Below are 57,671 nucleotides of genomic sequence, written 5' to 3'. Positions count from 1 at the left end.
GTTTAAGAGCAGAATCGGGTTGTGTGCTGGGAGTGTGTAAGACTGCCCATTCACGCTGAAGTGCAGCCCGGATGGCGCTGGCTGTTCATCAGGCGCCAAAAGACCAGCTGCCGCCAGCACTTCGGAAACGGTGCGGGGCAGGCGGATTTCTACTTCCGCGCGATCGGCCAGCGAGTCGTCGAGCTGCGCAGGCGTGCCGTTGACGTGGATCACTGGCCCCAGCGACAGCGGGCGATCGTTGCAGACGATATCCAACGTGTCCAGCTGATCGAGCAGCTCGCGCACGAAAACATGAGCGTCCTCGCCGTTTTTTCCCGCGACAACCGTGATGGTGTCTCCATCGGCAATTGGTGAGTCAAGGCTGGCCGCTTCTCCGTTATTCATGATGACAGGAGGCGTGCCGTGACCGCCAGGAATCATTTTCATCCGGCCGTTTACCGTGACGCTCATCGCCAGACCCGGTCTTCCGTAAAGGCGGCGAATGTCCAGTCCGGCAGCGATCAAAGAATCTCCGAGGGACATTTTCCGCAAGTCAAAAATGCGCAGCGGCACATCGTTGACGGTAACAGTCACGTAGCGGAGCGGGTGGCGGCGTGCTGCTACCGCGATTCCCACTGGCGTGACAAATTCTGGCCCGCTAAGCAGCGGATTGTCTCCCACGAATTGCTTGATCGCATCGCCACCACGCACAGCGACGCGAGCGGCAGGCATGTTCAGGAACTGGGCGACTTTTCCGGTCAAGCCCGGCGTCAGACTGCCTCCGCCAATCAGCATGACAGCTTGTGGTGCCTTGCCGTTCAGCTCTATGATTTTCGTCGCGATTTTTTCTGCCAGTTGGGAAACGTCTCCTTCAATTGCGCTGGTTACTTCCGCTGCGCTCATCGTGTGTTCCATGCCGAGAATGTCCGTGAACGTCACCGATTCGTGGGTGGTGAGCAGACGTTTGACCTCTTCTGCCATCGGAAAATCGAGCAAAAAGGCATTCATCAGCGCGTCCGTGATCTCGTCTCCGGCTACAGGCACCATGCCGTAGGCGGTAATCGCTCCTTCTTCGGTCAAGGCGACGTCAGATGTGCCTGCGCCGATATCGACGAGCGCGATGTTGAGTCTGCGCATGGTTACGGGGATGAGTACGTTGATCGCCGCAATCGGCTCCAGCGTGAGTGCCTGCATCTCCAGATCGCACCGCTTCAAGGCGGCAATCAGCGAGTCGACGACTACCCGCGGCAAAAATGTGGCAATCACGTCTGCGCTGGCTGTGTCTCCGCGCTGATCGATCAGGCTGCCGATCAGTTCCTGGTCCAGGTAGTAGTTGACGACGCTGTAGCCGACACAGTAATAGCGGGTCGCATCCAGCTCGCGCAGTTCTTTTGCCAAGTCTGCCTGGGCTTCCTGCACGGCGGCAAACTCCAGTGCGACCACATCTTCCCGCGTGATAAAGGCGTGTCTCGACAGCGGCATATCCACACGTACGCGGCGGGTGCGCAACGAACGACCGGCTGCTGCCACAGCTACTTGATGCAGCTGCCCGTGCTTTGCTTCCAATTCGTCCTTGATTTGCTTGATCACTTTGGCAACGGCAACCACATCGTGAATCTGTCCATCGAGCATGGAGCGTTCATCGTGCTCGCGAATGGCGCAGTCGAGCACGCGAAACTGATCTCCGGTCGTTTCCACAATCAGTCCGACCACACTGCGTGTTCCAATATCTAGTGAAAAAATCAGCTCAGGGGAGCCTGTTTCGTTATAGGCTGACAAAGGTAAGTCACTCCCTCGTTTTCGTGTCGATCAGTAGAAATAGATGAAGGCTTTCGTTAGAACATATATCCAATGGATTCGACCACAGCTATCAAGAATCCTGTCGAAACAAGGAATTATCCCTTTTTTGGCGAAGAATTTGCAAAGGTAAAAAAACATAAATAATTTACTTTCGCGCTTTTTGGCGCTAAACTGCTGACAAGGGAGTTTGAATCGATTATAATAACCCTAATTTATCGGCAACCACCTAGCAGACCTATATAAAAAGAGGAGAGTGGAGAGAAACAATGGCACACGATCAAATTGAGACCATGCGCAAACAGATAGACGAAATCAACCTGCAAATTTTGGAATTGATCAACCAGCGGGCGACTTTGGTGCAAGAGCTCGGCAAAGAAAAAGAAAAGCTGGGCAGCAACCGCTTTGATCCAGAGCGCGAGCGCCAAATGCTCAACCTGCTCGTAGAAAATAACAAAGGTCCGTTCAACGACAGCACGGTTCGCCATCTGTTCAAGCAAATTTTCCAAGTATCCTTGGACTTGCAAAACGAAGACAAGAAAAAAGTTCTGTTGGTCAGCCGCAAGAAGAAAGCGGAAGACACGGTCATTACAGTAAAAGGCGTCGAGTTCGGCGGCAAAAGCCCGATCCTGATCGCAGGACCTTGCTCCGTAGAAAGCTACGAGCAAGTGAGAGCGGTAGCGGAAAACCATGCCAAACGCGGCCTGAGAACAATCCGCGGCGGCGCATACAAGCCTCGTACTTCCCCATACGATTTCCAAGGTCTCGGAGAAGAAGGCTTGCAAATCTTGAAGCGTATCGGTGACGAGTTCAACCTCGTAACGATCAGCGAAATCGTCACGCCAGCCGATCTGGAAATGGCGACGAAATACATCGATGTCATCCAAATCGGTGCGCGCAACATGCAAAACTTCGAGCTTCTGAAAGCAGCAGGCCGTGTAAACAAGCCTATCCTGCTGAAGCGCGGTCTGTCCGCCACGATCGAAGAATTTATCTACGCAGCCGAGTACATCGTATCTGAGGGCAACACGCAAGTCATGCTGTGCGAGCGAGGTATCCGCACGTACGAAAAAGCGACTCGCAACACCCTTGATATCTCTGCTGTACCGTTGCTCAAACAAGAAACGCACTTGCCTGTCTTCGTCGATGTGACCCACTCTACTGGTCGTCGCGACCTGCTGCTGCCTTGCGCGAAAGCAGGATTCGCAATCGGTTCCGACGGTGTGATGGTAGAAGTTCACCCGGACCCGGATGTTGCTCTGTCCGATGCAAAGCAGCAGCTCAACATTCCTCAGTTCAACGAATTTGTGGACGAATTGCTTGCTTCCGGCCTGTACAAAGGCGAAGTGGTAGCAACCAGAGGATAACGAAACAGTTTGATGTGAGTTTGCTGGTCCTTCCTGCGCGCAGGGAGGACCTTTTGATTTGACGAACCCGAGGTCGACCAAGTAAGCTAGGATTTAAGTGCTGATAACGGCGAAGGAGGCTATGCCAGATGAATGATCAAGATCGCTGCTGCTCGTCTGATCGCGCCACCCTGCGGCCTGATAAAATCAAGTCCAACCTTGTCTCGCGGCTCAACCGCGTAGAGGGACAAATTCGCGGAATCCGCGGAATGGTGGAAAAAGACGTATACTGTGACGACATCCTCAACCAGATCGCTGCTGTGCAGTCCGCCTTGAATGCCGTGGGCAAAATGCTGCTGGAAGGACATATGAAATCTTGTGTCATCGAGCGCATTCAGCAAGGGGATAGCGAAGTAATTGACGAGCTTTTGAAAACGATGAACAAACTAATGAAATAGCGGCGCCAAAGCCCGTAAAAACGATTGCAACCGCATACGGCTTGTCGTATCATAGGTGCATATATTTATGAAAATAACTATGAAAACCAAAATATAGGGAAAGTGAGGGTGTGTGATGCCGGTTACAATCTACGACGTGGCAAGAGAAGCGGGGGTTTCGATGGCGACTGTCTCCCGTGTAGTCAACGGGAATCCCAACGTAAAGCCTTTGACCCGAAAAAAGGTACTGGCTGCGATTGAACGTCTGGGGTATCGACCAAATGCCGTTGCTCGCGGTCTCGCCAGCAAAAAAACAACAACCGTCGGTGTCATCATCCCGGATATCTCCAGTTTGTTTTTTTCCGAATTGGCCCGTGGAATCGAAGACATTGCAACGATGTACAAATACAATATCATCCTCTGCAACTCTGACCAGCGGATGGAAAAAGAATTGCAGTTGATCAATACGCTGTTGGAAAAGCAAGTGGACGGGCTGCTGTTCCTGGGGGCGGAGATTAAGGAAGACCACCTTCAGGCGCTGACCAGCACTTCGGTGCCGACCGTTCTCGCGGCTACCCGCGATGCGGACAATGTGCTGCCTTCTGTGAGCATCGACCATTTCCAGGCCGCTTACGATGCGACGGAAGCTTTGGCTTCGCGCGGACACAAGCGGATTGCGATGATCTCAGGCCCGCCGAACGATCCGCTCAACGGCCTGATGCGTTACGAAGGCTACAAAAAGGCGTTGAAGGACAACGGGATCGAGCTGGACGAGGAGCTGGTTGCGACAGGCAACTACTTTTACGAGTCAGGGCTTTCGACAACGAAGGCATTCCTCGCGCTGGCTGAGCCGCCGACAGCGATTTTTGCTGCCAACGATGAAATGGCGATTGGAGCGATCCATGCCATCCAGGATTCCGGTCTGAACGTGCCGGGCGATATCGAGGTCATCGGCCACGACAACATTCGCCTCGTGGAAATGGTGCGCCCGCGCCTGACTTCCGTAGTTCAGCCGATGTACGATATTGGTGCGGTCGCGATGCGCCTGCTGACCAAGTACATGAACAACGAGAACGTGGAAGAGCACGTTGTGCTGTTGCCGCACCGGATCGAGTATCGGGAGAGCACCAAGCCGCAGCAGGCTTGATCGCATCGCCCGCAACAGATTGCCAGCAAGAGGAGGATAAGTGGATGCGGTACGGAATTATCGGCGCGATGGACGAAGAAATTGCGCTGTATTTGGAAGCGATGCAACAAGCCACGACGACGGTCAAAGCCGGAGTGGCTTACTATAGCGGGAAGATGGAAGGCAAAGAAGTCGTGCTTTGCAAGTCAGGTGTCGGCAAGGTGAATGCAGCGGTCACGACGCAAATTTTGCTCGATCAGTTTCAGGTGGAGCGCGTCATTTTTACGGGCGTAGCTGGTGCCGTTCACCCGGAATTGAACATTGGCGATATTGTCGTGTCGACAGACTGCTTGCAGCATGATATCGACGTGACGCCGCTCGGCTTTTCCCCAGGGCAAATTCCGTTTACGGAGCAATGGACATGGCAAGCCGACCAGGAGCTGATGCAACAAGCGATCGAGGCTGGAAAAGGATTGGAAGCGGGTGTTCAGGTAGTGAGCGGCCGCATTTTGTCCGGTGACCAGTTTGTCGCCAGCCGGGAAAAGGTACAATGGCTGTACGAGCAGTTCCAGGCTCATTGCACGGAGATGGAAGGAGCGGCAGTCGGACAAGTGTGTGCGATGAACGGCGTGCCGTTTGTCGTCGTGCGATCGATGTCCGATAAGGCAGACGGCTCTGCGCATGTCAACTTCGTCGAGTTTACCAAGCTTGCTTCGCAGCGTTCGTATGCGATTGTCCGCAACATGCTGCTGTCCGATGCCAGTTCGTCGGAGCCAGGCGTAATCGTCTACTCGACGAAAAACTGCGTCGATTGCGACATGGTCAAGCAGTGGCTGACGGCAAAAGGGATTTCGTTCGAAGTGCGCGATGTCATGACCAGCCGCGCCTACCAAGAGGATGTCGAGCGTTTTGGCTTCATGGGCGTTCCGGTAACCGTTGTGGGCGACAAAGCGGTCAAAGGCTTTGCGCCAGCCGAGCTGGAAGAACTGGTGAAGCAATCATAAAATCACACAAAAGCGGGGAGATCAGCATCGTTTCGGTGCGCGATCTCCCCGCTTTTTCGTATGTTTTTTCGCAAATGTCATCTGCTATTTGCTTGCTTCCGTAGGCGCGTACATCATGGCGCGCTCCAGCGTGATCCGGTTTTTTTCCGTAATCTCTGCCCGGCGGGGGATAGCGGGAAACGGTTCGTCAAACAGGCGGGTTGGCAGCGGCAAGTCTGTCTGCGGCTGCCAGCGCTTGAGCCAGCCAGAAGGCAGGTCGCCATCTTCCAGCGGCTGATCGCTCATCTCGCTCCACACAAGCGTCCATGCCCGCGGCACCACTCGCCAAATGTCGTAGCCGCCGCCGCCGACCGCGATCCAGCGGCCATCGCACAGCTCGTGAGCGAGGCGGTGGGCGAGCCTTGGGATATCTTGATAAATGCGCATCGAGCAGGAAAGGTGCGTGAGCGGATCAAACGTATGGGCATCACAGCCGTTTTGGGTCAAAATCACGTCCGGCTTGAAGCCTCTTGCCAGCTTGGACACTAGCTCGCCGTACACTTCCAGAAAAGAGTCGTCTTCTGTGAACGCATCGAGCGGCACATTGACCGAAAATCCGTAACCGCTTCCATCCCCGCGTTCCGAGAGATTCCCCGTTCCCGGAAACAAGTATTTTCCCGTCTCGTGAATGGAGACAGTCAAGACGTTCGGGTCATCGTAAAACGCCCATTGTACGCCATCTCCATGATGCGCGTCGGTGTCGATGTACATGACGCGTGCGTTCCAATGTTTGCGCAAATAGGCGATGGCGACGGAGCAATCGTTGTAAATGCAAAAGCCCGAGGCTCTCCCGCGAAACGCGTGATGCAGGCCGCCAGCAGGATTGAAGGCGTGTTCTGCTTGTCCCTTCATGACAGCATCGACGGCGTTCAACGTCCCTCCGACAATGAGGGCAGCCGATTCGTGCATGTTCTGAAAACAGGGGACGTCCTCCGTGCCAAGACCGTAGCTCGCTGCCTGGGGCAGCTCTTTTTCGCTATGGCCCTGATCGCGGACGAACTGGATGTAGCGTGCGTCATGAACGAGAGCAAGCTCTTCGTCGGTTGCCATGCGCGGGGCAATGATGTCTGACTCAGCGAGTAGGCCGTAGCTGCTCATCAGATCGTGCATGAGGAGCAGACGGCGTTGGTTAAAAGGGTGGTCATCGTTAAAGTAATACGTGGTGTAGTCGGGGGAGTAGATCAGACGAGCGTTCCGGCTCACAAAATTACCCCCCCATCCGTCGGTCCGACGACAGAAAATCCTCTTTGGAGCAGCAATTGTGTCACGACGCGCGGGTCAATCGTCTGGACGCGGAAGACCAGATTCTTTTTGCCGGGATTTTTTCCTGGAAACACGATGACACTGGTGACATTCACTTGTGCTTCGCGGAAAATCTGGCTGACCTCAGCCAGCATCCCGACGCGATCATCCACTTCTACTTCGATGTGCGAGCTGGGCTTGTTGACCCCGAACAGCTCGATCAGGCTGGAAAACAGGTCGGATTCCGTAATCATCCCGACGAGGCGGTTTCCTTCCACAATCGGCAAGGAACCGATCTTGTGCTCATAAATCTGGAGGGCGGCATCTTCGATGAAATCAAGCGGGTGAGCAGTGATGACCTGTTTTTGCATGATATCGGCAACAGGCTTGTGCAGCACGGTATCGTCATCGTCGTGGGTAAGCAAGCGGGAGGGGAGGGCATCGCGCAGATCGCGGTCCGAGACGATGCCCACCAGCTTATCGTCATCCAGAACAGGCAAGTGCCTGATTCGGTTGGCTCGAAGCAGCAAGAGGGCTTCTCCGATCGTGGTAGCTGGTTGGGTGGTAACGACGTTTTTTCGCATGATATCTTCTACGCGCATGAGTGATGGCCTCCTTGCATCCTTTGAAAAAGATGTCCAGACTAATAAAGAAAGCGATTCTGAAAACGCATGGCATCAAAAGCGACAACCGTTTCAGCAGGAACTCGTTTTCCGATTTTGGCCATCAGACAGTTGGCGGGATGAGAGCATATTTCCGGATCGTCTGTCGCCATCCAGGTAAGTCCGACGCTGCCCATTACTTTTTCCATGACCTTTCTGTACTGCCAGACATCAAGCCCTGTACCTTTCAGATCCCAATGCCAGTAGTACTCGGTCGTGATAATCACGTAGTCTTCCATCGCATCGTCCGCAAAAGATACTTCAAGGAGCTTCTTGGCTACGCCGCCCGCGCGAACTTTGTCACTGATCTCGATGGCGCCAAGCTCAAGCAGGTCGGGCAGCTTGGCCATGGACCAGCGCTCCAGCGGATCGGGATGGAGGAAGGTGACATAGCCGAGAACGAGGTCGCCTTCCCGCGCCAAAATAATGCGTCCTTCCGGCAGATCGGCAATTTCGATCAGAGCTTCGTGTTGCTGCTCCGGGATGCGGAATGCCTTCAGCCCTTCATCAAAGCGCAGGTCAGCCAAATGCCTCCCCGTAACCGGTCCCTCGATGAGAAGCTCTTTTCCGTTCACGATCATGCTCGCAGAATGATAGCGTTTGACGTGTTCCATCAGTTCCCCCCCTTTGCTTGTAGAAAAAGAGAGATGGCGATTGCGACCATCTCTGCTGATTCTTCTTCCTAGTCTATTCTGTGGTGGTTGCCGTTACGTTGTTTGAATGTGGCGATTCTCCGTAACTGTTGACGGCGGTGATGTAGTAACTGCCGTTCGGAACGTTTGTTGCGTGCGTGTAGCTCGTTGCCGATACGGTGTCGAGCAGCAAATAGCCGCTTGCCGCATCCGGGCTGAAATACACGTTGTAGGCAATGACCTGCTCTGTGGAACTGTTGCCTTTCCAGGACAGCTTCACGTTGTTGCCGCTTGCCTTGAGCGACAGCGATTTCGGAGCGGAAGGAGGTGAAGCGGAAGGCGTATTCGGGTTTGGATTCGAATTGCCGTTTGTGTCGTCTCCCGACCCTTGCTCGCCTGGATTCGTTTGATTGTTGCCGCTGTTATTGCCGCTGCCGTTATCCGTCGGTGGAGTCGTCGTGTCACCCGGCTGCGGCGTTCCCGTGTCTGTGCCCGGCAGCTCCCACGTATGGGAGGACGAGCCGACAGAAGCGATAGCAGAAGGGGAGGACTCGTTTCCGGCGATATCGACTGCTGTGACATAGTAGCCCAGATCACCGCTGCCTGATGCCGAATCGGCGAAGGTCAGTTCGGCCGGATCTTTCACTGTTGCGACTTTGACAAAGCCGTTTTGCGGATCGGCGCGGTAGATGCGGTATCCGACGAGATCGGCTTCCTTGCCAGACTGCCAGGAGAGCGAAATCTGTTTGCCAGAGCCGCTTGCGGTCACTCCGCTTGGCGCTGACGGCGCTCCGCCGACCTCTGTGCGCGGGTCTTCCTTGTCCGGGAGACGCTGCTCCCAGTCAGGCGGCTGACTTGCCACTTTGCTGTTTTTGGCTTGAATCTGTTCCTTGGAAGGAAGCGGATCAGGCGAGCGGTAGAAAATGCCTTCGGTGACAAAATCGTCCGGAGTGCCTTCCTTCGCCAGATAACGTTCCCCGTTGTACGTGATCAATCTAGCCTTTTGGTGGGAATCGTCCACCTTCGTCGGAACGAAGCGGCGGTTGAACAAGTCGGTAATCACATGTCCTGCCTGCTTGGACAGCTCGCTTGGCAGCAATCCGGATTTGGAATCGACTGTTGCGCTGACAATCCCTGCCGGCTTTTTAAAGGTTGCGTCAGGGGGAGACAAGTTCGGGTGCTTGTCCATGATTTCTTTCATGACTTTGCCCCAGACAACCATTGGCACGTATTTGTCCGCATCCGGCATCGGGTACGGCTCGTCAAATCCGACCCAGACACCCATGGACAACTCCGGCGTGTAGCCGACGAACCAGAGGTCGTTGCTGTTGTTGGTTGTCCCGGTTTTGCCTGCCACATCGACTTTGCGCGGTACAAATTTGCGAATGTGGGTACCTGTTCCGGCGTTTACGACCGAACGCATCATGTCTGTGATCAGGTAAGCGGTTTGCTCGCTGTAGACTTGAACAGGCTGTGCCTCGTGACGATAGACTACCTTGCCCTGACTGTCTTCGATTCTGTCGATGAGGTATGCATCCACAAAGGAGCCGTGGTTAGCGAACGTCGCGTAGGCATTGGTCATTTCCTCCGCCGTCGTCCCGTATGTAAGTCCGCCGATTACGCCTGTTGCAGCGTGGTTGTCTGCATCGACCAGCGTGGTGATCCCCATTTTTTTGACGTATTCGAGTGCGGTAGGAATCCCGACCTTCAAGTACGTCTTGATCGCGGGAATATTCCAGGACATTCGCAGCGCTTCACGTGCACTCATGATTCCTTGCCATTTGTTGTTCCAGTTTTTCGGCAGGTGAGAGCCGTTTTGGCCGTCTGCGAGCAGCACGGGTGCGTCATCGATTGGCGAAGCTGGCTGCAAAAGCCCCAGTTCAAAGGCAGGAGCGTAGGCTGCCAGCGGCTTCATCGCCGAACCAGGCTGGCGCGGCACAGTCGCGTGGTTTGTCTGCTCCACTTTAAAATCGCGTCCGCCGATCATCCCGAGAATCGCGCCCGTTTTATTATGGATGAGCATGGCTCCGACTTCTTCCAGCGCGTTCTCGATTTTCTCCGTCTTGCCGTTGGAGCGGCGAATCGTGTAGGTGCGGTTTTTTCCGAAGTTTTTCGGATCGGTCGCAACAGCTTGCATAATATTGTAGACATTTTTGTCAATCGTGGTGTGGACCTTGTAGCCTTTGCGCAAAATGTCGCGGCGCTTGTCCTCGACCAGTTGACGGTATTCGTTGCGTCCGATGGTGGACTTGTCGCGCCCTTTTTCCGCGAGATCAGCATCGACCAGCTGACGGGCGGCCCGATCCTCGATCTCCATCATCAGGAACGGAACTTCGCGGTACGCTTGCTGGGCAGGCTTGGCCAGCTGCGCTTTCAGGTCGGCCTTGAGCGCACCATCGTACTGGGCCTGGGTAATGTAGCCATTTTCCATCATGCGGTCCAGCACCATTTTCTGGCGCTCCTTGCCGCGTTGATAGCTTTCGGCGCGAAATGGAGAGTACGCGCCAGGATTTTGAATCATGCCAGCGAGGTAAGAGCCTTCGCTGAGATTCAGTTCCTTCACATCTTTGCCAAAAATCCCTTTGGCGGCAGCCTGTACACCGTAGACGTTGGAGCCGTTGGCGTTTTTCCCGAAGTAAATTTCGTTCATGTAGGCTTCCAAAATCTGATCTTTGGAAAACATGCGCTCGATCCGGATGGCACTGAAGATTTCCCGCGCTTTTCGGGTGTGGCTCACTTCAGCGGAGAGGATCGTATTTTTTACGAGCTGCTGCGTAATCGTACTACCGCCTGTCACGACAGGTTGGTTGGTGAATTCCTGGATCGCTCCACGCATTGTGGATTGAAGGGAAACGCCGGAATGTTGGTAGTAGGTTTTGTCTTCTGTTGCGATGATGGCATTGATCAAATAAGGAGAAACGTCTGCCTTTTTCACCAAGCGCCGATCGCCTTCTTCAGCCCGCAATTGGCCGATGAGAGAGCCGTCGTTGTAGTAGGCGAATCCAGTCAGATAATTGGTGAAAATTTTGTCCTCCAGTTCCTCCTTGCTGCGCACTGGCTCGTCTTTCACGAGTGCGGCAACATAACCTGTCACGATTCCTCCGGCGACAGCTGCCCCCATAAGCCCAAGCAGAAACACCATCTGTACGATGATCCATATTATTCTGCCACGGCTACGGCGTCGCTTTTTTTTCGACGGTTCAGAGGAAGATGTGTGGTTATTCGACATAGTCTACGACCCCCTAGCATACCCCCTAATTATACCATACGAGGAACCATGAGGGTAGAAGCGATGATAGCGTCTACAGAGAAGTTCCGTGCATCGTCTGAATCTGTCAAAAAGTGTTGCGTTTTGCCTGTTTATGGCCGAACGCGGTTTAGGTTTATACGAGAAGCAGGATCGAGCTTGCCACCAGGAGCACAGCCATGGTGATGTGAAAGCCGCGCTCGTTTCTCTGGAGAAACTTGCGGAGTTGAGCGGCGTCAGCAAGACGATGATCGGGCAGATCGAAAGAGGGGCTGTTGAAATCGAAGGGGGAGGCTCGTTAGGCTCTGGTGCTCATCAGGAGGGAACGGAAGAGTTTTTGACGGTTTTTTCCGGGGAGCTGGCAGTCGAGATCAAAGGAGAGATGTATACGTTGCGGGCTGGCGCTTCGCTTCAAGGCAGACAGGCCGCACAGCTATCGCAACGAAGGAGCGGAGCTGGTCCGCGTGAGCATGGCCATCTACTATTCGGGGTGATTTTCTGCAACGGATGGACGAGGAGCGAAAGAGGGCAGATCATAGAAAAAAGAGCAGGCCGACGGGCGGCACTGCTCTTTTTATGTCCAGACGATTAACGGCTGTAGAACTCAACGATCAGAACTTCGTTGATTTCGGAAGGCATTTCTTCACGGTCTGGGAGACGAGTGTAAGTACCTTCAGCAGCAGCATCGTTGAATGTTACGTAGTTTGGCAGGAAGTTGCGAGCTTCCAAAGAGTCCTTGATCAGTTGCAGACCACGGGACTTTTCGCGGATGGAAATCACATCACCCGGTTGAACACGGTAAGATGGGATGTTCACTTTTTTGCCGTTTACCAGGAAGTGGCCATGGTTTACCAGCTGACGAGCAGCAGGACGAGTTGGAGCGAAGCCCATGCGGTATACCAGGTTGTCCAGGCGGGATTCCAGCAATTTCATGAAGTTTTCACCGACTACGCCAGCCATTTTGCTAGCTTGGTCGAAAGTGCGGCGGAATTGTTTTTCGTTAAGGCCAAACATGTGGCGCAGTTTTTGCTTTTCTTGCAACTGGATTCCGTACTCGGACAGTTTACGACGGTTGTTGTGACCGTGTTGGCCCGGAGGGAAGTTGCGCTTGATGTCTTTTCCTGTACCGTCGAGGGAGATGCCCAGACGACGAGCCAGTTTGTGGCGAGGTCCTGTGTAACGTGACATGTATTCAGTCTCCTTTAAATTGGATTCGTAGGTGTTTACTTCCGGCAGGTTAGTTCCTACTTTATCTACACGAACTTCGGACGGTAGCGTTTCCGCATCGTGCTCCTCACAGATATTCAGCCGCAGTCTGTAAAGGGAGGGAACTAAGAAGGTGTATCCTTCCGTTTTTACCTACAATCAATGCTACCCTGTACACATACACTTAATCATACTAGGCGAGGTGTGGGGAAGTCAAGTGAAAAGACATGCGAAAAGACATGCGCCATCCTATAAGAGCGATGGCACAAAAGTCTTATTAGTCGCGGAGGGCGGCTGACAGAGACTCCGGGGTGCCGCGTTTTTCCAAAAAGCGCGTGAACGTAATGGCCGCATCCGCACGCGATACGGCTGCTTGTGGCGCAAACGTCGTCTTTTCCGCAGGCACGATGCCCATGGCCGTCGCGATAATAATCGAAGCACGGTGCTTGGCGTTTGCGATATCCGTGAACGACGACTGGAACATGCCAGGGTAGTCGGTCAGCTTGTTGTAGCCAAGCGCCCGAACGATCATGTCGGCCAATTCATCGCGCGTAATCGCTTGATCAGGATTCAGTGCAGACGCGTTTTTGTCCAAAAGGCCGCGGTCTACAGCACCTTCGACAGCGGAGAAGAAGCGGGAGCCGTTTGCCACGTCGCTGTAAGTCGCCTTTCTTTCGGCGGAGTACACCGGGTATTGCTGGCCCTGGTTCAGGCTGATCATCAGCATCTCGATCATTTCGCCGCGAGTGATCGGTTTTTGCGGCAAAATTTTGCCATCTTCCAGAGAGAGGGCGTCGTATTCGTACATCAAAAGCAGTTCCTTTTCAGCGGGATGATCTTTGAGATCAAGCGGTGCCTGGCGATGCAGGTTGATCGCTTTTCCAGATGCAGTCGAGTGCCACTCGCCTGACGTCGCATCGAGGTAGTAAGGCTGCTCGAACGGCGTTGCAGTCACGCGATAGACAAGCTTCGCAGTTCGTTTCGGAATGTAGGACGGCTGATTCTGCACTTTCTTGTTGTCTTCCTCGCTGAGCGGTTCAAGGGCATAAACCGCTTCTGCCTCCGATTCTTTCCACCAGGACTGGACAGCTTCTTCCGCAGACAAGTGCTTTGGTACTTTCGTCGGATAAGTTTCGCCGCCGAAATCAGCGTTGTAGGACAAAAGTTCGCCTGTTTCCGAGTCGTACGTAAGGTAGGCAGAACCGCTGGCTGCGGCGACACCGTCGATATAGCGTTCAAACGAGATGCGGAAGCGGTCGGAGTTATACGGTTCTACTTCTGCTTCACTCTCGCCACGATCAAGCAAAAACAACTGGTGTGCTGAAGTAGGCGTCCACTTGCGCACGGTTTCCATCGCCGCCTCCGTCAGCTTTTTCGCATCGGCAGTCTTTCCGGATTTTTCCCCGTCTTTTCGCACAGGCCGATCTTTGCTGTACGAATAAATGTCTCCTGTTACGGCGTCGAATGAGACAAATACGTAGCCGTCGCCTTCCTTGCCTTTTTGGGCGTATTCAAGATTCCAGATCGCGCGGTTGGCCTGGTAATCTCTTTCGTTATAGTTGGCGGAACGAAGCTCGTAATTGGCGAGGTCAAACGTCTTTTCCGCCCACTTGACCGCTTCGTCCTGGCTCAGTACCCCGCCGGAGCGGCGCGGAGAGAGCGGTTTGCTGCTGACGGCGACAGGCTCCTTCAACTCGCTGCGGGGAGTGAGGGATGAAGTGTTCAAGGCTTTGCCGCTTTTGGCGTCGATGTAGAAAGCAAACGGATTGTTATAAGCGAGTGAGACGCTGTTTTTTTCAGAACCGGAACGATTCCAGGGCAAAAGGTAAGCAAGCTGCGGGTCTGCCTGTTCCTGGAAAAGCTTTTCCGCTTCCTCCAAAGAAATCGCCTGGTCAGGCTTTTCGAATTTCACCTCGTTCCACGACAAGGAGAATTGATTGACGACCCCTGAGCCGTTTACTGTGATGTCTGCTCCGTTATCCGGGAACAGAACATCATCCACCACGCGGACAAAGCGGAATGTATAGGAAGCATCGGCATTGAGCGGCGTTTTTTGCTCCGGCGTCTCGCGCAGGTAGAGGCGAGTTTCGGCAGCCTTGCCCGGATTGTGCTTTTTCAAAAACTGCTCGGCGGCAGTGCGGGCATCTTCATAGGACACTCTTTTGGCGTAAGGCAGGTTGCTGCTGCTTTGATCGTAATAGGAGTAAGAGGTCAACTCGCCAGTGTTGGCATGGATGCTGACGCTGTACGACAGAAGCGTTTGCTCATTTTTCGAGTCCTTTTTTGTCCAGCTGAACGACCACTCCGGGAAGGCGCGCCAGCTGTCAGAGGAGCGAAACGACACGTTTGTCAGTGTGAGCCCGCTGGTCGGAACCACTTTTGCCGCAAGAGTAAGCGCCGCTTCTTTGGACAGCTTTACTTTGCTTGCCGCCGCCAGCAGAGTGCTGTCAGCTGGATTGGCAGCGACTATTTTGCCTGTAGCGGCTGCAGGTGTTTGGGCATATGCTTGTGCTGCGGGAAGCAGCAGGCTTGCTGTCAATACGAATGAGCTGGATCGAATTATCCAAGGCTTCATGAAAATTCCCCCCACGATGTTAATATCATTTGCTTTACAACCTCTGACGAGAGGAAGAGTGGAATCGTTTCATCTGGAAACGAGAAAAAAGAGAGCGCATTTGCGAAAAAGCAAGAAACATAGGAATTTTGTACCAAATGTTAACGGATGAAACTAGAATTGTGAACAACCATCTTATATAATAAGTAGTACTATCCATCCTACAATTGAAAAAGACAGTTTCGACTGTTCCAATGACCGCAACGGGTCATCTGCATGTTTTGAAAATAACCCCGCTCTGTTTTGTGCTTGGCAGGCGATGCAGGGCGGTTTCCACAGAAAAGGGGCTATTGCGTTTTGGAAACCATCATGTACCTCGTTCGTCATGGAGAGACAAAGTGGAATCAGATTCGGCGTATTCAAGGACACAGCGACATCGCTTTGAACGAGCTGGGCATGCGGCAGGCCGAGCTGGTAGCCGGAAGGTTCCGAAGCGAGACGATTCACGCAGTTTATTCCAGTGATTTAAGCCGGGCACGTGACACGGCAGCAAAAATAGCGGAAAACTTCTCGTTTTCCGTCGGGGCGCATCCGACTTTGCGGGAGCGCTGCTACGGACAATGGGAGGGGCTCACCTACGAGGAAATCCGCGAGCGTTTTGAGAGTCAGGATGAGGCTTCGTGTGGAATTGAAACTTTCGAAGACATGCAGCGGCGCGCGGTTGCTGCTCTCAGCGAGCTGGCAGCGAAGCATCCGAATGAAGCGATTGTCGTGGTTTCTCATGGCGGCCTGATCAACAGCTTTTTGCATTACGTAACAGCAGGGGAGCAAGGAACTGGCATCACGCGGATCGACAACACCGGGATATCCGTTTTCCGCTACGTCGATCGCAGGTGGGAAGTGCTCCAGGTAAATGATACTGACCATTTGGAAGCTTGAGAAAATGCTGAGAGAGGGAGTTTCTCGTGTCAAGTAAAATGTTGGGGAAGTTAGAGACGGTCTTTTCCTACACGGCCCATTTTATCTTACAATCTTGGCCGGAAAAGCGCCCAGGCATCCTTTTCTTGACAGATTCCGGGGGCCGCATAATCAACTTCATGGACATGCATGATAGTCAATCTGGAAGCTCTCTGTCCGACGCTGCACGCCATTACATGCAGACACAAGAAGTCTGCGATTATGTATCGGAAGCGTTGAGCACGAAAGAGATTGTCGTCAAGACGAAGAGAGAGAACACGCTGGTCTGCGGAGCTTTTCCGCTGAAGGAGCTGGACGGGAGCGTGCGGGCTGTCATTGGCATGCTCATTCCACAGCGAGAGATCGATTTCGATCTGCGTGCTTACATGCGCGGACTGGAGCCGCTCATCCGCATGGGATACGATGCGTACATCCAGCACGCCACCGGCCAGATTGTCACGGATTTGACCCTGCATGACACCGCGCGGGATTTGCTCGGCAGCTTGACGAGACAAATCAGTCACATCATTTCCAAGGGTCATTGCTCGGCAGTGAAGCTGTCCGAGGACGGGGTGCTGATTCCCCAGGAGATCGTCACCACGCAAGAAGCTGAACCCGGGCAGGCTCACATCCACCAGCTGGTCTCGCGGGTAGGCAATACGCCTGTGACGTCTTCGGTTCTCGACGATCACCGGGTAATCGTCGTTCCGGTGAGCCTCAATGACATCCCGCTCTATGCGCTGTTTATGCACCTGCCGCCCGAGGAAAAGGATTGCGTCTACGATGTGCGGGATATCGCCTTTTTGCAGGAGGTGGCGGAAAAGTCGAGCTGCGCTCTCTGGCGGGCGATCATGTCCGACGATTTGCGCCGTGAAGCCAGCAAAAAAGATTTGTTGTACCAGCTCATGTCCAAAATCCAGGCGTCGATTGATGTCAATGACGTTTTGCACGAAATCGTCACCAGCATTCCCAGCTTGTACCCGTATTTCTCCGTCGAGCTGTTCCTGACGGTAGAGCCGAATGCCACTACGCCCGTCAAGCAGCTGTCATTCCAGGAAGTGGAGCCGTCCACCAGCACAAAAGCGTACCTGGAAGGGCGCTTGATCGCGGAAGAAGTGGGAGAAGGCGATCAGCGGGTGACTGTCATTGCCGCTCCGCTCCTCGGCAAGCAAGGCATCTACGGCGTTTTGCAGGTGACTTCGGAACAGCCGATTTCGTTGAGCCAGCACGAGAAGGACTACATTTCCATTTTGGCAGATACAGCGGGCACTGCGTTCGAGAACGCCCAACTGTACCAGCAATCGCGCAATCTCATTCGTGAACTGCGCCTCATTAATGAAATGGCGCGACAGCTTAATAAAAGTCTTGATTTAAAGGAAATTCTAGATTTTGTCACAGAAATGATGCAGGCGACCTTTGATGCGGAGTTTTGTGCGATTCTCCGCAAACAGCCAGGGGAAGACAAATTCGATGTCCTCTCTTCATCTGTTCCCGCCTTTAACGGCACAGTCGTCAATGCATTGGAAAAGCCGTTTCAGCAAATCATGCAGAGCAAGCAAACGCTGCTTTTGGCTCAGCCAGGGACAGGTCCGCTGCCATTTTCGCTGTTTTCCTGCTGCTCGCTCATGGGAGTTCCGCTCGTCGTTGAGGGTGAGATTAGCGGAGTGCTTTTAGTCGCAGATTCCCGCTATCATTTTTTTAGTTTTGACGACTACAAGCTGCTCGAAATTTTTGGCCAACACGCAAGTCTTGCCATGACCAATGCCGTTTTGCACAATGAGATGGAACGGATGGTCATTACCGACAACTTGACGGGACTTTTCACCAGACGGTATTTGAATGAGCGAGTCAGGGCTTCGCTTGAAAAAGACAGCTACGGCTCGTTGATTTTGATTGATATCGACTATTTTAAGACGGTTAACGATACGTTTGGTCACCAGGTAGGCGACGAAGTGCTGATCCAGGTGTCCGACCTCATTCGCCACAGCATCAGAGACAGCGATATCGCTGCGCGTTGGGGCGGGGAGGAGCTTGCGGTTTACCTGCCGCGCGTTGACAAAGCGACCGCCCACTCTGTTGCCGAGCGCATCAGGGAATGTGTGGAGCAGGAAACTTCTCCGCGCGTGACCATCTCGTGCGGTCTGGCCAAATGGAACCGGGAGCTGGATGTGAATCTGAGCGTCGAAGCCTTATTCCATCAAGCAGATATCGCGTTGTACGAAGCGAAAAATTCTGGTCGAAACCAAGTTGTTCTCGCCTAGAGCCAAATAAATGGCTCTTTTCTCTTTTTCGGAAAAAAATCGGACAAACTTGAGAGGCAGATGGAGGAATTGGCAATGGACATGCGTGAATGGCACACCAAGGCGACACAAATCACGCCGGATATTTACTGTCTGGAAATCCCGACTCCCTTCAATGTCGGAGCGGTCAACGTCTATCTGATAAAAGGCGAGAAGCTGACCTTGATCGATGTGGGGCCGAAGACAGACGAGGCATGGCAGGCGCTCACAGAAGGGCTGCAAGCGGCTGGCGTCTCTGTGGAAGAGATTGAGCAGATCGTGCTGACCCATCATCACGTTGACCATTGCGGGCAATTGGAAAAAGTGAGGAAAAAGTCAGGGGCGTTGACACTGGCGCATCCGCAGGCAGCGCCGTACGTCGAGCTGGATGCGGAGTTCATGGATTTTCACGATCAGTTCTTTTTGCAGCTGTACAAAAAAAGCGGCGTGCCAAGCGACAAGCTGATCATCATCGAGAAGTTCCACAAATTGATGACGACTTTTTCCGAGCCAAGCCAGATTGACTTGAAGCTCAAGCATGAACAACAAGTGCCGCATCTTCCGGAATGGCAGGTTCTCTACACGCCGGGGCACAGCCAGAGCCATCTGTCCTTGTACCGGGAGCGGGATCGCACGATGATCGGCGGAGATCACATTATCGGACATATTTCGTCCAATGCCTTTATTGAGCCACCGCGGGATCGTTCGGGTGCGCGTCCGCTGACACTCGTTCAGTACCGGACGGCTTTGCAGATGTGCGCGGACATGGAGATCGAACAGGTGCTGGCGGGTCATGGCGAGATCGTCCGGAACCACCGCGAGCTGATTTCCTCTCGCCTGCAAAAAAACTGGAGCCGGACCGACACATTGCGCAGCCTGCTTGCTGACAAGGAATTGACGGCGTATGAACTGACGACGCTGCTGTTTCCGGCTATTTATGAAAAAGAGCTGCCGCTGACGCTTTCCGAGACGCTCGGGCATATCGATTTGCTGATGATCTTGCATCAGATCGAGGTGCGCGAACAAGACGGGGTCTTGTACTATCACCTGTAGCCTGACGGATTCCTGGCATTGGCGAAACAAGCAGAATAAGCCTATTCCTCCCCGGAAACGATAAAAGGGACAATTACCCTGCAACCACCTGGAAGTGGCATAATCCGGGGTAGCCGAGGGAGGAACCAGATGCGCAAGTATTGGACCATGTGCCTTTTGACCATCGCGTGCACCGCTTTGACAGGCTGTAATCAAATGGGCGTCAAGCAAGACCCCCATTCAGCTTTTGAACAGGTGCGCGATCAGTTTGCGGCGCAGAACTCGTACGCGTTTTACGGAAGGACAAAGCTTTTGACAGCGAACAGCGCCAATGCCAACATGGTGAACTTCTCCGGGCGAAAAGACGGGGAAGCGGTGTATATGAACGTGAAGTTTTCCGTTCCAGAACAGCAGCGAGTGGAGACTTTGTCGTTGCTCTCCGAAGGAAGCGAGCTGTACGCCAAACAAGGCCAGGAAGAAAAATGGAAGCCTGTCCCGGGCGAAGGAGTTGCTTTGCGGCAGGAGATGAACAACTGGAGTCCGCCATTTTGCTTTCAGCAAATGGACGAGCTGAAAAAAAGCGTCCGCCAGCTGCCCGATGAAAATCCGCAGGACGATCTCGAAGCAATCGGTGTGACGCTGGATTCGCTCAAACTGAAAGAATGGCTGGCTGCGCAAATGAAGGAACAAGCCGGGGCTGGCTCGCGGATTCAGTCCGCAGCGGGCCCTTTCGCCTCCCACAAGCCAAGGGTCAAGCTGGCGATGCAGCTGTCAGACGGAAACTGGACGAGAGCGGCTGCGCCTGGGGCTGGTGTCTCGATTCAGGCGAAACAAGCACAGGCGCAGGACGTGAAGGCGATGGTCGATCAGATGGATGTGGAAGCGGAGTACACGATTTACTACAACAAGAAGACGATGCTGCCTACCAACATGACGATGTCGATTCGCTCCGCATACGATTTGAACGACCAGCGGGTAAAAGAGCACTCCCAGGTAGAAACGTATTTGCAAAATTACGGTCGGGCCAAGCCGGTGCCAACTGCGGCAGAAGGCGGCAAATAAGCAGCAGAAGAAAGAGACGCTCACCTTCCATGTCTGCGGGCAAGGGAGCGTCTTTTTTTCTGTGAGTCGTGAGGCAGCTTTTTTCCAAAGCTGCCCGCGTCTGCAAAAAGCGAGGTGTTTGCGGCTGCTTTTGACTGTTTGAATAAAGCCTGTTGCCCATGTCTGGTACACGGGGCAATTTTCCAATCGGAGAAGTAACGCTTTCGGGCTGTTGTCCGTCTTTATTGTTTGCGAGGAGCCGGGCCGGATTGTTCCCCGCTTTTTTCGCAGACGGTCTTTATTCCTAGGAGGAATAGTGGAAAACTTTGTCGAACTTACAACAGGTCTATCTTTTTGCGTCGAATCATCCGTACAATAGAAAAGATGTCCGTTGAAAATCGAGTGTCTACTGCGACCGCTACTCTTTTGGCTATGGTCGCTTTCCGGTTTTGCCACAGCCGGGGTGTAAAGGGGATGAAATTCAGCGATGGATCAGACGAAAATGCGTATTTTGTCCGCAGCCGCCAAACTGTTTGACACGTATGGCTACAAAGGGACATCCGTTAGACAAATCGCTGCCGAGGCACAAGTAAATTCCGCGTTGATTTCTTATCACTTCCAGGGCAAGCAGGGAGTGCTGGAGACCTTGATCGCTTCCTACTTCGAGACGCTGTTTCGTTTATTGGAGGAGCAGGAAACGATGCAGGAGCACGTCTCTGCCATTCAACGACTTGAACAGGTGATTCAGCTGTATTTGCGTTTTCAGATGGAACACGCGCCGATCACGAGGCTGATTCATCGGGAACTGAGTGTCGAGTCGATGCTTGCCCGTGAAGTGATGACACTTTACATGAGCCGCTGGAAGCACGGCCTTTCGAGGGTGCTGGAAGGCGGAGTCGCAGCGGGTGATTTTTTGCCCGTATCCATTGATCGTATAGTGCTGGCCGTAAGCAGCCAGATGATATACCCGTTTTTACAACCGCAGATGGTTCGGCAGGTTTATGACCTGGAGCCGTTTTCCGAGGAGTTCGCCAGGTGGCTGCAAGATTCCATCATGCGTTTTTTGCATGGGATTTTGCTGCCGGCATAAGGTGCGCCCTCTCCCATGAATTTACTTTTTAAGGGGATGTTTGACAAGTGAAACGAAAACTGTTCCTGCTCTGTCTGGCAGGCATGTTGCTATATACGAATCCGGCTTACGCCACGCCTTTTCCTGACAAAAAAGAGGAAGTTGTGCAGGACGCCGACAACTACTTGAAAAAAGAAGAGAAGGCGAACTTTGCGAAGTCGATGCAAAATCTGCCTGGCAGCTACAAAGTTGTCGTAGTGGAAAGCACAGCACCGGAAGCAGAATCCCCTGACATGTACGCGCAGAAGCTGTTTGACAATTACAATTTGGCTGATGACGCGATGATGGTCGTCCTGGACTACAACACCGAGCAGCTCGGGATGTATGCAGGGCCAGCCTTGCAGGCCAAAGGCGCATCGATGGAAATGCTGCATGAAAAAATGACGTCGTACTACGAACCATTCCGCAATCAGAAGCAGTATTTGAACGGCATCCAGACTTTGATCGGGGAAGTAAACCGGGAACTGAGCCGCATCTCGGACAAGCAGGCTGCCGCTCCTGCGGGTGCAACCGATGCGAAAGCACAGGAACAGACGGAGGAAAAAGACGGACTTGGCGGCATCCCGTGGTGGATTTACGCGATCGGAGCTGTCTTTGCGGCTTTGTCAATCGGACTGGTCTACGCCATGATTCGTCGCCGCGCGATCTTTAAATTAGTCGACGACGTAGAAGATTGGAAGGATGAGCTGATAGAGAAAATCAATGTCATCGAAGTGGAAAAGCCGCTGCGCCGCTCCAGCGGAATGACAGAGGTGCGCTATCACCACCTGGCAGACAAAAAGGAAAACTTGCTGCGCATCCGCATCCCCGATGTGGAGATGATGATTCTCGATGCGGAAGAAGCGTGCGACCGCTTCCGGTTTTCGCTGGCGCTCGGCATGCTCGATGAAGCGCGCGAGACGCTGAACCAGATCGAGGATGAACTGAACGAGCTGAAGGAAGACACCTCAAAAGTCGCGATTACCAAACAGGAGAACAAAGTTGTCATCCCGGAAATCGGCAAGCAAGTGGAGCAGATGGAGCGCCGCTTGTCCGATTTGCGTCTGGAATACGGCTTGTCGTTTCACGAGCTGAAAGCATCGCTGGATGAGGTCGAGACGATGCGAAGCCTGGTGAAAACGGCGCGGGCGGCAGGCGACGATATCGCTGCCTACGATACGACGATCAAGGCACAGCAGCTGCTGGAACGCGTAGGGCAGACGATGGAGCAACTCCCGACGTTGGTGCATCGCGTGAAAAAGGCGATGCCGGAGGAGTTCAAGCAGCTGGAGGACGGAATCAGCCAAGCGACTCGCGACGGCTTTGACTTGAAGCAGGACGCGCTGGATAAGGCGCTGCTGCAGGCAAAGCAATTGCTTTCGTCCGCGAAAAGCGCACTGGAAGAAGGCAATTTGGAGATGGTCTTGACTCACTCCAAAGCTTTCGATGTGTTGCTGGACGCTACTTATCAAGGAATTGAAGAAGGAGTAATGGCCAAGCACGAGGCTGCTGCGGCTTCCGCTTCCGCACAGGTTCTGGAGCAGCCGCTTGCAGATGAGTGGAGCGAGAGCGAGGAAGAAGCAGCCGGAAGAGAGCATGCCCCTGCGACTGACAAAGAACGCGAAGTCAGCGATGCAGAAGTGGCAGCGATCATCGAGCAGGCTGCACAAGTATGGAATCAGGCGAGCAAAGACGAGCATGCGCCTGTGATCCACAAGCCAGAGCCAAAAGAGTTCGTGCATGAAGCGCCAAAAGCGGCAGTGTACGATCAGGAGCAAGCTGACGAGACTTTTGCGGAAGCGGCGCCGATGATTGCAACTGCAACACGCGACCAGTTGAGCGAAGCGGAACGGGCTGTGCTGCTGCAAGCACTCAAGAAGCCTGCCAACTCGGAAAAAGCGACTTCGGTTCATGCTCCGCCGACCAAGCCGAGCCGTGACGTCGAGGAAGAGACGGAGTACGAGCTGGTGATCCCGAAAACCCAGGCTGAGCCGCAGCCAGTCTATGAAGAGGAAGTCCAGGAGCAAGCTTATTTGCTGATCGAGACAGAGGACGATGCTCTCGACGAACTGGAGCGGATTTCGAGTACATTAGTTCGTGTACGCCAGCAAATCAAGCGAAGCTACCTGCCTGGCATTCCCGATCATTTGAAGTACATGTTTGAAGAAGTCGTGCAAACTTTGGGACGGATCAAGATGATCATGGAGCAGTATCGCTACGATCTGGAGGAAGTGGCGATTTTGGTTCAGGATGCGCACGAGCTGGTCGTGGAGACAGAGCGAATGGCGGAGCAAATTATTTCGACTTGCCAGCTGGCGGAAGGAGCTATCCAGTACACCAACCGCTACCGCCGCCAAAACAGGCATGTCAACGAACTGCTGACAAAAGCGGAGCAATCATTCCGACAGCTCGCTTTCGCGGAAGCATACCAACTGGCGGAGGAAGCGCGTCTTGTCATCGAAGGCGCTCCAGCCGAGGAAGACAATCGCTGGCTTTTGCGCAGAAAGAAAAAGGGGTGAGCCACCGATGAAGCTCCTTCCCTTTTTCCTGATGGCCGCAGGGGTGCTTGTCATGCTTCAGCCCCGAACGAAAAGATGGCAAAGTCGGATGAACCACTATTTCCGGGGCAATGAAAAGCGGGTGAAGCAAAGGGCGAACACATTCTTTTTGCTCGGCCTGGCCTTTGTTTTAGCAGGCTTTGCCTACTTGTTCCGGATGGCAGCCTAACCTAGCATTTTCCATAAAAAACACCTGATCGCAGGCGGAATGCGCTCCGTACGCGACAGGTGTTTTTTTGTGCAAAAAAAAGAAGCATCGCTCACGAGGGCGATGCTCCATCTAGGGAAGATAAAGGGAGTAAAGGTCTGATAACCAGCACCTTACAACTAGGGGGGAGTAAGGTGCTGATCACTCTTTCGCAAAAAAGAGTACCTGCTTGCTAGTTTCCCCGATTTGTCTTCCCCTAAACGTTATTCTCGCAAAAAAATTCCAAAGCTTCTTCCGCACTGTGCGTACCTGCGGAATGTCCCGATGAAAAGGCGATAGTAATGTTGTAGCCTCCGGTATGGGCGTGAACATCCATGACTTCCCCAGCGAAGTACAAGCCATCCATCAGCTTCGAACGCATCGTCCGCGGGTCGATTTCCTTGACGCTGACTCCGCCGCCCGTAATGAAAGCTTCTTCTAAGGAAAGCGTGCCTGTGATTGTCAGTGGAAATGCTTTGATGATGCCGGCAAAGCTTGCCCAATCTTGCTTTTTCATATGGCTGTACGTCGTGTCTTCCGAGATGTCGGCAAGCGACAGCAGCAAGGGGATAATCCGTTCAGGCAAGTAGCCTTTCAGCACGTTTTTGACCGCTTTTTTCGGTTGCTCCTCCAAAAGCTGCCAGCTTTCCGCGTTGATCTCGTCTTTGCTTTTCGCTGGCATCAGATCGAGCGTGAGCGACAGCGGGATCGCGCCGTATTTGCGTTGGCTGGTAGAAACATAGTGTCCCATCCGCAGCGAGGCTGGTCCAGACAGCCCGAAATGGGTAAAAATCATGTCGCCTTCCTGCGTGTTGATCTTTTTGCCGTTCGGGGCGTACAACGTCATCGTCACATCGCGCAGAGACAGTCCTTGAAGCGTTTTGTCGCGAATGAACGAATCGTTTGCGGTCAGCGGCACTTCTGTTGGATACAAGTCCGTCACCGTATGTCCGGCAGCCTTGGCCCAGGCGTATCCGTCTCCCGTCGAGCCTGTCTGAGGAACCGAGCAGCCGCCTACCGCGATAATGACGCAAGGGGCTGAGAGCTTTTCGCCCGTTTGCAGCAAGATGCCAGTCGTTCTGCCGTTTTCATAGAGCACTTCCTGGACGGGAGAGTTCAGCCGGATGGTGACATTTTGCCGCTTTAAAAGGTCAATGAGCGCCTGCGCTACAGTAACCGCCTTGTCCGTCACAGGAAACATTCGCCCGCGATCTTCTTCCTTCAGGGCGACTCCCAAGCCCTCGAAAAATTGCATGATTTCCCGATTGCCGAATTGCGTCAGAGCGCTATACATAAAACGGCCATTGCCTGGCATTTGCTTGATCAGCTCGTCCTGTTCCTTGGCGTTGGTAACATTGCAGCGGCCGCCGCCAGAAATGATCAGCTTGCGCCCGAGCTTCCCGCCTTTTTCTACCAGGCAGACACGCGCTCCCTGACTCGAAGCCGCAACAGCGGACATCAGCCCGGAAGGCCCGCCGCCGATAATGATGACATCAAAATCGTACTGTGATCGATTCATTTCGTTTTCGTCCTTAGTTATGGTGTAGGGTGAGGCATCCCCCATTTTACCACAACACCTGCTCTCTCGCCCAAAAGAGAGCGAAGGGAACCGCGGGCGTAAAAGGGGGATGCCTGTGCGTCAGGCGAGAATGTCTGCGAGCGGCTTTTTCGTAAGCACGTAGCGGACGATTGTCTCATCGCGGACGATATCCGTCACCATGTATCCTTTGGCAAAATACGTCGTGAGCAACTCGCCGGTTTGCTTGCGCCAAAGAGCGGCTACACTCATGTCTGCCTGCTTCACCTGCTGGAAGAAGGCAGGGACGGGCAAGAGCAGGACAGACTCTTCCCGATCGGTCGCCAGAGCAACAGGGGTCGGGATGCCATCCGTGATCTCATAGTGCAAAATATTTGGAGCGCCGTCATAAGACAGTCGCGGTGCTCCGTTTGCTTGGCGGGCTTCTACCCGTCCGCTGTCGATGAACCATTCCACGAGAAAACGGTCGGTCGGCAAGCCGCGGTTGAAGTCGTCATCGAGGTCGCCGTAGCAATTGGGCAAGTACGTGCGGACGATCCCGCCGAGCTTGACGATGTTCAGCACGCCATTCACTGTTTCAAGCGGATCGTACGTCCAGGTAATCTTGGAATGGCCCATCGCTTTTGCTTCGTCCTTTTGCAGCCACTTCATCTGCACGCCAAGTCCCTGCTTGCGGTATTCGGGCAAAAAGCCCAGCATGTGCGAACAGAGATGCGTCTCCCCGTTGGTGTAGCCTGGGAAGCTGTATAAAAACCCGATCATTTCGTCTCCGTCAAACGCCCCGAGAAACAGTCCGCCAAATTTGTGCATGGTCAGCGTCATGTGGTACGGAATGGCAGAAGCAGGGTCCCATATTTTCCCTTCCATCGCTTCCAACTGCTCAATTTCGCTCGTTTCCGTCAATCTTCGCAACGTGATCGCCATTTCTTTTTTCCCCCTATCCAATTCGTATTTTTACTTCATTCGGACAGAAGGCGGCACATTCCTGCTTGTGAACGGTTGCATCCAAAATCAGCCTCACGGATAATAGGAGAGATAGACAAACATCCGACAAGGGATGACAGGAGGCTTGACCACAATGGAAAACGACTTTCAACTGGAGCTGTGGAAACGGCTGACCCAAGCGCCGGGAGCACCCGGCTTCGAAGGTCCGGTTCGCGATATCATGCGGGAATACTTGGGTACATATACAAACGAGTTCGTATACGACAACCTCGGCAGTATGCTCGGCGTGATGCGCGGGGATGAAAACGGTCCGAAAATCATGGTGGCCGGACATATGGATGAAGTAGGGTTCATGGTGACGCGCATTTCGGAAAAAGGCTTTATTTCGTTTCAGACGTTGGGAGGCTGGTGGGGACAAGTCCTGCTCGCCCAGCGCGTGCATATTATTACGGAAAAAGGCGCGGTGGAAGGCGTAATCAGCTCGATTCCTCCGCACGTGCTCAGTGAAGATCAGCGCAATCGCCCGATGGACATTCGCAATATGTACATCGATATCGGAGTCGATACGCGGGAAGAAGCCGAGCAGGCAGGCGTGCGTCCGGGTCAGCAGATCGTTCCGGTCTGCCCGCTCCAGGTCATGACCAACCCGCGCCGCGTCATGGCGAAAGCGTGGGACAACCGCTACGGGTGCAGCTTGGCTGTTGAGCTGGCAAAAGAACTGCATGAGCGGCCCGGACATCCGAACGTGGTGTATGTGGGAGCAACTGTTCAGGAAGAGCTGTCTGGCGGGCGCGGAGCGAAAACCGCAGCAGCCGTTATCGAGCCGGATTTGTTCCTCGCATTGGATGCCAGCCCGGCGACCGATATTCCCGGCGTGAAAGACGAAGGCGGAAAACTGGGCGGCGGCCTGCTGATGCGGATTTACGATCCGATGTACATGATGCCGCTCGGCTTGCGGGAACTGTTGATTTCCACATGCGAGCAGGAAAACATCCCGTACCAGATTTACATTGCCAAAGGTTATACAGACGCAGGGGTCGTGCAGCATCACGGAAAAGGAGTGCCGTCCGCCGTCATCGGAATCCCTTCCCGCTACATTCACAGCCATGCTTCGATCATCGATCGGGAAGACTACGAAGCGGCCAAGCGCCTCTTGTTCGCGATCGTGCGCAAGCTGGATCGGGCGACCTTTGAAGCGATTTTGCCGAGATAACGAGGGGAGGTGGCGCTTTTGAACGCAATTATTTTGTATACGAAGCGCCAAGGTCAGGCGACGTCTTACGAATTTAATGTTTTTGACAACCAGTTCGCAACGGAAAATCTCGCTGTCCGCAAAGTGCTGATGTCCATGCTGGAGTCCGTCCGCGATCGACTGACCGATTTGGAAGTGGAGTACAACGACAGCATGTTGGCAGAAAAGCTGGGAGCGAAGCGGGCGGGGGAAACTTTGCGCTTCCTCGGGGCGACGAGAGAGAACAGCAAGGAACATCTCAGCAACGGCATCGTCGTCAGCCGTTCTTTTCAAGCGCCGATGACTCCCGAGCGCTATGCGTATTTTTACGAACTGACAGACATCGCCCAGCTATCGCATTACCGCCTGAAGGAAGGCGACGAAGACCGAATCGTGTTTTACTTCACACGCTATTTGCAACTGATTGCCCCTGACGAACAGGCAAGCCAAATCTTTTTGCAAAAGCTCGCGGAGTTCTCTCTGCCGTACAAGCTCGTGCCCATCAGTTGAACGAGACGGTGACGAGCCAAGCAAAACGGTCATGACTGTTTTGTTGACGCAAGCGGTTACATCCGATTTCATGAAAAAAGCCATTTCCTCTGCATCGGGGAAATGGCTTTTTCGTGTAGAAACAAAGCGGGAAGCTCTCAAGTAGAAGGGCGATTCGGCCCTTCCAGCTTCTTGTCTCCGTAGCCAGGGGCATCGTTTTGCACTGATTTGGGCTGACGATTGCGTTCCGCATCTTGCCCGTTTTGCTGCTGCTGCTGATTTTTTGACTGAGTCATTTTACGTCGCACCTTCCTTTCTTTTCGTGCTGGACTCGTTGGTCTGCGCCGGATTTTTGTAGCGCGGGATGGCATAGACGGCAAACAACCCGAGCAGCGCCGCCAGAAACAAGGTGACGATGCCGTAAGCTATCCACGGACTTTTGCTTGCCACTCCGCCGAGTTTTTCGACCATGGCGCCGCCCAAGCTTGTCCCGATTGCGGTTCCCACTCCGGAGACAAAGTTGGAGAAGCCGAAGTACGCTCCCAGCCACTCTTCTTTGGCAAAATGGGTAACGAGCGAATCTTGGACGGGCATGAACAGCATTTCACCGAGGATAAACAGGACAGCCGCGGCACTGAGCGTAGCAAAATGATTGGCCCAGCCCATCGCGATCAGCCCGGCACCGAGCAAGGTCGTTCCGATGGCGAGTGCGATATACGGATTGATTCGCTGCAGAATAAAGCGTGAGATAAAGCCTTGCAGCAAAACGACACAGAGCGAGTTGATCGTCCAGACAAGGCCGATGAGCGTTGCGGAATGCAGTACATGCTCGCCGCGCAAAGGCAGGATCATCGTGAACTGCGCGTACAGCGCCCACATCAGCAAGGTAATTCCCGAGAACAGCAGGAAGCTGCGGTGCTTCAAAATATGCCGATATTCCGAGATCGGCGTGCGACGACAGTCAGGGCCGACACAGCGGTCATCCGGCAAGGAAAAGAACGTCAAAACAGCGAGCAGGCCAAAAACGATGGCAGAGACGATAAACGGCTGCTGATGAATCGCCGTCATCCACGTAATCACCAGACCTGCTACGATAATCCCGCTGTGGGCGAGAATGCCCCGCCAGGAAAAAGCTGTCGTCCGCTGCGCTTCCGCCACTTCATCGGCAATCATCGCTTTGATCGTGGGGGCCAACAGTCCGAGCCCCAGCCCGTTCACCGTCGAGAACAACAGGAAAAACCCGTAATTCGCACTGTAATGGTAGCCGAGCATGGCACTGCCCTGAAGCAAGGCTCCCAGCGCGATGATCGCCCGTCTGCCCCACCGATCCGACATCGGCCCCCCGATCAGGCTGCCGATTTGATAGGCGATGCTGCCTGCCCCGAGAATGAAGCCCACCTGAGCCAGATGTAAGAGCCGCACCTTTTGCAAAAAAATCGGAAACACCGGGATGACCAAATACGAAGCCATGTGCATGAAAAAAACGAGCAGCAGCAAGATCAAATAAGGCTTGTTGCGCCAGAGTGCTCCCTGTGAGGCTGTCATAATCGCCTCCTCTAGTTGTTCAACATCCTTTCTAGTATGAGTGGAAAAGGTTTGTCTCTATGCAACAAAAATGGGCGAGCGTACAAATGTGCACGCGAGGCAGGCGGGTGTCCAATCCAACATTCATCCCGATACATATACCTATAGAGAAAAGGTGCCATGGGCGGTATGCCAGGTGCAATGGTTCGAGCTAGTGTGAAGGGGGGATCTCGCATGAAAGGTTTTGGTTTTTTTAACCAAGATGGCTTTGAAGTGGTGATCTGGATTATCGTGATCATCTTTCTCCTCTCCATATTCTTTGACGAAGGGATAGATTGAGATGAGCGCATATCGGCCAGTTCGCCGCCTGAACAATCACTACCGCTCCAATCAAGGCTTCAAAGCATGGATCAAGGCCAATGAGCAATGGTTCAAAGAAAATCCGGAAGTGTTCAAACAAGTGTTAAGCAATCCGAATATGGTCAATTTGTTTATGGATCTTATGGTGATGAACTCCCCGCGCATCCAAAAACGTCTGCGCAGATGGGGCAGGAACAAGCCATGAGTACCAGTGGCATGCTGCCGACATAAGCATGCCTTCTTTTTTTGGCGTTTGGCAGAGGGCATGCCGTGGCAAGAGAACAGATGACAGGGGCGGGAAGGCTTTTCGATCATAAAAACCAGACAAGCCGCGTAGGGATAAGCATACGTCATGCAGTCGGGAGGATGGGGGATCAGCATGGCACAAGTCATTTTGACGTTTTTTGTAGCCTATGGCATTGTCGTGGGAGGAGCCTTGTGCGGAGGATTGGGTGCGTTTTTGACAGAAAAGCCTCCGTTGTTTTCGATGGTACAGCTGGCAGACCAACTGAAAATATGGGGGCTGGTCGGCGCTTTGGGCGGCACCTTCGACTCCTTTTTGCAAATTGAAAAAATATTGATGGGCAACTTCTCGCCCGTATTCAAGCAGCTTGTCATGATCGTCGTGGCTTTTTTGGGCGCTCATATCGGAACGATTTGCGTGCACTGGCTCGTGCAGGTGCGCTCATGATGGTCATTTTCTGGAAACGCTACCTCGCGCTTCTGCTCATCGGCTGTCTTGTGGGCGGCACCGTGATTTTGTTCGTGTACGGGCGCGAGATGGAACAAATGATGCTGGTGCGCAAAAGCCTGGAGCTGCAAAACAAAAAGCTGTACGAAGAAAACCAGGAGCTGAAGCAAAACCAGCGCGTCTACCGCAAAAACCAGGATCAGGTGATCGAGGAGGTTCGCGCTTTTGTGCTGACGGCCGATCAGAAGCAGCCTTTGCATGCCACGATTGTCGTACAAGTCGTCGATATGGTGGAAAAAGACTTCGCTTCGCTCAAAGGCAAAAAAGCGGAGCAGGTCGCAGAAGTTCACCAGGTTCTGCATGAGATGCTGCGCCGCAGGGAGTACGTCCTGTCGGATCGCACGATGGTCGAAGTGCGAATCAAGACGGTCTTCATCGCGCGGACGCTGCAAGTCTTCGTCACGGCAGAGGTCATATCGGATGATGTTTGGCAAAAGGTTGCGCGAAACTTTCTTTTTCTTCCCTCGTATATTTCTACATAGATACCTGAAGGCAGATCGATCAAGGTCTGGGGTCAACGCAAAGGAGAGGCGAGTACATGTCCATGTTCAAGAAGTTGCTGGCGAGTGTTGGAATTGGAGCTGCGAAAGTAGATACCCGTTTGGAGGAGGAGTCGCTCATTCCCGGGGATCTCGTAAAAGGCGAGGTGCATCTTACAGGAGGAGATGTAGCACAGGAAATCGACGAAATCTACATGTACGTTGTTACCCACTATGAACGAGAAGTGAACGACAACAAGGTGAAAGAAGAATGCACCCTGGTCAAATACCGTTTGACCGAGCGCGTGTACCTGCAGCCAAAAGAGAGCAAAGTCCTTCCTTTTGCTTTCCCGCTTCCTTATGAAACCCCGCTGACAATGGGGCGCCAGCCTGTTTATTTGCGAACCGGACTGGATATCAAAAATGCGATTGATCCTGGCGATTCCGATTTCATCGAAGTGCGTCCGCATCCGTTGATGACAAAAGTGCTGGATGCTGTTTCTTCTCTTGGCTTCCAACTGTACAAAGTAGATTGCGAGTACAATCGCCATCTGGGCAAATCGTATCCGTTTGTGCAAGAGTTCGAGTTTCGTCCGACCGGGCCGTACCGCAGCCGTCTGGAAGAGTTGGAGGCAATCTTCTACTTGCGCGAGGGAGAGCTGGAAGTGTTGCTGGAGCTAGACAAGCGTGCGCGCGGCTTCCTGGGCGCTTTTGAAGAAGCGTTTAACCTCGACGAGCGCTACGTGCGCTTCCGACTGCATGACGAAGATTTGAACAGACCGACACACGTGATTGCGGATGCGATCGAGCAACTGATCAAAAAACAGCTGCGCTAAGAGTTAAGAGCCAAGCGAGTGCGAAAAGAAAAGAAGGCTGTCTGGGAGAAAACCAGGCAGCCTTTTTGTATGGGCGAAAAAAACGAGCAAATTAGTCGTCTGCGCCGACGATCGTCAACAGGACGAACAATACAAGAATCAAAGACAACCCGTTAAAGCCTCCGTTAAACAGCCCCATTTGAAATCCTCCCGTAATCCGTGACGTGATGTTTGTTCCCTATATAGAATAGTCGCCGACAGGGGCAAACGTGTTCAGGCAAACACCCATTTTTCGGGCGAAAAACCGATTGCATGAGGTGTCTTTCTAATTTTTTGATTTGCATGTATGGGGCTGGATTTTTCTGACAATACTGTGAGCATGAAGAAATCCAAGGAGGATATTATTATGAATTTGTTGGAAAAAACGAGAAAAATCAATGTCATGCTGCAAAAAACAATGGGAGGCAGCGGTGTCGGCTTTCAAGACCTCGCCAAGCTTTTGTCCGAAGTCATCTCGGCCAATGTGTACATCATTACGGCTGACGGCTCGATTCTCGGCAGCGGAATGAATCAGGAAATTTCCCTGAATGAAGAAGGGCAGACCCACCTGCAAAGCGGAGTACACCAGAAGCTGCTGGAAGTGACGCAAACGTTGGCGAACGAGTCGATTCAAAGCCCGTACAGCTTTGTGCCAAAAGAGCTGGGCAGCTTGTTCCCGCAAATGATGACGACGATCGTCCCGATTAACGCGGGCGGAAGCCGACTGGGCACACTCGTGTTGCTCCGCGCTTACGGCGAGTTCGAGACAGAAGATTTGATTTTGGGCGAGATCGGCGCCACGGTTATCGGGATGAAAATTGTCCGTCAGCGCACGGAGCAGATTGAAAATGAAGTGCGGGACAAAACGTTTGCCAAAATTGCATTGTCCTCCCTTTCCTACAGTGAACAGATTGCCATCGAGAAAATCATGGAGCAGCTCGACGCGCGCGAAGGCTTGCTCGTAGCAAGCCAGCTGGCGGATCAGGCCGGGCTTACGCGCTCTGTCATCGTCAACGCGCTGCGCAAGCTGGCCAGCGCTGGCGTGCTCGAATCCCGCTCGCTCGGCATGAAAGGGACATACATCAAAGTGCTGAACGACAAGTTCCCGTCTGAATTGGCCAAGTGGAAAACATCGTAATTCAATCGGTGCAGACAAAAGGCTCTCCTTTTTGCAGGAGGGTCTTTTGGCGTTTGTTTTGCAGCTCAACGAGTACAATCCAGCTTGACAAAATTTCATGAATTAATCATTGATTCGTGATTTTTTTGCCGATATAATTTGCGAAAAGGAATAACTTCAAAAAAATCTAAATTTAAAGTTTAAACTTCAAAGCGGAAAATGACTGAGGAGGAGATCGGATTGAAAGTGGCAATTGGTGGCGTCGTGCACGAAACGAACACATTTTCCAACGTTCCTTCTACGCTAGACCTGTTTCAAAGCTGGGAGTGGGATCACGGAGAGGTCATCCTTTCACGCAACCGCAAAGTCCGAAACTTCCTCGGCGGAATGGTCGACCGGGCGGAGGAGCTGGGGATTGAACTTTTGCCGACTTTCTCCACGTTCGCCTACCCGGCTGGCACGATCACGCATGAGACGTACGAGCGGATGAAAAACGAGCTGCTGGAAGGGCTGCGGCTGGCGAAGGATGCGGATGCGATCTGTCTCGCGCTTCACGGAGCGGGCGTCGCAGAAGGCGTCGACGATCTGGAAGGCGATCTGCTCGCGGCCGTTCGCGGCGTGGTCGGCTACGACATTCCGCTGGTCGTGACGCTCGACTTGCATGCCAACATGACTCCGAAGATGGTTGAGGAGGCGGACGCGCTGCTCGGCGTTCACCTGTATCCGCACGTTGACTGCTATGAGCGCGGCCTGGAGGCGATTGACGTCGCCAGCAAAATGGTCGCAGGCGAGTGGAAGCCGACGATGCATCTCACCCGATTGCCGCTTTTGATCCCTACCTCTGCTACCCACCATTTTCCGGCGAACGAAATCAACGAGGCATGCTGGGCTTGGGAAAAGGAAGAGAACGTGATCGACTGCGCCTTTTTTCACGGTTTCCCGTACACGGACATTCCGGAGCTGGGAGTGGCGGTTTTGACGGTCACGAACAACGACAGCGAGCTTGCCCGCAAAGTGAGCGAGGATGTAGCGAAGCTCGTTTGGCAACACAGGGATGACTTCGAGCTGATCATGCCGACTCCTGCGGAAGGAATCGCGCAAGCACTCACTACAGAAGGAATGCCGATTGTCATCAACGAGACATCGGACAACCCGGGCGGAGGAACTCCCGGCGACGGGACGCATCTGTTGCGGGCTATGCTCGACGCGCAGTTGACCAACGCCTGCTTCGGCTACATGTACGATCCAGAAGTGGTGCAACAAGCATTTGCAGCGGGAGTCGGGGCCACGCTGGAGATTAGCCTGGGCGGCAAAACCGACCATCTGCACGGCGAGCCGCTTGAAGTAACCGCGTATGTGAAAGCGTTGACCGATGGCAAGTTTGTCGCCACGACGCCGATGGGCCAAGGAGCGCGTATCGACTACGGCAAATCTGTCCGCTTGCAAATCGGCGGTGTCGATGTGCTCGTCTGCTCGGTCAAATCGCAGGTGCTCGACGAACAAATTTTTCAGCTGCACGGCATTGATGTCACGCGCTACAAGATCGTTGCCCTCAAGTCGAGTACGCACTTCCGGGCCGCCTTTGAACCGATCAGCGCCAAAGTCATCACCGTTGATTCACCCGGCCTGACGACGCTGAACTTCCGGTTTTTCCAATACAAACGGGCAAATCGCCCACTTTATCCGCTAGACCCGATCACAGATCCGACCCTACCACAACTGACAAGGAAGTAGAAGAAGATGGAAAACGTACAGGAGCGCATTCGCAAACATTATCCGGAATTGACAAACCAGCAAAAGTTGGCCGCCAAATACATTCTCGCCGAAACAAAAGTCGTAGCCCAAAAACCCGCAAAGGTGGTCGGGGCGCTGAGCGGCACGAGTGAAACGACAGTCATTCGCCTCTCCTATGCGCTCGGTTACTCCGGGTATAGCGAGTTGCAGCAAGAAATTCGCAGCTCCTTGCTGGATAAAGTGCAAAAAGAAAATGCCATTGACAGCCTGCGGGCAGCAGCGGAAGATTTGCGCGATCAGGACGATCTGATCTCCTTCAACATGGAGCAGGACGTCGCCTACATTCGGCAAACGCTCGGCGGACTGAAAAAGGAACAACTGGAGCAGGCGGTAGCAAGCATCATGGCCGCCAAGCACATTCTCGTCGTCGGCTTCCGCAGCTCGTATGCCCCTGCCAATTGGCTCGCTTTTTCACTGAATGTCGTAAAAGGAAATGCGCACCTGTACAGAGGACCTGTCGACGATGCGAACTATTTGCTGACCCAGATCAATTCGGACTGGTTGGTCATTACCTTGTCCTTTCCCCGCTATGTCAGTGAAACGATTTTGTTCACCAAGGCGGCAAAGGAGAGAGGGGCTGTCGTTTTGGGGATTACCGACGACGAGCTTTCTCCGGTCGGGCCGATTGCCGATCAAGTCTTGAAAGTTCATGCACCTGCTCCTACCGCGCTGAAAGGAATGACCGCGATCTTTTCCATGCTGAGCGTACTGGTCAGCGGTGTGGTACAGGCCGATGGCGAGCAGGTGAAAGAACGGCTGCTAAACTACGAAAACACGAGTCGCCAAATCTATCCCTTCGTGGGGGAAACCGACATGTGACGCTGAGAGAAAAAAGGGGATGAGGGTATGAAAAAAAGCTGGTGGAAAACAGGACCACTAAGCGTACTGCTGGCAACGGCAGTCATCGCAGGCTGTTCATCGCAGACAGCCAACCAGACGACGCAGCCGAAAACCGATGAGGCGGGCAAGACGAGCAACACGCTCGTTGTCTCATCGCTGATTGACCCGGACACGCTCGATCTGCACAAAACAACCTGGCTCGGCAACGAGAACGGCCTTTTGTACGAACCGCTGCTGAGCCGGGACACTTCGGGAAAAATCATCCCCGGTCTTGCGGAAAAATACGAGATTTCGCCGGACGGCAAAACGTGGACGTTCACCATACGCAAAAATATCCGCTTCCACACCGGCAATCCTGTGACGGCAGCCGCTGTGAAGGAGTCGTTTGACCGGATGCTGGAAATCTCCCCTGTCAAAGGGATCGTCGGGCCGATCGAAAAAGTGGAGGCAACAGACGAGCAGACGCTGAAAGTTCATTTCAGCAAGCCATTTTCTCCTTTTATCAACGTCGTCATTAGCGGAATGGTTTCTCCTGTAGACACGAAGGCGGCAAAAGAGCTGGGCGACGGTTTTGGCGACAAGCCATCGGGAACGGGGCCGATCCAGTTTGAGAAGCGGGAGCGGGGCGCATCGCTTCTGTTCAAGAAAAATCCCGAGTACAACTGGGGGCCGGAGTACGTCGCAAACAAAGGCCCGCTTCATATCGACAACGTTTTGTTCCGCTTTTTGAAAGACGACGATACGCGCATGATGGAGTTCAAAAAAGGAACGATTCACGTACTGCACGATGTTCCGGCAAACTCCGTCGCTGAATTGCAGTCATTGCCTGGCGTCGACATTCAGAAAACGATGGACATCGGCATCAAGTACATCGCTTTTAACAACAAGCATCCACTGTTCAGTGACGTTCGCCTGCGCAAGGCGGTAGCTCTCTCCGTCGACCGCGATCCGCTGGTACAAGTAGCGTTGAACGGTTTCGGCAAACCGATATACGGACCGTTGGCACCGACGATTTTCGGCTACAGCGAGGCGATCGAGAACAAGGCGAAGCAAATGTACACCCGCAATGTAGCGGAGTCCAAGCAGTTGCTGGCAGATGCCGGATGGACGGACACCAACAACGACGGCATCGTGGACAAGGACGGCAAACCGTTGTCGGTGGAGATTTTGGTGTCACAGCAGCCAGCGTTTACCAGAGCCGCGCAAATTCTCCAAAGCCAGCTGAGAGAAGCGGGAATCGATCTCAAAATTACCGTTCAGGAAATGACGACAATCAAAGACCGGATCAGCAAAAAGTCGTACGACATGGCACTGATGTACTACGGCTGGTACGATGCCGACATTCTGTTTCTCATTTTTGAAAAGAGCAACGCCGAAAGCCGCATGCACTATACGCGGCCCGAGCTGGACGATCTGCTGAACAAAGGGCGGGAAGCTTCCAGCGAAGAGGAACGCATTCGCATTTACGAACAGGCACAGGAAATTTTGCTGAACGATTCGCCATGGGTGCCGCTCTGGGTGAACGAAGTCGTGACGGCAACGAGAGGCATCAAAGGCTTTGGGCTCAATTCCTACACGCAATACTTCATTTTGAATGATGTCACTCTCGATAAATAGAGAAACAGGGGTGATGGTATGCGCCGCTATGTGGTGAAAAGGCTGATTTCTCTATTGGGCACGCTCCTGGGCGTATCTGTCCTGATATTTCTCATGGTGCACCTGATTCCCGGCGATCCTGCGACGCAAATATTGGGACAGTTTGCCACGCCGGAAGCCATCAGCCAGATGCGCACGGCGCTCGGACTGGATCAGCCGCTATGGCAGCAGTATGTCGGCTTTCTGGGCAGACTTTTGACGGGGGATCTGGGTACGTCTCTCTTTACGGGAGAGAGTGTGTGGGAGCAGATTGTCACGCGCTTCCCGATCACGTTGCAGCTTGCTATTTTCAGCGTTTTGATTGCCGCAATATTCGGTATTTTGCTCGGGACGATTGCCGCTGTGAAACAAAATACGCTGGTGGACAGATTCGTCGTCCTGCTCTCGCTGGTCGGGATTTCCGCGCCAGGCTTCTGGATCGCCCTGTTCCTGATCTGGATTTTTGCTTACAAGCTCGCGCTGTTTCCGATTTCCGGCTATGAGGGCGTTCATTCCTTGCTGCTGCCAGCCATCACTTTGGGGATGGCGGAAGCGGGGATGATCGCCCGAATGACCCGGGCAAGCATGCTGGAAGTGATCAAACAGGACTACATGCGGACAGCCGAAGCAAAAGGGGCTTCGCTCGTTTCACTCATTTTCAGCCACGGCTTGCCCAATGCGATTATCCCGGTCGTGACGATGATCGGCTTGCAATTCGGCTCGCTGATGGCAGGCGCTGTAGTCGTGGAGACGGTATTTTCCTTGCAAGGCATCGGCAGCCTGGCGATTGAAGCGATCAGCAAGCGAGACATGCCGACGGTGCAAGGGATGGTATTTTTCATGGCGCTGATTTTTGCACTGACCAACTTGATCGTGGATCTGATTTACAGCCGGATTGATCCGCGCATCCACTTCGATTAGGGGAGGAGCAGGATTATCGTGAATAACAGTCGTCACATGTCTTACTGGTCAGGGATCAGAAAGCGATTGCAGCGCAATAAAACAGCTATGGCCGGAGCGATCATCCTGCTTGTTTTTACACTCGGCTCGCTGCTCGCTCCCGTGATCGCCCCGCATCCCGTCGAACAGATGAACTTTGATCAACGCCTGGCTGCTCCCAGTTCTACCCATCTCTTGGGAACGGACGATTTTGGCCGGGACATTTTTTCCCGCTTGTTGCATGGCGGTCGCATCTCGCTTTTGATGGGGTTGATAACGGTAGTGTTGTCGACCACGATTGGGGTCACGCTCGGAATTATTGCCGGATATTACAGGCGTCTTGATTTGTTTATCATGCAGGGGATGGATATTCTCATGTCGCTGCCCGCCTTGCTTTTGGCGATCGCAGTCATTGCCGTGCTCGGGCCAGGATTGGCCAATGCGATGATTGCCGTCGTGATCGCGGTCATCCCGTCCTACGTGCGGGTCGTCCGTTCTGCGGTGCTGTCGATTCGGGAAAAAGAGTACATCGAAGCCGTCCGCGCTTTGGGCATCCGGGATTGGCAAATTCTTTTGAAGCACATTTTGCCGAACATCATGTCGCCGATCATCGTGTTGTCGACGATCCAGTTTGGCGTCAGTATTTTGGCTGCTGCGGCCTTGAGCTTTCTCGGTTTGGGCGCACAGCCGCCGATGCCTGAATGGGGGGCGATGGTTTTTGTCGGCAAGTCGTTTTTGAGTCAGGCTTGGTGGATGTCGATTTTCCCTGGAATGGCGATCATGCTGGTGGTTCTGGGCTTCAATCTGCTTGGGGATGGATTGCGCGACGCCCTGGACCCGAAAACGAGGTAAGGGAGGATGGACAGATGAAAGACTCTCTCTTGGAAGTCGATGACTTGCGGGTGCAGTTTCGCACGGAAAACGGTGTGCTGCCCGCCTTGCAAGGCATTTCTTTTCAGATCAAAAAAGGCGAGACAGTAGCCCTGGTAGGAGAATCCGGCTGCGGAAAAAGCGTCACCTCGCTTGCGATCATGGGGCTGTTGGCCAGCTCGTCTGCGCAAATGAAAGGGAACATCCGCTTTCGGAACAAGGAGCTTGGTCAGCTTGGGCCAAAGGAGATGCGAGAGATCAGGGGCAAAGAGATCGCCATGATTTTTCAGGAGCCGATGACTTCCCTCAATCCGGTGCACACGATCGGCAGGCAATTGGAGGAAGTGTATCGGTTGCACACCGATTTGCCGAAAAAAGAACGGCAGAACAAGGCAATCGAGATGCTGAAAAAGGTCGGAGTTCCGCGTGCCGAGGAAATTATGCGGGAATATCCGCACCAGTTGTCGGGGGGCATGAAGCAGCGGGTGATGATTGCCATGGCGATGGCCTGCAACCCGCATTTGCTGATCGCGGATGAACCGACGACAGCTCTGGACGTGACGATCCAGGCGCAAATTTTGGAGCTGATGAACGACTTGAAGGAAAAGGCCGACACGTCACTGCTCCTGATTACACACGATCTCGGCGTCGTCGCGGAGATGGCGAACCGCGTCCTGGTCATGTACTACGGAGAGATTGTGGAGGAAGCAGATGTCGCCAGCCTGTTCTCGCAGCCGCTTCATCCGTATACCGCCGGACTTTTGCGCTGTATCCCGGACTTGGATGAAGCAGAGAAAAAACGTCTCGACCCGATCGAAGGCAGCGTCCCTTTGCTCGGAGAAGTGACGCAAGGGTGTGCGTTCCGCTTTCGCTGTCCTTTGGCAGAAGAACGCTGTCATCTGGAAAAACCGCCGCTGTCAGGCAAAGGAACGCAAGCCGTCCGCTGCTGGCTGTACGCGAAAGAGGAGATGGCGGTATGAGCGAAGTTTTGTTGTCCGTAAACGATTTGAAGACGTATTTTCCGATCAAGAAAGGACTGTTCGGTCAGAGCGGCGAAGTGGTCAAGGCAGTCGATGGAGTTTCCTTCCAGTTGAAAAAAGGCGAGACGCTGGGGCTGGTCGGGGAAAGCGGCTGCGGCAAATCGACGACAGGCAGAAGCATCATGCGCTTGATTGAGCCAACAGGCGGGACGATTCATTTTGAGGATCAAGAAATAACCGCCATGCCAGAGAGTCGGTTTCGCGCGTTTCGCAAAAAAATGCAAATCGTGTTTCAGGACCCGTACGCTTCCTTGAATCCGCGCATGACCGTGCAGGGGGCTTTGGAGGAAGCGCTGGGGGTAAAAGAGCCGAAAATGTCGTCTGCCGAGCGCAGGGAGCAGGTGAAGGAACTGCTGCAACTGGTCGGGCTGAATCCGCAGTTCGCTGCCCGTTATCCGCACGAGTTCAGCGGCGGGCAACGGCAACGAATCGGGATTGCCCGGGCTTTGGCGGTGCAGCCTTCGCTGGTCGTTGCCGATGAGCCTGTGTCGGCCTTGGATGTCTCCATTCAGGCGCAAATTGTCAATCTGCTGCAAGATTTGCAGGAACGGCTTGGACTTGGCTACTTGTTTATTTCCCACGACCTGGGAGTGGTTCGGCATATCAGTGACAGAATCGCCGTCATGTATCTCGGGCGAATTGTGGAGATCGCCGACAAGAAAGATTTGTTTGCGGGCCCGCTTCATCCGTATACACAGGCATTGATGTCGGCTGTGCCGAAAGCCAATCCGTTTCGCCGCAAAGAAAGGATTGTACTGACGGGCGATGTGCCCAGTCCTTCGCGGGTTCCGGCAGGATGCTCTTTTCACACCCGCTGTCCGCACAGCACGGAAGTTTGCCGTACGATTCGTCCCGTTCCCAGCCAGGTACAGCCCCGTCATTTTGTCGCATGCCACCTATATGAAACAGAAGGGATGAAGATCATTGAAAATCGAGCGCATTGAGTTGCAGCAACTCCATATTCCACTTCGCTTCCGTTTTGAAACGAGCTTTGGCTATACGCTTGTCAAAGAGTTGATTCTGGTCAGCGTCTACGGTGAGGGCGAGGTTGGCTACGCGGAAAGCGTGGCGATGCCTGATCCTTACTATAATGAAGAAACGACCGAGACTGCCTGGCACATGATGGAGCGTTTTCTCATCCCCAAGCTGTTTGCCAACCCGATCGAGACGCCGGAAGACGTAGATCGGCTGTTCGCTCCCGTTCGCCGCAACTACATGGCTAAATCAGCGTTGGAAGGCGCGATTTGGGATTTGTACAGCAAGCAAAAAGGAATTTCTTTGGCCAGGGCGCTCGGCGGCGACAAAGCGGTGATCGACGTCGGCATCAGCATCGGAATTGAGCCGACGGTCGATCAAGTGTTGGCGAAAGTGGAACGGCACTTGGCGGAAGGCTACAAAAAAATCAAGGTAAAGATCAAGCCGGGCTTCGATGTGGAGCTGATTCGCGCGATCCGCAAGCAGTTCGGTGACGATGTGCCGCTGATGGCCGACGCCAATTCCGCTTACACGATGGAGCACGTCGATATCATGAAAGAGCTGGATCACTACGGATTGATGATGATCGAACAGCCGTTGGCTCACGATGACATCATCGACCATGCCAAGCTGCAGCGGGAGCTGTCCACGCCGATTTGTCTGGACGAGAGCATTCATAGTGTGGAAGATGCGCGAAAAGCAATCGAGTTGGGCAGCTGCGGCATTATCAATATTAAAGTCGGTCGCGTGGGCGGTTTGACCGAGTCGAAGCGGATTCACGATTTGTGCCAGGCACACGGCATTCCGGTCTGGTGCGGGGGAATGATCGAGTCCGGAGTGGGCCGCGCTCACAATATCGCCATTACGACTCTGCCGAACTTCACAATTCCGGGCGATACAGCGGCATCGAGCCGTTACTGGGAAGAAGACATCGTGGAGAACGGGGTAGAACTGATTGCTCCAGGGCAATTGGCGGTACCGGAAGGACCTGGCATCGGCTATGCACTGAACAAGCGAGCGGTCGGGAACTACGTCCTGCGTTCGCAAAATTTCCGGCCGTAGCTAGGCTTGCTTCACGATTTTTCTAAATAAAAGGGAAAAAGGGGAGAAGTAAAGATGGCGGTGTGGGTGGAATCGTTTGAGGAGTATGCGCAAAAGTTGCTTTCCCAGGCAAAAATTACAGGTGCGGCAGTTGGTTTGGCCAAGCAAGGACAGATGGACTACTTCCGCGGCTTCGGGCTTGCGGACGATACAGAAGACGCGCTGGAGCTGACGCCGGACACGGTATTTGGCATCGGCTCTGTCACGAAATCGTTTACTTGCGTTGCCATCATGCAGCTTCAGGAGCAAGGCAAGCTGCATGTCCACGATCCGGTTCGCAAATACATCCCTGAGCTGTCCACACCAAACGAAGACTATACTCGCGCGATGACGATTCATCATCTGATGACCCACACCGCAGGCTTTCCTCCATTGGATTCACTCGTCGGAGCGATGAAAAACAGCATGCTCGAAGATACGGCCAACCGCACGTTCAGCTCCGGGTTGCAATGGGACCTGGACAAAGCGGAAGCGATCGAGACTTACGACGAGTTGCTTGCCTACATGGCAAAGCTCGAATATGAGCTGCTCGGCGCTCCTGACGAACATTTCAGCTACTCCAACGACAGCTACGCCTTGCTCGGAATTATTGTCGGGCGGGTGAGCGGAATCGCGTACGAACAATTTGTCCGCGAGCACATTCTGGAGCCTGCCGGCATGACGAACAGCGCTTTTCTCATCGAGGAGCTGCCAGCAGATGCGCAGGTGGCAACTCTTTTCACCCGCAAAAGTCCTGAGGAAGGCGGCGCGGTGTTTCGCTCACCAGCTTGGTGGGACGCTCCGGCCATGCGTTCGGGAGGCTTTTTGAAATCGACCATTCGCGATTTGTTGCGCTACACGGAGTTGTTCCGCACGGGTGGTTTGGTAGGCGACAAGCGATTGCTTTCGGCGGACAGTGTCAAGGACATGACAACTCCTTACGCTCCGCTCACTCCTTTTCAAGGCTACGGGTATGGGCTGATGATCGGCAAAGATGGCCACGGCGGTACACTCATCGAGCATGGCGGGGCGATCAAAGGGGTCAGCGCGCAAATTTTTACGATTCCGGAAAGCGACACGACAGGAGCGATTCTCATGAACGTGGACGGCGGGCCTGCCACTGACCTGATGCATGGCTTGTTGAACGAGTATCGCGGCCAACCTGCTGCAACTCCTCCGTTCCCTTACGCAGACTACGAACTGCCTGTCGAGCGACTGGCTACGTATGTCGGGGAGTATCGTTCCTCGGAAGGGGCCAACGTAACCGTCGAGATCGAAGAAAACGGTTTGGTGCTCAAAGCGATGGGTGGCAAGCTTCCGCTGCGGGCGGTAGGGGAAGACGGCTTCGTGTTCAAACGGGGCGAGACAGATTCGTACATCCGGTTTTTTCGGGATGAAGCGGGCGAGATCAGCCGGATGGGCTTCGGTTTCCGGCAGTTGCCCAAAGTGTCGGTAGGAAAAGAGCAGACCGTGTAAAGACCAAACACGCGTCCTTGACAAGCATGGAAGTTGCTTGCCAGGGGCGCGTGATTTTTTCAGGTGCTGGCGCTGCACTGCTATGATCTTACGGTCTATGCCGCTACGCCGCTACGCCACTAAGCGCGAACGTTCCCCCTATGTAGACGAGGCATGGGAATGAATCGCTTCTCCCGCAGCGGAGCGCTGCCAGTCAGGGTGCTGCTCCATGTTGCGGAAGGTGCGGAACAAAAGCAGGCAAAGCGATGACAGGCTGAAAATGATTCCGCCAGCGAGCAGAAGAACGCCGGAAGTGGCCGTTTTCGAGGCCAAAAGGAACGAGCAGAGAGCGTAGCTGACCGGACCGAAGCCAAGCGACATCAGGGAGAGCAGCGACATGACGCGGCCGAGCATGGCAGAAGGGACGATAGTCTGGATGTAAGTGATGATCGGGATGTTCGTCATGCTGAGCATCATGCCGATGCAGAACATCGGGAGCAATCCGAACAAAAGCTGCTGCATGAAAAAGAGCGAGCTCATCGCGACCCCCATGCCGCCGAGGAAAAAGGGGAGCAGAATAAATTTTCCGCGAAAGCCTTTGCACAGTCCGGTCAAAATCCCTCCGACGATCGTGCCGACGCCAAGCGAGGTGCTAAGCGTGCTGTACGCGCTTCCATCCCAGCCGAGGTCTTTGACGTGCAGCGGTATCCCCATGTTGATCGGCCCGGAAAACATCATGTTGATCACGAGCGAGGTGACGAGCAGCATGGTCAGGATCGGAATCCCGTATGTAAAGCGAATCCCGCCCCATATATCCTGAAAATACGATTCTGCGCCAGAAGACGGCGAAGCGGTTGCGCGAGTCTCGTCGCGTGAGGAAGCATGCAGGCGCAAAGCGAGCAAAACCAGTGCCCCTGTGAAAAAGGCGAGCGCCAATATGACGAACATGAGCGAATAGTTGTGGGTGCGGATCAACAGCGCGGAGACGACAGGACCGCCGACCATGCTGATCTGCTGGGAAATTTCCATCATGCTGTTGGCAGGAGCGAGTTGTTCCCGAGAGACAAGGGAGGGCAGGATCGAGCTGCGAGCCGGCCAGAAGAAAGCGTCGACAGTGCCGAAAAGGGCGGCGATCCCGTAGATGAGCAGGAACAGCCATTCCAGCGACTCGCCTTGGAGAACCAGCCCAAAACCGAGCAGGATGATGCAGCGAGCCAAAAGCGAAGCGAACATGATCCACTTCCGATTCCAGCGATCTGCGGCCACTCCCCCCGCAAGCATGAACAGCAGGCGGGGAATCGACATGCAAATAAGCGCGGTTCCGAGCATCGTTTCCGATCCCGTCTGATCGACGATAAACCAGGACAACAGCAAAAAGAATGCGCCATCGGCCATGGCCGACAAGATCGTCGCACACCAGAGCAAAAGAAACGAGCGATTTTTCCACAAGGCATTAGTTGGAATCGTCGTCATCCTGTTTCGCCTCCTGCTTCTTTTTGACCACGAATTTGCTCGATATATGCTTGTAGTCGCTCGGCAAGTGCTCGTAGTTATCCGGCAAAGATTCATCTTCCGATACGTAAATGCGTTCGTCTGTCATAAAGCCGACTGTTACGATATAAAAGTTTTCCTCTGTGTCCTCCGCTTCTCCGGCGGCGATTCGCTGCAAGTGGCGTGCTTCCATATCGCCCAGCTCGTCAATCAGGGCATGGTATTTGTCAAGCCACTGCTGGATTTCGTGGCGCGGAGCTTTTATTTCTGCGTTGAAAGCGATGGCAGGGGCGCGTTTGCTTTTGTCCGCGAATTGCATGAACGATTCGTCGGGAGCGTTGTACAGGCGGGTGAGGCTTGAGCGCAAATGGTTGACCATCGCTTCCTGGAGCAGCATGCTGTTTTCGCTGAGGGAAGGGAGCAGTTCTTCACTGACTTTGAAATCGTAGGCGACCGCCCGGTAAAATTTTTGCACAATCCCGTTTTTCTCTTCGGTACGGACGACCTGGACAAAGCCCTGGCTTTCCAATTCCTTGAGATGATAGTGCACCTTGGAAGCAGAGAGGGAGAGCAAGGTAGCGAGCTGCTTGCCCGTATACGCTTCCTTTACAAGCAAGGTGATGATTTCCATCCGCAAAGCATCGCTGACGACTTTCAGTTGATCCAAAGTTTCGATGACTAAAAAACGTTTCATGGCGCACCTGCCTCATTTTAATAATCATGAACGTAATGAAATATAAAAACGTTCAATTTATTTTGAACGTATAATAACTTAAAGCCTGACTCATTGACAAGAACAATTTGCCGCTATTTTCAGGCAAGTGCTACAATGGGGAGAAAGTTGACTGGGTAAGCTTTTTGGAAAGGATGCGCGATGATGACCTTGCTACAGCACCCGATTTTTCGCCGTCTGTATGCGGCCCATATTGTTCATATTATAGGGAATGAGTTTACGTTTATTGCGGTTGTAGGGCTTTTGCACGATTTGAGCGGTTCCGGTTTGTCCTTTGCCGCAGGCACGGTATTTCGGATGGTGCCGTATGTACTGACAAGCCTGTTTTCCGGAGCGCTGGTGGAGAACTGGGACAAACGCAGAGTCATGCTGATCGTCAACCTGCTTAGGGGGATTCTTGTCAGTCTGTTTTTCTTGATCACGTCTGTGACTTATTTGTGGATCGCTTTTTTGCTGTTGATTCTCGTCAATATTTGCAGCGCCTTTTTTCAGCCTGCGATGCAGGTAGCCATCGTCAGCTCTGTTGAAGAGCGGGACCGGCTGGCAGCCAACTCGCTTTTGCAAGGGACGACTTCGTTTTTGATTATTGTTTGCCAGGGAATCGCCGCTGTACTCGTTTATCTTTTTTCCTATCGCTACAACTTTTTGCTTGATGCCGCCTGTTATTTGCTGTCCCTGTTTATTCTGCTGCGGCTTCCTCCGATCGCTGAAGCTGTGGTGCACAAGGCAGGCACGCATTTTTTCGCTCGGCTACAGGAAGGCTTCCGCTATATCGGCGGCAACAGAAGAATCGGGCAGGTTATTTTGTACCAGATGGCAGAGAGGGCCTGCGCCGCTTATTACATCATGCTGATGTTTTACGTGCTTCAGGAGCGGGGCGAAGGGCTGTACGTATTCGGTTTGCTCGACATTCCGCTGGGGCTGGGCGGCGTGATCGCCGGAATCGCCGCTGGCCGACTGGCGGAGAGATTGAATGAACAGGGCATATCTCGTTTCCAGGGCTGGGCGCTGATCGCGATGGGACTGTCGATTGTCGCGGTGTTTCATATCAAGCCGTTGCTTGGGCTTGCTGTCGCCATCCTGTTTTGTTCATTCGCGTCGTTCAGTTCTTCGATTTTGTCCGTTACCAAGCTGCAAAAGCTGGCGGACCCTGCCTTTTTGGCCCGTGTTTTCTCGATCAGGGAAATGGCGACGATGGGAGCCTTTTCAGCGAGCTGTCTCGTACTCGGCTTTTGCGCAGAACAGGTCGGGAGCGCTGCTGTTTCGGTGTGGCTTGGCTTGTTCGGTGTTGTAGCAGGTGTCATTTGGCTCTGGATCCGCAAACAATTGCATCGTTTGGAGGAGCAGGAATCGTCGGTTCATCCGGAATGAGTCTCCCCTTTGCCCTTTCCCGAATGGGCAGAGGGCTTTTTTATGATTTTCTTACTTTGTCATTTAATAAACATAAATATTGAAAATGTATGGAATTGTGTATACAATGAATGGAAACAGAGATAAAGGAAGATGCAGGATGAAAGAATTATGGAGACAGCGCGGATTTCGCTGGTATTGGCTCGGCATGTTTTTATCGGGATTGGGTGACCAGTTCGGCTGGATGGGGCTTACCTGGTTTGTGATGAACAAGACCGGATCTCCCGCTGCGATGGGGGGAGTTGTCCTGGCGTACATGCTGCCAGCCGTATTTGCGGGTTTGGTCGCGGGGGTATTGCTGGATCGGTTTGATCGCCGTAAGTTGATTATGGTGGACAATATAGCCCGCGGGGTGATTTTTATCGCTCTGGTGGCTTTGCTGCAGGTCGACCACGTTCCGCTTTTCGTGATTTACATATTGATTGTCATTGCCGGAACGCTGTCTCCGCTCAGTACAGCGGGTGCCCAGACGCTGTTGCCGAGGCTGGTGGCGGATAAAAATCATCTGGTCAAAGCGAATGGCGTCATGGAGAGTCAATGGCAAATCATCTACATGTTCGGCCCGGCGCTGGCTGGGGTGCTGATCGGATTGATTGGGGAAGCTTACGTACTGCTGATTGATGCCGCCAGCTTTTTTGTTTGCGCCCTCTGTTTCTCGCGCCTGCCAAAAGAACTGACGAAAAGCGCAAACCCCGGCGTTCCGCAAAACATGCAGGCGGGCAAGTTTTTGCGCTCGCTGTTGGTCGATATGCAAACAGGCTACCGCTACTTGTTCGGAAACAAGCAAATGGTCGCTCTCGTGTTCTTCACGTTTTTGTTCAATATGTCTTACGGGCCGATTGAGGTGGCGTTGCCGCTTTATGCCAATCAAAACTTGGAGGGTGGCTCGATTGCGCTGGGGATGCTCTGGTCGTCGCTTGCCATCGGAGCGCTGCTCGGGTCGTTGTTCTTCTCGACGATTACGTGGAAATTCCCGCTCGGGGGCACGCTTGCGGGAATCATGGTCTTGTGGGGGCTGACCACGATGCCGCTCGCTTTCTTTTCCCGGCTGGAGGTGGCGATGGTCGCGATGGCTTTGGCAGGCTTCAGTTATTCTCCTTACAACATCATGTACAGAAGTTATTTGCAAAGGCAGGTCCCGGATGCTTTGCTGGGAAGAGTGATGACGAGCATCCGGACGGTTACGGGAACGGGAATGCCGGCTGGGGCGGCAGTCTCGGGAGTGTTGATTCCTTTTCTCGGGGTACAAGGATTGTTCGGGGCAGGGGCGGTCATGTGCGTGGTGTGCGGCTTGTTCGCCTTCGGAATGCTGCGGGACCTCAAAAATCAGTCACTTGCGATTGAGGAGCGGGGAAACTAGCTGTTTCAAACGCTGCGGCAGCAGGCTGTAAAGCACGGATAGCATCTTCAGGCGAAAAGGCATGGCTACTTCCGGACGCTTTTTCTCCACCGCTTTGTAAATCAGGCGGGCCGTGTCGTCGGGAGAGAGCAAGTAACGGGCTACTTTGCTGCGATACGCTCCTGTCCGGTCCGCTTTTTCCAAAAAAGGCGTATCGATCGGGCCGGGAAGGGCACAGGTCACATGGACGCCGCTTCCTGCAAGCTCATGCTGCAAGCCTTCGCTGAACCGGATCACGGCGGCTTTGCTCGCGGCGTATACGGATGCTTTGGCGGTAGCGACCTGACCTGCGAGCGAGGCGACGTTGACGATATGTCCCTGCTGATGATCGAGCATCATCGGCAAAAAAGCGCGAGTGGTGTACATGACGCCGGCAATGTTCGTTCGCAACGTCTCTTCCAGTTCGTCGATCGTCATGTCGACGAGCGGCTCGAACACAGCGACGCCCGCATTGTTGTACAAAAGGTCGCACGCTCCGAAGCGCACATGCACCCAGGCTGCAAAGCGCCGGACGTCCTCGTTGTTTCCGACGTGGAGCGCATAGGAAAACAATCGCTCCCGATTGGCGGAAGAAATGGACAGCGACTCATGATTTACGGGTTTACGCGATGCTGCGATGACCAGATCGCCTTTTTCCAGATGCAAGCGGGTCAGCGCCTGACCTAGACCGCCAGACGCTCCGGTGATGACGACTACGCGGGGTGTATGCATGGCTCCCCCTCTTTTCTGTATCGTTTGTGGTTGTTTGTTTTTCACAAGTATATCCCTTAGACGAATGGTGAAGGATAGCGTCTAGGAGGTGAATCCAAATGCCACAAGTAAAATGCAGCGTAGCAAACTGTGAGTATTGGGCGCAAGGCAATATTTGCAGCGCCGACGAAATCATGGTGGAGATCGACGCCCACGCGAACGCCAACCTGAAGGAAGAGTTTGCGGGTGAGTATGGTCAAAATGACCATAAAGATCAAGCAACCACTTCGTCTGAAACCTGTTGTCTGACGTTCAAGCCGAAGAAATCGGCAAAGTAAGGCTTGGACGTCCAAAAAGACGTATCCCGACAAGGAGATACGTCTTTTTGCTGCATACACTTAGACACGGGCTTGTCCAAGCGACAATGTCTTGATTTTGTGGTCGACTTCCTCCCAGGAGGTCACGCGGTGCACAAGCTCAGGGAGGCGGGCCTGATTGTACGGTGTATCAAACAAAAACACGGGAATTTGCAAGGCTTCCGACAGTTGCAGGGCATTTTCCAGCCGATCTTCCAGGAACAGATCCACGCCCCACTTTTGGGCAGCGGCAAGCTTGTCGTGGGAGCCGACCAAATCCACTTCATGGTAAGGGATTTGATAACGGGCAAACCAGTTCAGCGTCACATCGTGATGGTGCGCTTCCCTGGCGCTGATGTAAATCAGCTTGTGCAACGGATACCAGTTGCGCAACACCTGATCGGCAATGCCGTGAACAGGCGCTTCGTCGTACAGGCGTTCACCATTTTGGGCGAGCCAGTTGTCAAACTCCTCGTCTGTAATCTGATACACGTTGGCCAAATTGTACTCCAGACAGTCTTCATATCGTAAATCTCTGCCAAAGCTTTCATTCATCAACGGCACAATACTGCTGGGTGAAGTGACCGTTCCGTCAATATCAATGCCAATGGTTAGGAACTTCTCTGGTTTCATCCTCTCGCCTCCAGTTTAAATTGTACACCGCAGGCAGACAATAAGGCTACTTCCTTCACTAACAAATCCTTTACCAAAAAAGGGGCTGAGCATGGTATGTTGGATCGACACGAACGCATGAATGCGAAGCGGAAGGAAGATACCGGCTTTTCCGACACGGTAGATCAGCACGACAGGGAGTTTGCAGTAGACACCTGGACCCAGGCCGCTTTCGACGAAGATGAGGAACGCTCAAGGCGAAGGATTCACTACGATCCTCACTCTTTGACAGAGCGTTATTCCGGCGAAGAGGACAGGGTGGAGAACGACTTTTCGGAGCGATTGGATGGCGTTGTACTGACGAGGGAAGACCGCGCGCCGGTCACCGTGAGAAGAGACGACGACATCGAGGCAGCGGCGGAAATCGCCGAGCCGATTCCTTCGCGTCGTTCTGTGCGTGAGATCAGCGATGACGAAGATAGCCGGGAAAGCGGAGCCAGCGGTATCGGCATGACAGGTCTGGGGCTATCGATCCTGTCCCTGTTCCTGATGCCGTATCTCGTGGCGCCAATCGGGATGGTGCTTGGCTATTTGGCGTATCGACGCGATTCGAGAACGCTGGGGGCGTGGGCGATGATTGTAGGTGCGATCTCCATTTTGGGAGCTTTGGTCATCTACCCGTACTACACGGCCCGGTAGTAACCAGCAGCAGACCGCAAAAAGCAAAAAGCCTCCTTCGCGCTGCAACAGCCGAAGAGGCTTTTTGTTTTGACGTCGCCCTCGATCAGCTTGTGTAAAAACGGGATTGATACGGTGTGATCGCAGCGATGACGGCTTCGCAAAAAATATCGGAACGGTTGAGGCGGTCGTTGGTCAAAAGCGCGTAAGCTCCGCCGCGATGGTTGCTTCCGCTCGTTTGGCCCCACTCGTCCATAATCACGCTCAGTTCCGTCTTTTCTGCCACAATGCGCTCAATCGCCTGTTTGGGCATGGGAAAAGCCAGACCTTTGCCCAAAAACAGCTGCTTTCCGTCCCAGGCTGCGCACACCGAGATCAAATACCATTGTCCGGTAAACGCTTCGTCATACATCAGGCCGCCTTCCAGACCAAGCCCGATTTGCGCCTCCGGAGCAAGGGCGAGAGCCGCTTTTGCCCGATTGATGGCTCCGGTAATCGTTTCTTGTTCGCTCATGGGCTGGGCAGGCACTCCCGAAGGAACGGCGAGACAAATCGGGTCGATGCCCGTGGCTTTTTGTACGGCCAGCCGCTTTGCTTCGTTTTTCGTGCCGAGCACATAGCGTAATGTTGCGTCATTCATTGGATCAAATGTCACCTCGACAGTTAGCGGTTGCTCTTGATTACTGGTAGTATACCACTTCCCCCAAACGGAAGTTGTTGTGTTAAGATAAGTCCATATATAAAGAGAGTCAGAAATTACAGAGAAAACGGGGAGTGGCAGATGAAATTTACCAAATTGCATGGCTTGGGCAACGACTATGTGTACGTCAACTGTTTCGAGGAAACGTTGGCGGGAGTGGATCTTCCCGAACTGGCAAGACGGGTAAGCGATCGCAACTTCGGCATTGGCGGAGACGGCCTGATTTTGATTCTTCCGTCAGAGCGCGCTGATTTTCGCATGCGCGTATTCAACAACGACGGAAGCGAGGCAAAAAACTGCGGCAACGGCCTGCGCTGTGTGAGCAAATACGTGTACGATCACGGCTTGACTGCGCAAACCACGTTTACGGTAGAAACATGGGGCGGGATGATGAAGCCGGTTGTCTCTGTCGGGGCTGACGGCAAAGTGGAGCAAGTTACGATTGATATGGGAGAGCCGCGCTTTGAACGCTCGGCGATTCCGATGACAGGCATACCGGAAGAGCAGGCGCACGAAGAGGTGCTGGAAGTGGACGGGGCTGTGTTTACGATGACGGCTGTATCCATGGGCAATCCGCACGCGATTATTTTCATGGACGAAGTGTGCGACGAAGATGTGCGCACGTACGGACCGAAGATCGAGTTCCATGAATGGTTCCCGGAACGCACCAACGTTGAATTTATCCAAATATTGAATCGGGAAGAGATCTTGTTCCGCGTCTGGGAGCGGGGATCTGGCGTGACCCTCGCGTGCGGAACCGGAGCTTGTGCAGCGGCCGTCGCAGCGGCGCTCGCTGGCAAGGTCGACAGAGCGGTGACCGTGCATTTGGCAGGAGGAGACCTGTTTATCGATTGGCGGGAAGAAGACAATCGCGTCTACATGACAGGGCCAGCCACAGAAGTGTTCCAAGGTGTGTACAGCGGGCCTATTCCTTATAAATAAGCAAACAGGAAAAAGCCGTTCCAGTCATGACGATGGAACGGCTTTTCGCCTGTCAGTTGCCTATTTTCCTGCCGCAATCCGAATCGCGGCTTGGTGGTCGGGGTCAATCAGGTTGTCTTTGTGGCGCAGGCTGCCAGGGAAGTGAATATCAAAATGCCCGTCAAAAGCATTGTCCGTTATATACTCGATGCTGTGCGGCATGGAGGACATGGAGGCGGCCAGACGTCGACCATCGACTTCCACGATGACAGGCCGGATGCTCCAGGAAAAATTGCCGCCCCAAATGCTTTTGATGGTAGCACTGTCCGCTGAAGTCAACGGTTCCGTGTCAGAATGGGAAGCGCCGATCGTGCGTTTGACCATGAAGCTTTTGCCCGTGGCAAAATCGGTCACTTTTGCAGTCGCATTGATCGGGAACAAATACTGGGCCGCTTCAAACCAGTCCAGATACTCACCGTACTTGGCTCCTGCTGTCTCGGTTTTTGGAATATGGTGCACAGGAACAGTTACGATTTGACCGATCTGCAAGTAATCGGATTCGCTCAGCTTGTTGGCTTGCAAAAACTCGGTAAACGGGATGCCGTGGGCAATCGAAATCGTCCAAGGCGTATCTCCTTTGGCAACCTGATAGCGAGTGTTCTCTACCCAAGGCTTGTCCGGCTCAGGCTTGGGCGCAGGCGCAGGTGTCTCGGTGGCCGGCTCTTGCTTGGGGATCAGCAGCTTTTGCCCGATGAGAATTTCCGTCGTTTGCAGTTTGTTTGTATTCACAATAGTTTGAATGCTTACGCCGTGGTTGTAGGCGATTTTCCACAGGACGTCGCCTGCTTTGACCGTATAAACGGTGGAACGCGGGGGTATGTACAGCGTTTGTCCGACCATGATCATGTCCGATTGCAACTGGTTAGCCAGTTTGAGCTGTTCGACCGTGATCTGGTTTTTGTACGCGATATTGCCGAGTGTGTCTCCAGGGACGACCTGAATCGTTTGGGCAAAGGCGGATGTAGCAGGGAGCAAGCCAGCAACCAGAGTAGCTTGCAGGGCGAGACGTTTCCAGCGCGTTGTTTTGAACATGAAAGCCTCCTCGATGCCGTAGCGTGGTGTGGTGGTTCATCTTGATTGTACGCAGTGGGAACCGTTGCTTTCATCAGGTAAATCTACCCTCGATTGGTCGCCTCTCCCAGCAGAGGTGAAAACTCCTCCTTTTCCAAATGAAAAATTAACCGAAAATTGTGCTTATAGACATAAAAATAGCGTGGAAGCGGCCAAATCGTCTTGCCCGCACCCACGCTATCGCAAATAAAATAAGCGAAAAGTCACCCGTTGTACACCTCATTTAGATATGCGACATCATTTTGGTCGTATTGAGGGGTACTTTTGTTCATTTTGGCCAGTTCAGCCTGCAATCTTTTCAGTTCTGCTTCCATCTTGTTGATTTTTTCTTGCATCGCTTGTGTTGTCATCGCTGCTCTCTCCTTGTTCCCGTGTAGGTATCTTTTTTCTAAATTTATTGACAATTCTAACGAAAGGCTATCGCATTGTAAATAGCTTAAATTTGGATGTAAGCGCTTTAGTTGTGAAAAGAATGTGAACGCTTGCTCAGGCTTGGCTAAAAACGACTGGTTGCCTGCAAAAAGCAGGGGAAAATAATCAGGAAGTACACTCGGGTAGTATGTTCCACATGGACAGTCGTGTTATGATGAAGGGTAGACTTAGGGCAGCTCGCCCTCAGGAAGGTGTGGACTGGTGATTTACTTAGACAACAGTGCGACAACCCGGCCTCATCCAGGGGTCATTGAGACAGTAAAACGGGCGATGGAAAACTATTATGGAAATCCGTCCTCTTTGCATCAAAAAGGGGTGGAAGCCGAAAACGTACTCAAGCAGGCGCGGAAGGTTGCTGCACAGTACCTGGGCTGCAAAGAAGGGGAAATCATTTTTACCTCCGGAGGCACAGAAAGCAATAATACGGCAATCAAGGGCATTGCCTTTCAATATCAGAACAGAGGGAAGCATATTGTTACCACACAAGTCGAGCATCCGGCTGTCTACGATGTGTGCAAGCAGCTGGAGGGGATCGGGTTTGCCGTGACTTATCTGCCTGTGGATCGCGAAGGGCGCGTGTCTGTCGAGGATGTAAAGCGTGCGCTCCGTCCGGACACGATTCTCGTATCTGTCATGCATGTGAACAATGAGTTGGGAACGATTCAGCCCGTGGAAGAAATCGGACAGTGGCTAAAGCAGTATCCGAAGGTTTTGTTCCATGTGGATGCCGTCCAGGGGATCGGCAAAGTGCCGCTGTCTCTGCACGACTCCGGCATCGATCTGTTGAGTGTGTCCGCCCACAAGTTCTATGGCCCGCGGGGAGTGGGCATCCTGTATAAACGCGAAGGATTGATTATCCACCCGTTGATGATGGGCGGCGGACAAGAAGCTGGGGTGCGCTCGGGAACGGAAAACCTTCCGGCGATCGCTGGCATGGCCAAAGCCATTCGGGTTTTGGAGGAGCTGGGCAAGGACGAAGCCGGGAGACTGCAAAGCCTGAACCAACGGCTGCGCGAAGGCATTGAGCGAATCGAGGGCTGTATCGTCAACACGCCGCAGCAAGGGGCAGCTCCGCACATTATGAACTTGTCCGTACCGGGAGTAAAAGCGGAAGTGTTGCTGCACGCTTTGGAAGAGAGAGGCTTTCTCGTCTCGACCAAGTCAGCCTGCTCGTCTAAAGCGAATGAGCCAAGCAGAGTGTTGACGGCTGTCGGGATTGAACGGGATTGTGCCCTGTCATCTTTGCGCATCAGCCTGGGCAGGGAAAATACGCGTGAGGAGATCGAGCAGTTCCTGACCGCGCTGGAAGCGTGCGTAGAAACCTTGCGCTCGTTTATCAAGCCGCAAACGGTCCCGGATCGCAGAAAATAAGAGAAGAGAACCAATTCAAAGGAGATTATCATGAACTACGATGTTATTTTGATTCGCTACGGCGAGCTTGCTCTTAAAGGCAAAAACCGCGATCAGTTTGAAGAAGCGCTGGTCAGAAGTGTGAAAAGCGTGCTGCGCTCCTTTTTCAAAGTAAAGGTGAGACGCAACTACGGGCGCATGTATGTCGAGCTGCATGGCGAGGATGCTTATGCGGTCATGGAACGGTTGAAGCGCGTTTTCGGCATCTCTTCCTTTAGTCCGACCGTTCAAGTGGACCCGGATATCGAGACGATCAAGGAAAAAGCGCTGGAAATGGTCCGTCAATTGCAGCCGGAACCGCGTACGTTCCGCGTGGTCACCCGTCGTGCGGACAAGCGCTACCCGATTCCTTCCATGGAAGTGAACCGAATCGTCGGTACCCACATTTTGCGGGCGCTGCCTGCGATCAAAGTAGATGTGCACGAGCCTGAAACGATCGTCAATGTGGAAATTCGCGCAGAAGGCACGTATTTAAGCTGCGAAACGATTCCGGGGCCAGGCGGCTTGCCAGTAGGCGTGAGCGGAAAAGTGCTGCTGCTTTTGTCGGGGGGAATCGACAGCCCTGTAGCTGGCTGGATGATGCTGAAGCGCGGAGTTACGCTGGAAGCGATCCACTTCCACAGCTATCCGTTCACCAGCGAGCGCGCTTTGCAAAAGGTGCGTGACTTGGCCCAAAAACTGACCAAGTGGGGCGGAACCGTCAAGCTGCACGTTGTTCCTTTTACCGAGATTCAAACCGCGATCCGCGAAAAGTGTCCGGAAGATTATTTGATCACGATCATGCGCCGCTTCATGATGCGCATTTCCGAGCGTGTGGCGGAAAACACGAAAGCAAAGGCTCTGGCGACAGGCGAAAGTCTCGGACAGGTAGCTTCGCAAACATTGGAGAGCATGGACACGATCAACAAGGTGATTTCCATTCCCATGCTTCGTCCGCTCATCGGGATGGACAAGGTCGACATTACCGATCTCTCGCGTAAAATCGATACGTATGAGCTGTCCATTTTGCCGTATGAAGACTGCTGCACGGTGTTTACCCCGAAAAATCCGGTAACCAGACCGAAACCGTATCTGGCTGCCAAATTTGAAGAAGTGCTGGATGTGGACGCTCTAGTGGAAAAGGCAGTAGCAGGCACTGTCATCGAAGAAATCACAACCAAGCCGAAAGAAACGACGACGGATTTGTTTTAGCCGATAGAGAAAAATGCGTGACGGGGGAGAAGAGTCATGATTATCCGCTATGAGCGAAACGGCAAAATCAAGCATGGGTGGATGGTAGCAGAAAATCAGAAGGTTCGGGTGATCGAAGGGGATATTTATAAAATCCAAACAGCCAAACCGATCATGACGGGACTGGAGC

Annotated in this window: 54 protein-coding genes and 1 pseudogene (2 of these 55 running past the window's edge); 36 read left to right on the top strand and 19 right to left on the bottom strand. The window is 53.4% G+C overall.

What is annotated here, in order from left to right; all coding sequences use genetic code 11:
* Positions 1-1,758 carry the 5' portion of a cell division protein FtsA gene (locus HP435_RS20080; protein WP_122964014.1) on the bottom strand. Its footprint begins 420 nt before the window's first position, so 1,758 of the gene's 2,178 nt are visible here — the first part of the coding sequence; its start codon is at positions 1,756-1,758; its stop codon lies beyond the left edge, outside the window.
* A 287-nt stretch (positions 1,759-2,045) separates the two neighbouring features.
* Here HP435_RS20080 and HP435_RS20075 point away from each other — a divergent pair, with 287 nt between their 5' ends.
* The 4 genes from HP435_RS20075 to HP435_RS20060 all read left to right on the top strand — a co-directional run bounded on the left by HP435_RS20075 (position 2,046) and on the right by HP435_RS20060 (position 5,689).
* The gene (locus HP435_RS20075) at positions 2,046-3,143 is read left to right on the top strand and encodes a bifunctional 3-deoxy-7-phosphoheptulonate synthase/chorismate mutase (RefSeq protein WP_122964015.1); all 1,098 of its coding nucleotides are present in this window, start codon (positions 2,046-2,048) and stop codon (positions 3,141-3,143) included.
* A gap of 128 nt (positions 3,144-3,271) precedes the next feature.
* A complete protein-coding gene (locus HP435_RS20070; protein ID WP_173599885.1) occupies positions 3,272-3,580 on the top strand; it encodes a metal-sensitive transcriptional regulator in 309 nt (102 codons plus the stop codon).
* Between the two features lie 115 nt (positions 3,581-3,695).
* Positions 3,696-4,706 carry a catabolite control protein A gene (gene ccpA / locus HP435_RS20065; RefSeq protein WP_122964016.1) on the top strand — a complete coding sequence of 337 codons (1,011 nt, stop codon included), beginning with the start codon at positions 3,696-3,698 and terminating at the stop codon, positions 4,704-4,706.
* A gap of 44 nt (positions 4,707-4,750) precedes the next feature.
* On the top strand, positions 4,751-5,689 hold the full coding sequence (locus tag HP435_RS20060) for a 5'-methylthioadenosine/adenosylhomocysteine nucleosidase (protein ID WP_173599884.1): 939 nt from the start codon (positions 4,751-4,753) through the stop codon (positions 5,687-5,689).
* A gap of 84 nt (positions 5,690-5,773) precedes the next feature.
* On the opposite strand, the gene HP435_RS20055 is transcribed toward HP435_RS20060, so the two are convergent.
* The 4 genes from HP435_RS20055 to HP435_RS20040 form a co-directional block, all read right to left on the bottom strand.
* The gene (locus HP435_RS20055) at positions 5,774-6,931 is read right to left on the bottom strand and encodes an acetoin utilization protein AcuC (protein ID WP_173599883.1); all 1,158 of its coding nucleotides are present in this window, start codon (positions 6,929-6,931) and stop codon (positions 5,774-5,776) included.
* Positions 6,928-7,572 (bottom strand): CBS and ACT domain-containing protein, encoded by a 645-nt coding sequence (locus tag HP435_RS20050; RefSeq protein ID WP_122964019.1) that lies wholly within the window; start codon positions 7,570-7,572, stop codon positions 6,928-6,930. The genes HP435_RS20055 and HP435_RS20050 overlap by 4 nt, the downstream gene beginning before the upstream one ends.
* Positions 7,573-7,613: 41 nt before the next feature.
* Entirely contained in the window at positions 7,614-8,246 is a 633-nt protein-coding gene (locus HP435_RS20045; protein ID WP_063228124.1) for a hypothetical protein, read from the bottom strand.
* Positions 8,247-8,319: 73 nt separating this feature from the next.
* Entirely contained in the window at positions 8,320-11,493 is a 3,174-nt protein-coding gene (locus tag HP435_RS20040; RefSeq protein ID WP_173599882.1) for a penicillin-binding protein 1A, read from the bottom strand.
* Positions 11,494-11,698: 205 nt separating this feature from the next.
* On the opposite strand from HP435_RS20040, the pseudogene HP435_RS20035 reads away from it, so the two are divergent.
* A pseudogene (locus HP435_RS20035) lies at positions 11,699-12,005 on the top strand (cupin domain-containing protein).
* 94 nt (positions 12,006-12,099) lie between these two features.
* Here the strand turns inward: HP435_RS20035 and rpsD are convergent.
* Positions 12,100-12,699 (bottom strand): 30S ribosomal protein S4, encoded by a 600-nt coding sequence (rpsD, locus tag HP435_RS20030; RefSeq protein ID WP_063228128.1) that lies wholly within the window; start codon positions 12,697-12,699, stop codon positions 12,100-12,102.
* A 295-nt stretch (positions 12,700-12,994) separates the two neighbouring features.
* Entirely contained in the window at positions 12,995-15,292 is a 2,298-nt protein-coding gene (locus HP435_RS20025; RefSeq protein WP_122964021.1) for an S-layer homology domain-containing protein, read from the bottom strand.
* A gap of 336 nt (positions 15,293-15,628) precedes the next feature.
* Between HP435_RS20025 and HP435_RS20020 the strand changes: the two genes are divergently transcribed.
* From HP435_RS20020 to HP435_RS19990, 7 genes are all read left to right on the top strand, one after another.
* Positions 15,629-16,210, top strand: coding sequence for a histidine phosphatase family protein (locus HP435_RS20020; RefSeq protein ID WP_122964022.1), 582 nt, complete (start codon positions 15,629-15,631; stop codon positions 16,208-16,210).
* 38 nt (positions 16,211-16,248) lie between these two features.
* Positions 16,249-18,489 carry a sensor domain-containing diguanylate cyclase gene (locus HP435_RS20015; protein ID WP_122964023.1) on the top strand — a complete coding sequence of 747 codons (2,241 nt, stop codon included), beginning with the start codon at positions 16,249-16,251 and terminating at the stop codon, positions 18,487-18,489.
* A gap of 75 nt (positions 18,490-18,564) precedes the next feature.
* On the top strand, positions 18,565-19,560 hold the full coding sequence (locus HP435_RS20010; RefSeq protein WP_122964024.1) for an MBL fold metallo-hydrolase: 996 nt from the start codon (positions 18,565-18,567) through the stop codon (positions 19,558-19,560).
* A gap of 129 nt (positions 19,561-19,689) precedes the next feature.
* Positions 19,690-20,601, top strand: coding sequence for a DUF6612 family protein (locus HP435_RS20005; RefSeq protein WP_122964025.1), 912 nt, complete (start codon positions 19,690-19,692; stop codon positions 20,599-20,601).
* A gap of 466 nt (positions 20,602-21,067) precedes the next feature.
* A complete protein-coding gene (gene refZ / locus HP435_RS20000) occupies positions 21,068-21,670 on the top strand; it encodes a forespore capture DNA-binding protein RefZ (protein WP_063228134.1) in 603 nt (200 codons plus the stop codon).
* A gap of 47 nt (positions 21,671-21,717) precedes the next feature.
* On the top strand, positions 21,718-24,207 hold the full coding sequence (locus HP435_RS19995; RefSeq protein WP_173599881.1) for a septation ring formation regulator EzrA: 2,490 nt from the start codon (positions 21,718-21,720) through the stop codon (positions 24,205-24,207).
* A 7-nt stretch (positions 24,208-24,214) separates the two neighbouring features.
* Positions 24,215-24,415 (top strand): hypothetical protein, encoded by a 201-nt coding sequence (locus HP435_RS19990; RefSeq protein WP_173598214.1) that lies wholly within the window; start codon positions 24,215-24,217, stop codon positions 24,413-24,415.
* 235 nt (positions 24,416-24,650) lie between these two features.
* Here the strand turns inward: HP435_RS19990 and HP435_RS19985 are convergent, their stop codons facing one another.
* Positions 24,651-25,952 carry a BaiN/RdsA family NAD(P)/FAD-dependent oxidoreductase gene (locus tag HP435_RS19985; protein WP_173598200.1) on the bottom strand — a complete coding sequence of 434 codons (1,302 nt, stop codon included), beginning with the start codon at positions 25,950-25,952 and terminating at the stop codon, positions 24,651-24,653.
* Positions 25,953-26,072: 120 nt separating this feature from the next.
* Positions 26,073-26,894, bottom strand: a complete 822-nt coding sequence (locus tag HP435_RS19980; protein WP_122964029.1) for a GNAT family N-acetyltransferase — start codon at positions 26,892-26,894, stop codon at positions 26,073-26,075.
* 154 nt (positions 26,895-27,048) lie between these two features.
* Between HP435_RS19980 and HP435_RS19975 the strand changes: the two genes are divergently transcribed.
* Positions 27,049-28,128, top strand: coding sequence for a M42 family metallopeptidase (locus HP435_RS19975; RefSeq protein ID WP_173598199.1), 1,080 nt, complete (start codon positions 27,049-27,051; stop codon positions 28,126-28,128).
* A gap of 18 nt (positions 28,129-28,146) precedes the next feature.
* Complete coding sequence (locus HP435_RS19970) at positions 28,147-28,656, top strand: hypothetical protein (RefSeq protein ID WP_063228139.1); 510 nt, start codon at positions 28,147-28,149, stop codon at positions 28,654-28,656.
* A 137-nt stretch (positions 28,657-28,793) separates the two neighbouring features.
* Here the strand turns inward: HP435_RS19970 and HP435_RS19965 are convergent, their stop codons facing one another.
* Positions 28,794-28,931, bottom strand: coding sequence for a hypothetical protein (locus tag HP435_RS19965; RefSeq protein WP_167470277.1), 138 nt, complete (start codon positions 28,929-28,931; stop codon positions 28,794-28,796).
* 1 nt (position 28,932) lies between these two features.
* Positions 28,933-30,180 (bottom strand): MFS transporter, encoded by a 1,248-nt coding sequence (locus HP435_RS19960; protein ID WP_173598198.1) that lies wholly within the window; start codon positions 30,178-30,180, stop codon positions 28,933-28,935.
* A 319-nt stretch (positions 30,181-30,499) separates the two neighbouring features.
* Here HP435_RS19960 and HP435_RS19955 point away from each other — a divergent pair, with 319 nt between their 5' ends.
* From HP435_RS19955 to HP435_RS19940, 4 genes are all read left to right on the top strand, one after another.
* Positions 30,500-30,724, top strand: a complete 225-nt coding sequence (locus HP435_RS19955) for a hypothetical protein (RefSeq protein ID WP_063228141.1) — start codon at positions 30,500-30,502, stop codon at positions 30,722-30,724.
* A gap of 174 nt (positions 30,725-30,898) precedes the next feature.
* Positions 30,899-31,210, top strand: a complete 312-nt coding sequence (locus tag HP435_RS19950; protein WP_063228142.1) for a YtrH family sporulation protein — start codon at positions 30,899-30,901, stop codon at positions 31,208-31,210.
* Complete coding sequence (locus tag HP435_RS19945) at positions 31,207-31,752, top strand: sporulation membrane protein YtrI (RefSeq protein ID WP_122964033.1); 546 nt, start codon at positions 31,207-31,209, stop codon at positions 31,750-31,752. The genes HP435_RS19950 and HP435_RS19945 overlap by 4 nt, the downstream gene beginning before the upstream one ends.
* A gap of 56 nt (positions 31,753-31,808) precedes the next feature.
* The gene (locus HP435_RS19940) at positions 31,809-32,585 is read left to right on the top strand and encodes a sporulation protein (protein ID WP_063228144.1); all 777 of its coding nucleotides are present in this window, start codon (positions 31,809-31,811) and stop codon (positions 32,583-32,585) included.
* Between the two features lie 91 nt (positions 32,586-32,676).
* Here HP435_RS19940 and HP435_RS19935 read toward each other — a convergent pair whose 3' ends face one another.
* The gene (locus HP435_RS19935; RefSeq protein ID WP_122964035.1) at positions 32,677-32,763 is read right to left on the bottom strand and encodes a YjcZ family sporulation protein; all 87 of its coding nucleotides are present in this window, start codon (positions 32,761-32,763) and stop codon (positions 32,677-32,679) included.
* A 207-nt stretch (positions 32,764-32,970) separates the two neighbouring features.
* On the opposite strand from HP435_RS19935, the gene codY reads away from it, so the two are divergent.
* From codY to HP435_RS19885, 10 genes are all read left to right on the top strand, one after another.
* Positions 32,971-33,741, top strand: coding sequence for a GTP-sensing pleiotropic transcriptional regulator CodY (gene codY, locus HP435_RS19930; protein WP_122964036.1), 771 nt, complete (start codon positions 32,971-32,973; stop codon positions 33,739-33,741).
* Positions 33,742-33,960: 219 nt separating this feature from the next.
* On the top strand, positions 33,961-35,454 hold the full coding sequence (locus tag HP435_RS19925) for a M81 family metallopeptidase (protein ID WP_173599880.1): 1,494 nt from the start codon (positions 33,961-33,963) through the stop codon (positions 35,452-35,454).
* 6 nt (positions 35,455-35,460) lie between these two features.
* The gene (locus HP435_RS19920; protein WP_122964038.1) at positions 35,461-36,333 is read left to right on the top strand and encodes a MurR/RpiR family transcriptional regulator; all 873 of its coding nucleotides are present in this window, start codon (positions 35,461-35,463) and stop codon (positions 36,331-36,333) included.
* A 27-nt stretch (positions 36,334-36,360) separates the two neighbouring features.
* Positions 36,361-37,971 (top strand): ABC transporter substrate-binding protein, encoded by a 1,611-nt coding sequence (locus tag HP435_RS19915; protein ID WP_122964039.1) that lies wholly within the window; start codon positions 36,361-36,363, stop codon positions 37,969-37,971.
* 18 nt (positions 37,972-37,989) lie between these two features.
* Complete coding sequence (locus HP435_RS19910; RefSeq protein WP_122964040.1) at positions 37,990-38,910, top strand: ABC transporter permease; 921 nt, start codon at positions 37,990-37,992, stop codon at positions 38,908-38,910.
* 15 nt (positions 38,911-38,925) lie between these two features.
* Positions 38,926-39,780: an ABC transporter permease gene (locus HP435_RS19905; protein WP_122964041.1), complete on the top strand. Its 855-nt coding sequence runs from the start codon at positions 38,926-38,928 to the stop codon at positions 39,778-39,780.
* Between the two features lie 14 nt (positions 39,781-39,794).
* Positions 39,795-40,778 carry an ABC transporter ATP-binding protein gene (locus tag HP435_RS19900; RefSeq protein ID WP_173599879.1) on the top strand — a complete coding sequence of 328 codons (984 nt, stop codon included), beginning with the start codon at positions 39,795-39,797 and terminating at the stop codon, positions 40,776-40,778.
* Complete coding sequence (locus HP435_RS19895) at positions 40,775-41,782, top strand: ABC transporter ATP-binding protein (protein WP_173598195.1); 1,008 nt, start codon at positions 40,775-40,777, stop codon at positions 41,780-41,782. The genes HP435_RS19900 and HP435_RS19895 overlap by 4 nt, the downstream gene beginning before the upstream one ends.
* A complete protein-coding gene (gene menC, locus HP435_RS19890) occupies positions 41,763-42,875 on the top strand; it encodes an o-succinylbenzoate synthase (protein ID WP_173598194.1) in 1,113 nt (370 codons plus the stop codon). Before HP435_RS19895 ends, menC begins: the two co-directional genes overlap by 20 nt.
* A gap of 54 nt (positions 42,876-42,929) precedes the next feature.
* Positions 42,930-44,369 carry a serine hydrolase gene (locus tag HP435_RS19885; RefSeq protein ID WP_173599878.1) on the top strand — a complete coding sequence of 480 codons (1,440 nt, stop codon included), beginning with the start codon at positions 42,930-42,932 and terminating at the stop codon, positions 44,367-44,369.
* Positions 44,370-44,507: 138 nt separating this feature from the next.
* Here HP435_RS19885 and HP435_RS19880 read toward each other — a convergent pair whose 3' ends face one another.
* The gene (locus tag HP435_RS19880) at positions 44,508-45,821 is read right to left on the bottom strand and encodes an MFS transporter (protein WP_173599877.1); all 1,314 of its coding nucleotides are present in this window, start codon (positions 45,819-45,821) and stop codon (positions 44,508-44,510) included.
* Positions 45,802-46,533, bottom strand: coding sequence for an ArsR/SmtB family transcription factor (locus HP435_RS19875; protein WP_173599876.1), 732 nt, complete (start codon positions 46,531-46,533; stop codon positions 45,802-45,804). Before HP435_RS19875 ends, HP435_RS19880 begins: the two co-directional genes overlap by 20 nt.
* A 180-nt stretch (positions 46,534-46,713) precedes the next feature.
* Here HP435_RS19875 and HP435_RS19870 point away from each other — a divergent pair, with 180 nt between their 5' ends.
* Together HP435_RS19870 and HP435_RS19865 are read left to right on the top strand one after the other, a co-directional pair.
* Positions 46,714-47,943 (top strand): MFS transporter, encoded by a 1,230-nt coding sequence (locus HP435_RS19870; RefSeq protein ID WP_229049713.1) that lies wholly within the window; start codon positions 46,714-46,716, stop codon positions 47,941-47,943.
* A gap of 139 nt (positions 47,944-48,082) precedes the next feature.
* Entirely contained in the window at positions 48,083-49,342 is a 1,260-nt protein-coding gene (locus tag HP435_RS19865) for an MFS transporter (RefSeq protein ID WP_122964049.1), read from the top strand.
* Here the strand turns inward: HP435_RS19865 and HP435_RS19860 are convergent.
* Positions 49,313-50,092 carry an SDR family NAD(P)-dependent oxidoreductase gene (locus HP435_RS19860; RefSeq protein WP_173599874.1) on the bottom strand — a complete coding sequence of 260 codons (780 nt, stop codon included), beginning with the start codon at positions 50,090-50,092 and terminating at the stop codon, positions 49,313-49,315. The two genes, HP435_RS19865 and HP435_RS19860, sit on opposite strands and share 30 nt — an antisense overlap.
* A 98-nt stretch (positions 50,093-50,190) precedes the next feature.
* Between HP435_RS19860 and HP435_RS19855 the strand changes: the two genes are divergently transcribed.
* Positions 50,191-50,409, top strand: coding sequence for a DUF1540 domain-containing protein (locus tag HP435_RS19855; RefSeq protein ID WP_063228159.1), 219 nt, complete (start codon positions 50,191-50,193; stop codon positions 50,407-50,409).
* A 60-nt stretch (positions 50,410-50,469) separates the two neighbouring features.
* On the opposite strand, the gene HP435_RS19850 is transcribed toward HP435_RS19855, so the two are convergent.
* Complete coding sequence (locus tag HP435_RS19850; protein WP_122964051.1) at positions 50,470-51,060, bottom strand: hypothetical protein; 591 nt, start codon at positions 51,058-51,060, stop codon at positions 50,470-50,472.
* Positions 51,061-51,156: 96 nt separating this feature from the next.
* On the opposite strand from HP435_RS19850, the gene HP435_RS19845 reads away from it, so the two are divergent.
* Positions 51,157-51,738, top strand: coding sequence for a DUF456 domain-containing protein (locus tag HP435_RS19845; RefSeq protein WP_122964052.1), 582 nt, complete (start codon positions 51,157-51,159; stop codon positions 51,736-51,738).
* Between the two features lie 85 nt (positions 51,739-51,823).
* On the opposite strand, the gene HP435_RS19840 is transcribed toward HP435_RS19845, so the two are convergent.
* A complete protein-coding gene (locus HP435_RS19840) occupies positions 51,824-52,357 on the bottom strand; it encodes a DUF84 family protein (protein WP_173599873.1) in 534 nt (177 codons plus the stop codon).
* A 141-nt stretch (positions 52,358-52,498) separates the two neighbouring features.
* On the opposite strand from HP435_RS19840, the gene dapF reads away from it, so the two are divergent.
* Positions 52,499-53,359 carry a diaminopimelate epimerase gene (gene dapF, locus HP435_RS19835; protein WP_173599872.1) on the top strand — a complete coding sequence of 287 codons (861 nt, stop codon included), beginning with the start codon at positions 52,499-52,501 and terminating at the stop codon, positions 53,357-53,359.
* Positions 53,360-53,419: 60 nt separating this feature from the next.
* Here the strand turns inward: dapF and HP435_RS19830 are convergent, their stop codons facing one another.
* Positions 53,420-54,430 (bottom strand): LysM peptidoglycan-binding domain-containing protein, encoded by a 1,011-nt coding sequence (locus HP435_RS19830; RefSeq protein ID WP_173599871.1) that lies wholly within the window; start codon positions 54,428-54,430, stop codon positions 53,420-53,422.
* 242 nt (positions 54,431-54,672) lie between these two features.
* Positions 54,673-54,819 (bottom strand): hypothetical protein, encoded by a 147-nt coding sequence (locus HP435_RS19825; RefSeq protein ID WP_167470278.1) that lies wholly within the window; start codon positions 54,817-54,819, stop codon positions 54,673-54,675.
* Between the two features lie 283 nt (positions 54,820-55,102).
* Here HP435_RS19825 and HP435_RS19820 point away from each other — a divergent pair, with 283 nt between their 5' ends.
* The 3 genes in view from HP435_RS19820 to HP435_RS19810 are tightly spaced (at most 36 nt apart) and all read left to right on the top strand, a layout consistent with a single transcriptional unit that may run on beyond the window.
* Positions 55,103-56,272 carry a cysteine desulfurase family protein gene (locus HP435_RS19820; protein ID WP_173598190.1) on the top strand — a complete coding sequence of 390 codons (1,170 nt, stop codon included), beginning with the start codon at positions 55,103-55,105 and terminating at the stop codon, positions 56,270-56,272.
* A gap of 30 nt (positions 56,273-56,302) precedes the next feature.
* Positions 56,303-57,502: a tRNA uracil 4-sulfurtransferase ThiI gene (gene thiI / locus HP435_RS19815; protein ID WP_122964057.1), complete on the top strand. Its 1,200-nt coding sequence runs from the start codon at positions 56,303-56,305 to the stop codon at positions 57,500-57,502.
* A 36-nt stretch (positions 57,503-57,538) separates the two neighbouring features.
* Positions 57,539-57,671: the beginning of a fumarylacetoacetate hydrolase family protein gene (locus HP435_RS19810; protein ID WP_173599870.1), read on the top strand. 644 nt of this gene lie beyond the right edge of the window; only the first 133 of its 777 coding nucleotides appear in the window; it begins with the start codon at positions 57,539-57,541; its stop codon lies off the right edge, out of view.

It is taken from the genome of Brevibacillus sp. HD3.3A, assembly GCF_013284375.2.
In the GTDB taxonomy this organism is placed as follows: domain Bacteria; phylum Bacillota; class Bacilli; order Brevibacillales; family Brevibacillaceae; genus Brevibacillus; species Brevibacillus parabrevis.
This window is presented reverse-complemented; position numbering and strand designations above follow the sequence as displayed.

Coding starts and splice junctions, on each gene's coding strand:
- HP435_RS19920 (WP_122964038.1), top strand. CDS start 35,461: ATGGAAAACGTACAGGAGCGCATTCGCAAACATTATCCGGAATTGACA.
- HP435_RS19865 (WP_122964049.1), top strand. CDS start 48,083: ATGAAAGAATTATGGAGACAGCGCGGATTTCGCTGGTATTGGCTCGGC.
- HP435_RS20010 (WP_122964024.1), top strand. CDS start 18,565: ATGGACATGCGTGAATGGCACACCAAGGCGACACAAATCACGCCGGAT.
- HP435_RS19875 (WP_173599876.1), bottom strand. CDS start 46,533: ATGAAACGTTTTTTAGTCATCGAAACTTTGGATCAACTGAAAGTCGTC.
- HP435_RS19935 (WP_122964035.1), bottom strand. CDS start 32,763: ATGGGGCTGTTTAACGGAGGCTTTAACGGGTTGTCTTTGATTCTTGTA.
- HP435_RS20040 (WP_173599882.1), bottom strand. CDS start 11,493: ATGTCGAATAACCACACATCTTCCTCTGAACCGTCGAAAAAAAAGCGA.
- HP435_RS19885 (WP_173599878.1), top strand. CDS start 42,930: ATGGCGGTGTGGGTGGAATCGTTTGAGGAGTATGCGCAAAAGTTGCTT.
- HP435_RS20050 (WP_122964019.1), bottom strand. CDS start 7,572: ATGCGCGTAGAAGATATCATGCGAAAAAACGTCGTTACCACCCAACCA.
- rpsD (WP_063228128.1), bottom strand. CDS start 12,699: ATGTCACGTTACACAGGACCTCGCCACAAACTGGCTCGTCGTCTGGGC.
- HP435_RS19845 (WP_122964052.1), top strand. CDS start 51,157: ATGTTGGATCGACACGAACGCATGAATGCGAAGCGGAAGGAAGATACC.
- HP435_RS19830 (WP_173599871.1), bottom strand. CDS start 54,430: ATGTTCAAAACAACGCGCTGGAAACGTCTCGCCCTGCAAGCTACTCTG.
- HP435_RS19965 (WP_167470277.1), bottom strand. CDS start 28,931: ATGACTCAGTCAAAAAATCAGCAGCAGCAGCAAAACGGGCAAGATGCG.
- HP435_RS19945 (WP_122964033.1), top strand. CDS start 31,207: ATGATGGTCATTTTCTGGAAACGCTACCTCGCGCTTCTGCTCATCGGC.
- refZ (WP_063228134.1), top strand. CDS start 21,068: ATGGATCAGACGAAAATGCGTATTTTGTCCGCAGCCGCCAAACTGTTT.
- HP435_RS19860 (WP_173599874.1), bottom strand. CDS start 50,092: ATGCATACACCCCGCGTAGTCGTCATCACCGGAGCGTCTGGCGGTCTA.
- HP435_RS19840 (WP_173599873.1), bottom strand. CDS start 52,357: ATGAATGACGCAACATTACGCTATGTGCTCGGCACGAAAAACGAAGCA.
- HP435_RS19950 (WP_063228142.1), top strand. CDS start 30,899: ATGGCACAAGTCATTTTGACGTTTTTTGTAGCCTATGGCATTGTCGTG.
- codY (WP_122964036.1), top strand. CDS start 32,971: ATGAATTTGTTGGAAAAAACGAGAAAAATCAATGTCATGCTGCAAAAA.
- HP435_RS20070 (WP_173599885.1), top strand. CDS start 3,272: ATGAATGATCAAGATCGCTGCTGCTCGTCTGATCGCGCCACCCTGCGG.
- HP435_RS19895 (WP_173598195.1), top strand. CDS start 40,775: ATGAGCGAAGTTTTGTTGTCCGTAAACGATTTGAAGACGTATTTTCCG.
- HP435_RS19825 (WP_167470278.1), bottom strand. CDS start 54,819: ATGACAACACAAGCGATGCAAGAAAAAATCAACAAGATGGAAGCAGAA.
- HP435_RS20060 (WP_173599884.1), top strand. CDS start 4,751: ATGCGGTACGGAATTATCGGCGCGATGGACGAAGAAATTGCGCTGTAT.
- HP435_RS19880 (WP_173599877.1), bottom strand. CDS start 45,821: ATGACGACGATTCCAACTAATGCCTTGTGGAAAAATCGCTCGTTTCTT.
- HP435_RS19990 (WP_173598214.1), top strand. CDS start 24,215: ATGAAGCTCCTTCCCTTTTTCCTGATGGCCGCAGGGGTGCTTGTCATG.
- ccpA (WP_122964016.1), top strand. CDS start 3,696: ATGCCGGTTACAATCTACGACGTGGCAAGAGAAGCGGGGGTTTCGATG.
- HP435_RS19985 (WP_173598200.1), bottom strand. CDS start 25,952: ATGAATCGATCACAGTACGATTTTGATGTCATCATTATCGGCGGCGGG.
- dapF (WP_173599872.1), top strand. CDS start 52,499: ATGAAATTTACCAAATTGCATGGCTTGGGCAACGACTATGTGTACGTC.
- HP435_RS19900 (WP_173599879.1), top strand. CDS start 39,795: ATGAAAGACTCTCTCTTGGAAGTCGATGACTTGCGGGTGCAGTTTCGC.
- HP435_RS19910 (WP_122964040.1), top strand. CDS start 37,990: ATGCGCCGCTATGTGGTGAAAAGGCTGATTTCTCTATTGGGCACGCTC.
- thiI (WP_122964057.1), top strand. CDS start 56,303: ATGAACTACGATGTTATTTTGATTCGCTACGGCGAGCTTGCTCTTAAA.
- HP435_RS19855 (WP_063228159.1), top strand. CDS start 50,191: ATGCCACAAGTAAAATGCAGCGTAGCAAACTGTGAGTATTGGGCGCAA.
- HP435_RS20045 (WP_063228124.1), bottom strand. CDS start 8,246: ATGGAACACGTCAAACGCTATCATTCTGCGAGCATGATCGTGAACGGA.
- HP435_RS20025 (WP_122964021.1), bottom strand. CDS start 15,292: ATGAAGCCTTGGATAATTCGATCCAGCTCATTCGTATTGACAGCAAGC.
- HP435_RS19915 (WP_122964039.1), top strand. CDS start 36,361: ATGAAAAAAAGCTGGTGGAAAACAGGACCACTAAGCGTACTGCTGGCA.
- HP435_RS19870 (WP_229049713.1), top strand. CDS start 46,714: ATGATGACCTTGCTACAGCACCCGATTTTTCGCCGTCTGTATGCGGCC.
- HP435_RS20015 (WP_122964023.1), top strand. CDS start 16,249: ATGTTGGGGAAGTTAGAGACGGTCTTTTCCTACACGGCCCATTTTATC.
- HP435_RS19940 (WP_063228144.1), top strand. CDS start 31,809: ATGTCCATGTTCAAGAAGTTGCTGGCGAGTGTTGGAATTGGAGCTGCG.
- HP435_RS20005 (WP_122964025.1), top strand. CDS start 19,690: ATGCGCAAGTATTGGACCATGTGCCTTTTGACCATCGCGTGCACCGCT.
- HP435_RS19850 (WP_122964051.1), bottom strand. CDS start 51,060: ATGAAACCAGAGAAGTTCCTAACCATTGGCATTGATATTGACGGAACG.
- HP435_RS20075 (WP_122964015.1), top strand. CDS start 2,046: ATGGCACACGATCAAATTGAGACCATGCGCAAACAGATAGACGAAATC.
- HP435_RS19955 (WP_063228141.1), top strand. CDS start 30,500: ATGAGCGCATATCGGCCAGTTCGCCGCCTGAACAATCACTACCGCTCC.
- HP435_RS19960 (WP_173598198.1), bottom strand. CDS start 30,180: ATGACAGCCTCACAGGGAGCACTCTGGCGCAACAAGCCTTATTTGATC.
- HP435_RS19975 (WP_173598199.1), top strand. CDS start 27,049: ATGGAAAACGACTTTCAACTGGAGCTGTGGAAACGGCTGACCCAAGCG.
- HP435_RS19980 (WP_122964029.1), bottom strand. CDS start 26,894: ATGGCGATCACGTTGCGAAGATTGACGGAAACGAGCGAAATTGAGCAG.